This is a genomic window from Mycetohabitans sp. B3 (assembly GCF_021498065.1).
Taxonomy (GTDB): domain Bacteria; phylum Pseudomonadota; class Gammaproteobacteria; order Burkholderiales; family Burkholderiaceae; genus Mycetohabitans.
Genome location: NZ_JAHLKN010000022.1, coordinates 1 through 52,479 on the forward strand (window position 1 = coordinate 1; position 52,479 = coordinate 52,479).

The 52,479-nt window shown below is 59.5% G+C and carries 35 protein-coding genes and 16 pseudogenes; 26 read left to right on the forward strand and 25 right to left on the reverse strand.

All coding sequences use genetic code 11. The annotated features are described in order from the left end of the window. The 5 genes and pseudogenes from KQH55_RS06160 to KQH55_RS06185 all read left to right on the forward strand — a co-directional run. Positions 1 to 478: integrase core domain-containing protein (locus tag KQH55_RS06160; RefSeq protein WP_235090398.1), on the forward strand; the 478-nt coding region annotated here is incomplete at its 5' end. Between the two features lie 300 nt (positions 479 to 778). Further along, positions 779 to 1,063: pseudogene (locus KQH55_RS06170) on the forward strand (IS5/IS1182 family transposase); the annotation flags it as partial. After that, positions 1,059 to 1,274: pseudogene (locus tag KQH55_RS06175) on the forward strand (dihydroxy-acid dehydratase); the annotation flags it as partial. The pseudogenes KQH55_RS06170 and KQH55_RS06175, both read left to right, overlap by 5 nt. Before the next feature lie 97 nt (positions 1,275 to 1,371). Beyond that, on the forward strand, positions 1,372 to 1,851 hold the full coding sequence (gene mscL, locus KQH55_RS06180) for a large conductance mechanosensitive channel protein MscL (protein WP_235090399.1): 480 nt from the start codon (positions 1,372 to 1,374) through the stop codon (positions 1,849 to 1,851). An 84-nt stretch (positions 1,852 to 1,935) separates the two neighbouring features. After that, positions 1,936 to 2,226 (forward strand): annotated as a pseudogene (locus tag KQH55_RS06185) (transposase); the annotation flags it as partial. On the opposite strand, the pseudogene KQH55_RS06190 reads toward KQH55_RS06185, so the two are convergent. Next, positions 2,206 to 2,635, reverse strand: a pseudogene (locus KQH55_RS06190) (transposase); the annotation flags it as partial. The pseudogenes KQH55_RS06185 and KQH55_RS06190 sit on opposite strands and share 21 nt — an antisense overlap. A gap of 249 nt (positions 2,636 to 2,884) precedes the next feature. Next, a complete protein-coding gene (locus KQH55_RS06195; RefSeq protein ID WP_235090400.1) occupies positions 2,885 to 3,091 on the reverse strand; it encodes a hypothetical protein in 207 nt (68 codons plus the stop codon). 788 nt (positions 3,092 to 3,879) lie between these two features. On the opposite strand from KQH55_RS06195, the gene KQH55_RS06200 reads away from it, so the two are divergent. Continuing rightward, entirely contained in the window at positions 3,880 to 20,607 is a 16,728-nt protein-coding gene (locus KQH55_RS06200; protein WP_235090401.1) for a non-ribosomal peptide synthetase, read from the forward strand. A gap of 233 nt (positions 20,608 to 20,840) precedes the next feature. Here KQH55_RS06200 and KQH55_RS06205 read toward each other — a convergent pair. From KQH55_RS06205 to KQH55_RS06230, 6 genes and pseudogenes are all read right to left on the reverse strand, one after another. Continuing rightward, a pseudogene (locus tag KQH55_RS06205) lies at positions 20,841 to 21,176 on the reverse strand (IS5/IS1182 family transposase); the annotation flags it as partial. Beyond that, a pseudogene (locus KQH55_RS06210) lies at positions 21,167 to 21,623 on the reverse strand (DDE-type integrase/transposase/recombinase); the annotation flags it as partial. The pseudogenes KQH55_RS06205 and KQH55_RS06210, both read right to left, overlap by 10 nt. 35 nt (positions 21,624 to 21,658) lie before the next feature. Continuing rightward, positions 21,659 to 22,653, reverse strand: a pseudogene (locus KQH55_RS06215) (IS3 family transposase); the annotation flags it as partial. Between the two features lie 48 nt (positions 22,654 to 22,701). Further along, entirely contained in the window at positions 22,702 to 24,063 is a 1,362-nt protein-coding gene (locus tag KQH55_RS06220) for an IS110 family transposase (protein WP_235090402.1), read from the reverse strand. A 366-nt stretch (positions 24,064 to 24,429) separates the two neighbouring features. Beyond that, positions 24,430 to 25,488, reverse strand: coding sequence for a transposase family protein (locus tag KQH55_RS06225; protein ID WP_235090403.1), 1,059 nt, complete (start codon positions 25,486 to 25,488; stop codon positions 24,430 to 24,432). Between the two features lie 63 nt (positions 25,489 to 25,551). Then, on the reverse strand, positions 25,552 to 25,773 hold the full coding sequence (locus KQH55_RS06230; protein ID WP_235090404.1) for a hypothetical protein: 222 nt from the start codon (positions 25,771 to 25,773) through the stop codon (positions 25,552 to 25,554). A gap of 504 nt (positions 25,774 to 26,277) precedes the next feature. Here KQH55_RS06230 and KQH55_RS06235 point away from each other — a divergent pair. Beyond that, positions 26,278 to 26,628 (forward strand): hypothetical protein, encoded by a 351-nt coding sequence (locus KQH55_RS06235; protein WP_235090405.1) that lies wholly within the window; start codon positions 26,278 to 26,280, stop codon positions 26,626 to 26,628. A gap of 107 nt (positions 26,629 to 26,735) precedes the next feature. On the opposite strand, the gene KQH55_RS06240 is transcribed toward KQH55_RS06235, so the two are convergent. Both KQH55_RS06240 and KQH55_RS06245 read right to left on the reverse strand, forming a co-directional pair. After that, positions 26,736 to 26,876, reverse strand: coding sequence for a hypothetical protein (locus KQH55_RS06240; protein ID WP_235090406.1), 141 nt, complete (start codon positions 26,874 to 26,876; stop codon positions 26,736 to 26,738). 58 nt (positions 26,877 to 26,934) lie between these two features. Further along, positions 26,935 to 27,057, reverse strand: coding sequence for a DUF1428 family protein (locus KQH55_RS06245; protein ID WP_235090407.1), 123 nt, complete (start codon positions 27,055 to 27,057; stop codon positions 26,935 to 26,937). Between the two features lie 95 nt (positions 27,058 to 27,152). Between KQH55_RS06245 and KQH55_RS06250 the strand changes: the two genes are divergently transcribed. After that, positions 27,153 to 27,773 (forward strand): uracil-DNA glycosylase family protein, encoded by a 621-nt coding sequence (locus tag KQH55_RS06250; RefSeq protein WP_235090408.1) that lies wholly within the window; start codon positions 27,153 to 27,155, stop codon positions 27,771 to 27,773. Between the two features lie 223 nt (positions 27,774 to 27,996). On the opposite strand, the pseudogene KQH55_RS06255 reads toward KQH55_RS06250, so the two are convergent. Beyond that, positions 27,997 to 28,382: pseudogene (locus KQH55_RS06255) on the reverse strand (chloride channel protein); the annotation flags it as partial. Positions 28,383 to 29,040: 658 nt separating this feature from the next. Here KQH55_RS06255 and KQH55_RS06260 point away from each other — a divergent pair. The 4 genes and pseudogenes from KQH55_RS06260 to KQH55_RS06275 all read left to right on the forward strand — a co-directional run bounded on the left by KQH55_RS06260 (position 29,041) and on the right by KQH55_RS06275 (position 30,511). Next, positions 29,041 to 29,664, forward strand: a complete 624-nt coding sequence (locus KQH55_RS06260; RefSeq protein ID WP_235090409.1) for a cupin domain-containing protein — start codon at positions 29,041 to 29,043, stop codon at positions 29,662 to 29,664. Positions 29,665 to 29,689: 25 nt separating this feature from the next. Beyond that, positions 29,690 to 30,079, forward strand: coding sequence for a DUF488 domain-containing protein (locus KQH55_RS06265; RefSeq protein ID WP_235090410.1), 390 nt, complete (start codon positions 29,690 to 29,692; stop codon positions 30,077 to 30,079). Between the two features lie 182 nt (positions 30,080 to 30,261). Next, positions 30,262 to 30,390: pseudogene (locus KQH55_RS06270) on the forward strand (ModE family transcriptional regulator); the annotation flags it as partial. Further along, positions 30,338 to 30,511, forward strand: coding sequence for a hypothetical protein (locus KQH55_RS06275; protein WP_170872338.1), 174 nt, complete (start codon positions 30,338 to 30,340; stop codon positions 30,509 to 30,511). The pseudogene KQH55_RS06270 and the gene KQH55_RS06275, both read left to right, overlap by 53 nt. 236 nt (positions 30,512 to 30,747) lie before the next feature. Here KQH55_RS06275 and KQH55_RS06280 read toward each other — a convergent pair whose 3' ends face one another. Then, positions 30,748 to 31,626: a helix-turn-helix domain-containing protein gene (locus KQH55_RS06280; RefSeq protein WP_235090411.1), complete on the reverse strand. Its 879-nt coding sequence runs from the start codon at positions 31,624 to 31,626 to the stop codon at positions 30,748 to 30,750. A gap of 300 nt (positions 31,627 to 31,926) precedes the next feature. On the opposite strand from KQH55_RS06280, the pseudogene rraA reads away from it, so the two are divergent. Both rraA and KQH55_RS06290 read left to right on the forward strand, forming a co-directional pair. Next, positions 31,927 to 32,421, forward strand: a pseudogene (gene rraA / locus KQH55_RS06285) (ribonuclease E activity regulator RraA). 15 nt (positions 32,422 to 32,436) lie between these two features. Continuing rightward, on the forward strand, positions 32,437 to 32,901 hold the full coding sequence (locus KQH55_RS06290) for a gamma-glutamylcyclotransferase (RefSeq protein ID WP_076794268.1): 465 nt from the start codon (positions 32,437 to 32,439) through the stop codon (positions 32,899 to 32,901). A 602-nt stretch (positions 32,902 to 33,503) separates the two neighbouring features. Here KQH55_RS06290 and xerC read toward each other — a convergent pair. The 3 genes from xerC to KQH55_RS06305 form a co-directional block, all read right to left on the reverse strand. Then, a complete protein-coding gene (xerC, locus tag KQH55_RS06295; protein ID WP_235090412.1) occupies positions 33,504 to 34,484 on the reverse strand; it encodes a tyrosine recombinase XerC in 981 nt (326 codons plus the stop codon). Positions 34,485 to 34,639: 155 nt separating this feature from the next. Next, positions 34,640 to 35,445 (reverse strand): IS5 family transposase gene (locus tag KQH55_RS06300; RefSeq protein ID WP_139337242.1). Its coding sequence is split into 2 segments (ribosomal slippage): positions 34,640 to 35,115 and positions 35,115 to 35,445, totalling 807 coding nucleotides; the frame shifts between segments, so codons are not numbered across the junction. Between the two features lie 384 nt (positions 35,446 to 35,829). Further along, complete coding sequence (locus tag KQH55_RS06305; protein WP_235090413.1) at positions 35,830 to 36,447, reverse strand: TetR/AcrR family transcriptional regulator; 618 nt, start codon at positions 36,445 to 36,447, stop codon at positions 35,830 to 35,832. Between the two features lie 77 nt (positions 36,448 to 36,524). Between KQH55_RS06305 and KQH55_RS06310 the strand changes: the two genes are divergently transcribed. Next, positions 36,525 to 37,490: an alpha/beta fold hydrolase gene (locus KQH55_RS06310; protein ID WP_235090414.1), complete on the forward strand. Its 966-nt coding sequence runs from the start codon at positions 36,525 to 36,527 to the stop codon at positions 37,488 to 37,490. A 91-nt stretch (positions 37,491 to 37,581) separates the two neighbouring features. On the opposite strand, the pseudogene KQH55_RS06315 reads toward KQH55_RS06310, so the two are convergent. Next, positions 37,582 to 37,829 (reverse strand): annotated as a pseudogene (locus KQH55_RS06315) (integrase core domain-containing protein); the annotation flags it as partial. A 174-nt stretch (positions 37,830 to 38,003) separates the two neighbouring features. Between KQH55_RS06315 and KQH55_RS06320 the strand changes: the two are divergent. Beyond that, the gene (locus tag KQH55_RS06320) at positions 38,004 to 38,264 is read left to right on the forward strand and encodes a hypothetical protein (RefSeq protein WP_235090415.1); all 261 of its coding nucleotides are present in this window, start codon (positions 38,004 to 38,006) and stop codon (positions 38,262 to 38,264) included. Here the strand turns inward: KQH55_RS06320 and KQH55_RS06325 are convergent. The 3 genes and pseudogenes from KQH55_RS06325 to KQH55_RS06335 all read right to left on the reverse strand — a co-directional run. Further along, positions 38,242 to 38,652, reverse strand: coding sequence for a type II toxin-antitoxin system VapC family toxin (locus tag KQH55_RS06325; protein ID WP_235090416.1), 411 nt, complete (start codon positions 38,650 to 38,652; stop codon positions 38,242 to 38,244). The genes KQH55_RS06320 and KQH55_RS06325 overlap by 23 nt on opposite strands. Beyond that, complete coding sequence (locus KQH55_RS06330; RefSeq protein ID WP_235090417.1) at positions 38,649 to 38,900, reverse strand: plasmid stabilization protein; 252 nt, start codon at positions 38,898 to 38,900, stop codon at positions 38,649 to 38,651. The genes KQH55_RS06325 and KQH55_RS06330 overlap by 4 nt, the downstream gene beginning before the upstream one ends. Before the next feature lie 440 nt (positions 38,901 to 39,340). Then, a pseudogene (locus KQH55_RS06335) lies at positions 39,341 to 39,595 on the reverse strand (tyrosine-type recombinase/integrase); the annotation flags it as partial. A 49-nt stretch (positions 39,596 to 39,644) separates the two neighbouring features. Here KQH55_RS06335 and KQH55_RS06340 point away from each other — a divergent pair. From KQH55_RS06340 to KQH55_RS06365, 5 genes and pseudogenes are all read left to right on the forward strand, one after another. Beyond that, positions 39,645 to 40,055 carry a putative toxin-antitoxin system toxin component, PIN family gene (locus tag KQH55_RS06340; RefSeq protein ID WP_235090418.1) on the forward strand — a complete coding sequence of 137 codons (411 nt, stop codon included), beginning with the start codon at positions 39,645 to 39,647 and terminating at the stop codon, positions 40,053 to 40,055. Then, positions 40,052 to 40,303, forward strand: a complete 252-nt coding sequence (locus KQH55_RS06345; RefSeq protein WP_076788090.1) for a pilus assembly protein HicB — start codon at positions 40,052 to 40,054, stop codon at positions 40,301 to 40,303. Before KQH55_RS06340 ends, KQH55_RS06345 begins: the two co-directional genes overlap by 4 nt. Positions 40,304 to 40,699: 396 nt before the next feature. Continuing rightward, positions 40,700 to 40,974: pseudogene (locus KQH55_RS16825) on the forward strand (IS3 family transposase); the annotation flags it as partial. 331 nt (positions 40,975 to 41,305) lie between these two features. Then, positions 41,306 to 41,557 carry a type II toxin-antitoxin system Phd/YefM family antitoxin gene (locus KQH55_RS06360; RefSeq protein ID WP_235090419.1) on the forward strand — a complete coding sequence of 84 codons (252 nt, stop codon included), beginning with the start codon at positions 41,306 to 41,308 and terminating at the stop codon, positions 41,555 to 41,557. Then, positions 41,554 to 41,940: a type II toxin-antitoxin system VapC family toxin gene (locus KQH55_RS06365; protein WP_235090420.1), complete on the forward strand. Its 387-nt coding sequence runs from the start codon at positions 41,554 to 41,556 to the stop codon at positions 41,938 to 41,940. The genes KQH55_RS06360 and KQH55_RS06365 overlap by 4 nt, the downstream gene beginning before the upstream one ends. A gap of 189 nt (positions 41,941 to 42,129) precedes the next feature. Here the strand turns inward: KQH55_RS06365 and KQH55_RS06370 are convergent, their stop codons facing one another. Next, positions 42,130 to 43,365 carry a tyrosine-type recombinase/integrase gene (locus tag KQH55_RS06370; protein WP_235090421.1) on the reverse strand — a complete coding sequence of 412 codons (1,236 nt, stop codon included), beginning with the start codon at positions 43,363 to 43,365 and terminating at the stop codon, positions 42,130 to 42,132. Between the two features lie 151 nt (positions 43,366 to 43,516). On the opposite strand from KQH55_RS06370, the gene KQH55_RS06375 reads away from it, so the two are divergent. The 3 genes from KQH55_RS06375 (at position 43,517) to KQH55_RS06385 (ending at position 45,586) form a co-directional block, all read left to right on the forward strand. After that, complete coding sequence (locus KQH55_RS06375; RefSeq protein WP_235090422.1) at positions 43,517 to 44,506, forward strand: DNA-binding protein; 990 nt, start codon at positions 43,517 to 43,519, stop codon at positions 44,504 to 44,506. A 500-nt stretch (positions 44,507 to 45,006) separates the two neighbouring features. Then, a complete protein-coding gene (locus tag KQH55_RS06380; protein WP_013428592.1) occupies positions 45,007 to 45,285 on the forward strand; it encodes a type II toxin-antitoxin system RelB/DinJ family antitoxin in 279 nt (92 codons plus the stop codon). Next, positions 45,257 to 45,586 (forward strand): type II toxin-antitoxin system YafQ family toxin, encoded by a 330-nt coding sequence (locus tag KQH55_RS06385; RefSeq protein ID WP_235090423.1) that lies wholly within the window; start codon positions 45,257 to 45,259, stop codon positions 45,584 to 45,586. The genes KQH55_RS06380 and KQH55_RS06385 overlap by 29 nt, the downstream gene beginning before the upstream one ends. A gap of 114 nt (positions 45,587 to 45,700) precedes the next feature. Here KQH55_RS06385 and KQH55_RS06390 read toward each other — a convergent pair. The 5 genes and pseudogenes from KQH55_RS06390 to KQH55_RS06410 all read right to left on the reverse strand — a co-directional run. Further along, positions 45,701 to 46,172, reverse strand: a pseudogene (locus KQH55_RS06390) (dihydropyrimidinase); the annotation flags it as partial. A 24-nt stretch (positions 46,173 to 46,196) separates the two neighbouring features. Then, positions 46,197 to 47,474: an NAD-dependent dihydropyrimidine dehydrogenase subunit PreA gene (gene preA / locus KQH55_RS06395; protein ID WP_235090424.1), complete on the reverse strand. Its 1,278-nt coding sequence runs from the start codon at positions 47,472 to 47,474 to the stop codon at positions 46,197 to 46,199. Positions 47,475 to 47,544: 70 nt separating this feature from the next. Continuing rightward, on the reverse strand, positions 47,545 to 48,945 hold the full coding sequence (locus tag KQH55_RS06400) for an NAD(P)-dependent oxidoreductase (RefSeq protein WP_235090425.1): 1,401 nt from the start codon (positions 48,943 to 48,945) through the stop codon (positions 47,545 to 47,547). A gap of 89 nt (positions 48,946 to 49,034) precedes the next feature. Continuing rightward, positions 49,035 to 49,265: a hypothetical protein gene (locus KQH55_RS06405; protein WP_076788124.1), complete on the reverse strand. Its 231-nt coding sequence runs from the start codon at positions 49,263 to 49,265 to the stop codon at positions 49,035 to 49,037. Positions 49,266 to 49,415: 150 nt separating this feature from the next. Then, positions 49,416 to 49,709, reverse strand: a pseudogene (locus KQH55_RS06410) (helix-turn-helix domain-containing protein); the annotation flags it as partial. Positions 49,710 to 50,009: 300 nt separating this feature from the next. On the opposite strand from KQH55_RS06410, the gene KQH55_RS06415 reads away from it, so the two are divergent. Both KQH55_RS06415 and KQH55_RS06420 read left to right on the forward strand, forming a co-directional pair. Continuing rightward, positions 50,010 to 51,599, forward strand: coding sequence for an ISL3 family transposase (locus tag KQH55_RS06415; protein ID WP_235090426.1), 1,590 nt, complete (start codon positions 50,010 to 50,012; stop codon positions 51,597 to 51,599). Positions 51,600 to 51,637: 38 nt separating this feature from the next. After that, a pseudogene (locus KQH55_RS06420) lies at positions 51,638 to 52,249 on the forward strand (transposase); the annotation flags it as partial. Positions 52,250 to 52,479: the final 230 nt, after the last annotated feature.

Consider the following 52,479-nt stretch of genomic DNA (forward strand, 5'->3'; position numbering starts at 1 on the left):
CTTTGTCGACACCTATTCGAAGGTGGCATTGGCCAAGCTCTATGATCGCAAGACACCGCTGCCGGCGGCTGACTTACTCAATGATCGTGTTGTCCCATTCTTCGACAGTTTCGGTATCCCGCTGCTGCGCGTGCTCACGGATCGTGGCACCGAATACTGTGGCAACCCCGAGCATCACGAATATGAGCTGTATTTGGCCGTAGAAGACATCGACCATACCCGCACCAAGGCCAAGTCGCCGCAGACCAACGGCATCGTCGAACGGTTGCACAAAACCATGCTCAACGAGTTCTATCGGGTGGTGTTCCGCAAGAAGATCTACGAATCGATCGACGCCTTACAAACCGATCTTGATGCATGGCTCGATCAGTACAACAATGAACGTGAGCATCAGGGGCGATGGTGTTATGGCAAGACGCCCATGCGCACCTTCCTCGATTCACTAGCACTTGCCAAGGAGAAACTCATTCCACATTGACCGCTTCTTTTCTATCGGCTCGACTATCTGTCAGATCAAGTTCCGGCTAATACACATTCTGCTAGCTGCCAGCCATTCTTGCGCTCCACCCCACCCAACAGAGCCTTCAAATAGGCCAGTGAGCGCTGTCGCGATTCCGAACGACTGAACTGACCTGCAATCCTTTCGTGCAACGCCACTAGCTCGCGCTCCCACCCTTTCACCAGGGTCTTCATCAATCGTGCGCCACATAGAATCCTTTCGTAATTTTAATCCATTATAGCTAAGACTGTAGTACTAAGTGGTCAGTGTAATGCCTAATCATCGAGCCTGAGGCGGGTGATCGTCGATACGACGGTGATGAAAAGGCAATTGCGTATCCCACCGATTCGCGCCTGCTCGAACGTTGCGGGGAGCATCTGGTGAAAGCCGCGGCCCGGCACAGGCTGAAGTTGCGGTAGGACTGCAACCGCGAAGCGTCGCGTCTGGTGAGTCAGATCAGCCGCTATACGCATGCGAAGCAATACAAGCGGATGAAGAAAGCGCTATGGGCCTTGCATTCTGCATTCGCGTGTGGGGCGTGTAATGCGTGACGTGGAGCGGCAACCTGGCGCTCGATGGCGCCGTCATCAAAACCGGTGTCGCCGATCCAAGTCTGCTCGTGCATACGGGGCCGGCCGTCGTATTCCTTGACTACAACGACATGGCCGCCTGTATCAATAGCGACGCGCTGTCCGTGGATGAGCACAGTGTGATCGTGCTTCAGCATGCGGGGCCGGTTGAGGCGCCGGGAATGCCCGGGTGGGGACAGTCGCCGTCAAGTTGATCCGGATCCGAAGATTCACTGACGCAGGCCGACCGAGCCGGGCACGCGGATCGCTTGAGCGCCCGGGATATTTTTTCCGGAGCACAAAATGGCTCAACTCATCCAAGAGTTCAAGCAGTTCGCGATTAAAGGCAACGTGATGGATCTGGCCGTTGGTGTGATCATCGGCGGCGCGTTCTCGACGATTGTCAATTCGGTGGTCAAGGACTTGATCATGCCAGTCATCGGTGCCGTTACGGGCGGACTGGATTTTTCAAACAAGTTCATCCGTATCGGACACGTTCCTGCCACGTTCAGGGGCAATCCCGACTCGTACAAAGATCTTCAGGCGGCAGGCGTCGCGGTATTTGGCTACGGGGCATTTATTACTGTGGTATTGAATTTTTTGATCCTGGCGGTGATCGTCTTCTTGCTCGTCAAGGCGGTGAACGAGTTGCGCAGGTTGGATGTGCATAAGGTCGAGCAAACGCCTGCCGCTCCTGCGCCGCCGCCCGAGGATATCCTACTGCTGCGTGAAATTCGTGATGCTCTGAAGCGCAGCGACGGCGGCGGCGTCGATCGCACGTAGGGCGCTCGACGCTCTTGGTCTGGTAACCCCCCCGAAAATCCAGCGGGAACAGAAGTAAAATTTTCTCATTGAGGGAGTTCTACGGTCGCGTTCCTCACAGAGGTGGTATCGGCATAACCAGCCGGAAAGGAAATTCACGTGATCTGCGACAACGTAAGCAGCCGTAAAATCAACGCCGTTTAAACGCTTTTGGCTGACTATACGAACGTCTCGATACATTACACCCCTACGTATTCCTCATGGCTGAATCAGGTCGAAAACTGGTTTGCTCGCATCCAGCGCGACGTTATCACGCGTGGGATACTCACTAGCACACGAGATCTTGATAAAAAGCACGATCGGATACATCGCCTAGAGCGGGCGTTGCTGCCATTGCTCGATCTCGGCCAGTACTTCGTCGATGACGCTCGAAATCAGATCAGGCGACACCTGAAGGCCATACAGTTCCAACAAAATGGCCTTGGATCTCGCGCACGCTCATGCCGTGCGCGTACATGCTGATGACGTGATCGTCAAAACCGGGTTGCCGGCGCTGATATTTACCCACCAGCTGTGGCTCGAACCCGGCCTGCCGATCACGGGGGATAGCCAACTTCAGTTTGCCGCTGGGCTTAATCACCGTCTTGGGGCGGGTCCCATTGCGATGATTGCCATCCTTGCCTTGCTCGACTTCGCCTTCCAGGTGGTGCGTCAGTTCCGCGGCGAGCATGCGCTCAGTCAGTTGCTTCTTCAGTTGCGCGGCTAAGCCCGATTCGCCCAAAATCGACTCGGCATCCTTGCTTTGCGACGGTAATCCAACTGTCGCTCATTTTCGCCAACCTATACTACCAACTGTGCAGCCAGCATGCTCAGCTTGTCAGGGACCGGGGTGCCCAGGTCGGTGGGCAGATCCATGCGGTCGCCAGTCCGCCAAAACCCGTTCTGCGACGCAAGCAAGGCTGTTTACTGCTTTGCAATCTTGATTGGTGACGGTGCAGAAGACCGAAAGAAGAGTGGTCAGCCGGTCTGCGCGCAGCTGCGACTCTTCTGCCTTTCAGCCCGATTTCAGGATCTTGCGGAACACTTCAATTTTCCATCGCGATGCATACCAGTCGAGTTTTTCGATAAACTGCTTGCGAGAAGTGACTGGCAAATTGATGACCAGCTTCCGTTTTATGCGCTTCTTGCTTGTGGGTGCCGCTCGCTCAAGGGCGTGAATCATTTCCCGTTCCAGGGCGGGATGCCGACGTTGCTTGCCCATTGGCGGTAGTACGGTTATGCTGGGCGATATCGAAATCCCAATATTGCCCGCTCAGCTTCGCTGTTCCGGTTATGAACGGTGGCTTGAGACACGCCCTTGAGCTGTACTTCATCCATCTCGTGGGCGATCGTGTGGCTTCTAGTTGCAAGTTTTATTTTATCGTTTCATTCGTTCAAGGCCTGTCGTTTTAAGCAAAGACAATGGACTTGCGTGCACCATGGCGGACGCTTTATAGTGTTTCAATCAGGCGTTAAGCGTTGCGATTACTTGGAACTTGGTAGCGGTTCGTGACAGCTAGACGCGGTGCTTGCAAGAAAGACATTAAACAGGTAACGTCGAGCTGATTGGTCAACGAACGGGTACGTAGCCATGTTGCTAAATAAAAGTGATGTCTGGAGAGAAAAATGAAAAAGGACCCCAGTACCGAACCCAATGATGTCGCGCCTGTGCAACGCACTGGCTTGCCTGGTCCTTTTTAACCGTCTTGTTTGACCGACTGTAATGCCAATTCGTGCACAGCCTCATGCGCGTTATGTTCAGTGTTTCGCTAAAGCTTGACATAAATTGATCGTGGCGTGCTCACTGGCCAGCCAAGTGACACGAACGGCGCACTGACCCGTGCCGATGAGTGGTCCTGATCGCCGCAGTGAATGGTTAAGGTTGAACGCGACGTGTCGTAAAAGCCGTAGTGGTTCCTGAAAAAACGAGAGATTCTGATTGCGTCGTTATATCGATTAGTACATCTATTAAATATCGGGCTGCTCGGTCGCCTGAATTGGAGCTTTGTTATGGATGCTAGTGTCACGCCCGTTACGTATGCGTTATCTACTGCCCAAACGGAGATCTGGCTCGCGCAGCAACTGCATCCAGAGAGCCCTGTCTACAACATTGCGCAGTACACGGTGATCGAAGGCGTGATTGAGCCGGCCGTCTTTGAAGCGACATTGCGTCAAGTCATCGATGAGGCCGATACTCTGCGCTTGCAATTTGTCGACAGCGATGACGGGCTGCGGCAGAGGATTGGTGCACCCGCATGGTCAATGCCGGTGCTGGACCTCACGTCAGAAGACGATCCTCAGGCAGCGGCCCAGGCGTGGATGCAGGCCGATTATCAGCAACCGGTCAATCTGATGCAGGGACCGCTTTTTTGCTATGCGTTGCTGAAAGTGGCGCCCGCGCAATGGATGTGGTATCAGCGCTATCACCATATCATGATGGATGGATATGGTCGGTATCTGATCGCCCAGCGCGTTGCGCACGTATATAGCGCGCTATGCGCGGGAACGGCGCCGGCAGCATGTGATTTTGGTTCGATTCGGCAGCTATTGGAGAGTGATGCGCAATATCAGGCATCTGCCCAACGGGCGCAAGACGAAGCGTATTGGCTCAAGCACTGCGCCAATTGGCCTGAGCCTGTGACGCTAGCAAGCCGCAGCGCTCCGGCTTTCCAGCAGCGGCTGCGTCAGACGACTTACCTGGCCATCCAGGCGCTGGGCGACACTGCGTCGGATGCCCGTCGGCTAGCACAATTTATGACGGTGGCGATGGCCGCGTATCTTTATCGATTCACGGGTGAGCAAGACGTCGTATTGGGTTTTCTGGTCAAGGCCCGCTTCGGTGCCGACCGGCATATTCCTGGTATGAAGTCCAATACACTGCCACTGCGGTTCACAATGCGACCAGGGATGAACCTGTCGTCGTTCATGCAGCAGGCCGCGCAAGCGATGCAAAGCGGGCTGCGGCACCAATGCTGCCCGAGCGAAGCGCTGCGGCGTCAACTTGAGCTGCCGCCCGGGCAGCGGCTGTTTGGTACCACGGTCAACGTGATGCCGTTTGGCCACGAGCTGTCGTTTGGCGGGCATTCATCGACAAACCATAATTTGCTCAATGGTCCGGCCGAGGACCTGATGCTTTGCGTCTATTGGACTCCGGGCAACCATCAACTACGGATTGACTTTGACGCCAATCCTGCCTGCTACACCGCGCAGGCGCTCGATGCACATCAGCGTCGGTTTATCCGGTTTGTGCAGGCGCTCGCTGCCGATGCTGCGCAGCCGATTGACAGTATCGATCTGCTCGACGCTGATGAGCGGCATCGGCTGTTGGTCGAGTGGAATGCGACAAAACAAGACTATCCATCGCACTGGTGCGTGCACCAGCTATTCGAAGCGCAGGTCGAGCGTACCCCTGAGGCGCCAGCGCTGGTGTTTGAAGCGCAGACACTGAGCTATGCGCAGCTGAACGCACAAGCCAATCGCCTCGCGCACCAGCTCATCGAGTTAGGCGTCAAACCGGACACGCGCGTGGCGATCTGTGTGCAGCGCAGTCCCGCGCTGGTCGTGGGGGTGCTGGCGATTTTGAAAGCCGGGGGCGCATATGTGCCATTCGATCCGAGTTATCCGGGTGAGCGCTTGGTGCACATCCTCACCGATGCGGCACCGAGCATTGTGCTGGCGGATGCGGACGGACGTGCTGCATTGGGCGACGCGGCGCTAGCCGAGCGCACGGTGCTTGATCCGGCGACCCTGCCGGCGTTGCCGGACACGAATCCGTCGGTAGCCGAGCTGACGGCCCGGCATCTGGCATATGTGATCTATACGTCTGGCTCCACCGGTATGCCGAAGGGTGTGATGATTGAACATGCTCAAGCAGTCAATTTTTTGCATTGGGCGCTGCAGACGTTTACGCTATCAGAGACGTGGCACACACTGTTTGCGACATCAATTAATTTCGATCTTTCGGTCTTCGAGTGTTTTGTGCCGCTCGCGCAAGGCTCAACTGTGCACCTGGCTGACGATGCACTGGCTTTGATGCATCATGCTCAGCCAGTCAGCGTAATTAATACCGTGCCTTCTGTGCTACAGTCCTTGCTGGTGCATCGAGCGAGCTTAGCTTCGGTGACCACAATCAATTTGGCGGGAGAGCCGCTGACCGCACGCTTAATCAAGCAGATTTTTGAACAGACGCCGGTTAAGCGACTGTGTAATCTTTATGGACCTTCGGAGTGCACTACCTATTCGACTTGGCACTCGATGTATCGTGGCGAGCCATGCATTGAAAGCATCGGTCGCCCGATTGCCAATACACGTATTTATCTGCTCAATACTCACTGCCAGCCGGTGCCGCTGGGCGCGGTCGGCGAGTTGTATATTGGCGGCGCGGGTGTAGCACGTGGTTACTTGAACCGGCCGGAGCTGACCGCTGAGCGCTTTGTGCGCGATCCGTTCGTGGGTGAGACGGATGCGCGGATGTATAAGACCGGGGATCTGGCGCGTTACTTGCCTGACGGCAATTTGGAGTTCCTGGGCCGCACCGATGATCAAGTCAAGATTCGCGGCTTTCGCATTGAACCCGGTGAAATTGAAGCATGCCTCACGCAACATCCGCAGGTGCGTGAGGCGGTCGTGCTTGCACAAGGCGACGGCAATGGCAAGCGTCTGGTCGCGTATGTGGTCGCTGAAGCCGATGGGCACTTGGCCAGTACATTGCACACGCATGTGTCGGCGAGCTTGCCCGAGTACATGGTGCCCAGCGCGTTCGTGCAACTTGACGCGTGGCCACTGACACCAAACGGCAAGCTCGATCGGCGTGCACTGCCTGCGCCAGATGCTGACGCGTTCGTGCATCAGGCGTACGAGGCGCCGCAGGGCGAGTTCGAGACGACGCTGGCTAAAATTTGGACCGAGTTGCTGGGTATCGAGCAAGTGAGCCGGCATGATAGCTTCTTTGCGCTCGGTGGCCATTCGCTGCTCGCGGTGCAATTGATCGAGCGTCTGCGGCGTCGGGGAGTCGGCTTGTCGGTGCGTGCGCTGTTTGACACACCGGTGCTTATGGCACTGGCCCAGACGCTGGGCCAGCATCGTGAAGTGGTCGTGCCGCCCAACGTTATCACGCCGACCACCACCGCGCTGACGCCCGAAATGCTACCGCTTATTGAGCTGACGCAGGCCGAGATCGATCGGGTTGTTAAACAAGTGCCCGGTAGCGTCGCAAATATCCAAGATATCTATGCACTGTCGCCACTGCAAGACGGCATCCTATTTCACCATCTGCTCGTCAGCGATGGTGATCCGTATTTGCTGATCACACAATTGGCTTTTGACACTCGAGCGCGGCTCGATCAGTATCTGGATGCGCTCCAGCAGGTCGTGAATCGCCACGACATTTTGCGCACTGCGTTGGTATGGGAAGGCCTATCCACACCCGCACAGGTTGTCTGGCGGCATGCGTCGCTGTCAGTGACCAAGCTCGCTCCAGCCTCCGTCGATGGACCGATTGCTGAGCAGTGGGCACGGCGCTTCGATCTTCGCCACGCTCGGCTGGACCTGACGCAGGCGCCTTTACTACGTTTGGCGGTTGCCCAAGACACCGATGGTCGCTGGATGCTGATTCAGCTGATGCACCATTTAATTGGTGATCACTCGACGCTGGAAATGATGCACTCAGAGGTGCAGACGTTCATCGCAGGTGAGGGCAGGAGTTTACCACCGGCGCAGCCATTTCGTAATTTGGTCGCACAGGCGCGCTTGGGCGTCAGTCAAGCCGAACATGAGCGTTTTTTTACCGATATGCTCGCGGACATCGACGAACCGACACTGCCGTTTGGCTTGGTGCATGTGCATCGTGACGGCACACAGGTAAGCGAAGCGCATCGGCTGCTGCCGCAGGTATTGAACGATCGAATGCGCGCTCATGCCAGACGCCTGGGCGTGTGCTTAGCGAGCCTGTGCCATCTGGCATGGGCGCAGGTGCTCGCACGCGCGAGCGGCCAGCAGCGTGTGGTGTTTGGCACGGTGCTGTTTGGGCGGATGCACGCTGGGAGCGGGGCCGATAGCGCAATGGGGCTCTTTATCAATACGTTGCCGCTGCGCGTGGACCTGGATGACAGTGTGCAGGCGAGCGTGTGCGCCACGCACGCGCGGCTGGCGGCGCTGCTCGAGCATGAGCATGCGTCGCTGGCGCTCGCGCAGCGCTGCAGTGGCGTGCCGGCGGGCACGCCACTGTTTAGTGCGTTGCTCAATTACCGACACAATGCGACAGATGCAGGCAGGCGCAGCCTGCTAACGGGTGTCGAACTGTTGGGTGTGCAGGAGCGCACCAATTACCCACTCGCGCTGTCGGTCGAAGATGATGAGCAGACGTTGGGGCTGACCGCCCAGACCGTGCAGCCGCTAGAGCCCGAGCGGGTATGCGCATATATGCAGCAGGCGCTGCAAAGTTTGGCCGACGCGCTCGAGGCGACGCCCGACACCCCGGTGCAGCAGTTGCAGATGCTGCCCGAGGCCGAGCGCCAATTGCTGTTTGACACGTGGAACGCGACGCAGCGCGAGTATCCATCACATCGGTGCGTGCACCAGCTATTCGAAGTGCAGGTCGAGCGCACACCCGGGGCGCCGGCGTTGGAGTTTGAAGCGCAGACACTGAGCTATGCGCAACTGAACGCGCAAGCCAATCGCCTCGCGCATCGGCTCATTGAATTGGGCGTCAAGCCGGACGCACGCGTGGCGATTTGTGCCGAGCGCTCGCCGGCGATGGTCGTGGGGCTATTGGCGATTTTGAAAGCGGGTGGGGCGTATGTACCGATCGACCCAGCCTATCCGAGTGAGCGCTTGGCGCACATCCTCGCCGATGTGGCATCCAACATTGTGCTGGCCGATGCGGCCGGGCGCACTGCGTTGGGCGAGGCGGCGCTGGCCGAATGCACGGTGCTTGATCTGGCCACCCTGCCGGCGTTGCCAGATACTAATCCATCGGTAGCGGGCCTGACGGCCCGGCATCTGGCGTATGTGATCTATACGTCTGGCTCGACCGGCACACCTAAAGGCGTGATGGTGCCGCATCATGCGGTTGCGCGGCTGGTCATCAACAATGGCTTTATTGCCATTGACACTGATGATCGTGTGGCGTTCGCAGCCAACCCGGCTTTCGACGCAAGCACGTTTGAAGTGTGGGCACCGTTGCTCAATGGAGGTTGCGTTGTCATATTCGATTCGAACACGGTGCTCAACCCATGCCTTTTGGAGGAGGCGCTTTCGCGATATCAGGTAACCACGCTTTTTCTAACGACCGCGCTATTTAATCAGTTGGTCCCGGTAATGGCTCCGGCTTTGGCACGATTAAAATATTTGCTTTGTGGCGGAGAAAAGGAGAACCTAGGATCTTTCGCGCAACTGCTGGAACAGGCCGGGCCAAGCCATTTAATTCACTGTTATGGGCCGACCGAGGGCACGACTTTTTCAACAACGTTTGAGGTAACTGAACTTAGCGATCAGTCTGAACGCCTACCGATTGGCCGGCCAATTGCAAACACGCGCGTTTATTTGCTTGACGCGCACAACCAGCCGGTTCCGCTCGGTGCGGTCGGCGAGTTGTATATTGGTGGGGCCGGTGTAGCGTGTGGCTACCTAAATCGACCGGAGCTGACCGCTGAGCGCTTTGTGCGCGATCCGTTTTCTCGAGAGCCCGGCGCGCGAATGTACCGCACGGGTGACCTGGCCCGTTACCGGCTCGACGGCAATCTGGAGTTCTTGGGCCGTAACGATGATCAAGTCAAGGTTCGCGGCTTTCGCATTGAACCTGGTGAGATTAAAGCGTGCCTGACGCAACACCCGCAGGTGCGCGATGCGGTGATGCTGGTCACGGGCGAAGGCCAAGATAAGCGGCTGGTTGCCTATGTGGTGGCTGAGCCCAATGAAGCGTTAGCGGGGATTTTGCGCGCGCATGTAGCGACGAGTTTGCCCGAGTACATGGTGCCCAGCGCGTTCGTGCGGCTTGACGTGTTACCGTTGACGCCCAACGGCAAGCTCGACCGGCGTGCCCTGCCCGCACCGGATGACGACGCGCTGGCACATCAAGCGTATGAAGCGCCGCAAGGCGAGCTTGAATGCATGCTCGCGGCGATTTGGGTCGAATTGCTTGATGTGGAGCGGGTAGGCCGGCATGATAGCTTTTTTGCGCTTGGTGGCCATTCACTGCTCGCGGTACGTTTGATGAATCGGGTGGCCGCACTCGGTATGCCATTGCCGCTCGCGGCGCTGTTTGCCGCGCCTACGCTGGCTGGGCTGGCTGCCGTGCTCAGTTCGCAATGCACGTCAGACAGTAGCGTATCGTCGGCGATTACGCCCGTATCGCGTGACAGAGCATTGCCGCTGTCGTTTGCGCAGCAACGGCTATGGTTCCTCGCGCAGCTCGACGGGGCGAGCGACGCTTATCATATACCGCTTGCGCTGCGTGTGCGGGGGGCGATAAATCAGGGCGCATGGCAGCAGGCGCTGAATGCGCTCTTGGCGCGTCACGAAGCGCTGCGCTCGGTGTTCATCAGCGTTGACGGTCAGCCGCAGGTGCAGCTGCTGCCCGCCGAGACGGGCGTGCCGATGACTTGGCATAATCTGCGCGGCTTGCCCGACGCGGATACCCAGCTAGCCCGGCTTAGCGCGAGGAAAACACAGGCGCCGTTCGATTTGGCATGTGGCCCGCTGATGCGCGCCTGCGGCATTCAATTAACCGATGACGAGCACGTAATGCTGCTCGTGCAGCACCATATTGTGTCGGATGGCTGGTCGATCGGCGTGATGGTGCGCGAACTGAGCGCGCTGTACCGTGCAGCTTGTGAGGGCCAGGCTGATCCGTTGCCACCGCTGTCGATCCAGTATCCGGACTATGCAGCCTGGCAACGGCAGTGGCTTTTGGGTGAGCGGCTGCAAGCGCAAAGCGATTACTGGCGTACGAAGCTCGCTGATGCGCCGGTACTGCTGGAGTTGCCCACTGATCGGCCTCGTCCGGCGCAGCAATCGTTTGCCGGCGCGCAGGTGCCGATTCGTATCGATGCCCAAACCACGGGGGCGCTGAAGCGCGTGAGCCAAGCGCACGGCGCAACGCTGTTCATGACGGTGCTCGCGGCGTGGAGCGCAGTGCTCGCGCGGCTGTCGGGGCAGGATGATCTGGTCATTGGCATACCGAGCGCCAATCGCAATCACTATCAAATCGAGCCGTTAATTGGCTTCTTCGTCAATACGCTCGCATTGCACGTGGATTTGTCCGGCGAGCCCAGTGTGACGCAGTTGCTCGAGCGGGTGCGGTGTACAACGCTGGACGCGCAAGCGTATCAGGATTTGCCATTCGAGCAAGTCGTCGAAATCGTGCAGCCGCCGCGCCGGCTCGAGCATACGCCGCTGTTTCAGGTGATGTTCGCGTGGCAGGACAGCGAGATCGCGGCTTGGGACTTGCCCGGCCTGACTGTGCAACCGATGGAGCTGGACTATGACGTCGCCAAGTTTGATCTGGAGTTAGGTCTGTACGAGGCGGGCGAGGAAATCGTCGGCAGTCTGGGCTATGCGACGGCGTTATTTGATCGCGTGACGATCGAGCGGCATGTCGGGTATCTGCAGGCGATGGTGCAGGCGATAGCCGCTAGCGGACAACAGCCTGTCGCCCACGTCGAGCTGCTCGCGCCGACTGAGCGAACTTTACTGCTTAACACGTGGAACGCGACGCAGCGGGACTATCCGGCGCATCAATGCATCCATCCATTGTTCGAAGCGCAGGCGGTGCGCACACCGGAGGCGATGGCCCTGGTCTACAAAGACCAAACGCTCAGCTACACAGAGCTCAATGCGCAAGCTAACCGCTTGGCACACCAGCTGATCGAACTTGGCGTGAAGCCCGATGCGCGGGTGGCGCTATGCGCTCAGCGCAGCCCGGAAACGGTCGTGGGTATGCTCGCCACGCTCAAGGCCGGCGGCGCGTATGTGCCGCTGGATCCCACCTATCCGGCAGAACGCCTGGCTTATATGGTGGCAGATAGTGCCCCTGCAGTATTGCTCAGCGTGGGGACACCGCCTGCCGCGGTAACGCAAAGCTTAGGCGCGGGGGTGCCGGTACTGGATCTACACGCTGATGCAGCGCAGTGGGCACATCAAAGCGAGCACAATTGTGATACGTACGAGTTATCACTGAATGCACAGCATTTGGCCTATGTCATTTATACCTCAGGTTCTACAGGCCAGCCTAAAGGGGTCATGGTGACACACCACAGCTTGGTCAACCTGGTGACAGCGATGGTGCGCAGCCTTGGCTTAACTGCGCAAGACAGGATGTTGCAATGTTCGTCTTTGTCCTTTGATGCGTCAATTGGGGAAATGTTCGTCACGCTCACTCAGGGTGCGACATTAGTGCTACGCACTGATGCTTGGTTAGCCGGGGCTCAGTCATTTTGGGCGCTTTGCCAGGCTAACCGTGTCAGTGTAACGGATTTACCTACCCAATTCTGGACACAACTGATCCAGGAAAAAATTCCTCTCCCCAACAGTGTACGTGTGGTCATGATTAGTGGGGACGCGTTGAGCGCATCAGCACGTGAGGCTTGGTTTGCCGGCGATGGACACCGGCCGCGTTTGCTGAACGTTTATGGCCCGACCGAGACGACGATCACCGCGACTGTGCATGAGGTCACCGACGACGAAAGTAGCTGGCGTACGATTGGGCGGCCCATTGACAACATCCGGCTCTATATTCTGGATGCGTATCAGCAGCCCGTCCCGTTGGGTGCGGTCGGCGAGCTGTATATTGGCGGTGCGGGCGTCGCGCGCGGTTACCTGAACCGACCGGAGTTGAGCGCCGAGCGCTTCGTGCGTGATCCGTTCTCGACTGAACCCGATGCGCGGATGTACAAGACAGGCGATTTGGCCCGCTACCAGCCCAACGGTAACTTGGAGTTTCTGGGCCGCAACGATGATCAGGTCAAGATTCGCGGCTTTCGCATTGAGCCCGGTGAGATTGAGGCGTGCTTGGCACAGCACCCACAGGTACATGATGCGGTGGTGCTCGCACAAGGCGAAGGTAACGACAAGCGCCTGATCGCGTATGTGGTCGCTGAGGCGGGTGAATCGCTGGCTAGCGTATTGCGCGCGCATGTGGCCTCAGCGCTGCCCGAGTACATGGTACCCAGCGCGTTCGTGCGGCTCGATGCGTTCCCCTTGACGACCAACGGTAAGCTCGATCGTCGTGCGCTGCCGGCACCGGATGCGCAAGCATTCGCGCATCAGGCATATGAGGCGCCGCAAGGTGAGCTCGAGACCACGCTGGCTCAAATCTGGGCCGAGTTATTGGGTGTCGAGCAAGTGGGCCGTCACGACAGTTTTTTTGCGCTTGGCGGCCATTCGCTGCTTGCGGTGCAGTTGATTGAGCACCTGCGGCGTCGGGGCTTAAGTATGTCGGTGCGGGCGCTATTTGAGGCACCGACACTCAGTGCGTTGGCGCAGACGTTGGGCCAGCGCCGTGACGTGGTGGTGCCGCCCAACGTGATCACGCCCGACACGACTGAGATTACGCCGTCGATGCTGCCACTCATCGAGCTGACACAGGCTGAGATTGACCACATTGTCAAGCAGGTGCCCGGTGGCATCACGAATCTCCAAGACATCTATGCATTGTCGCCGCTGCAGGACGGTATCCTATTCCACCATCTGCTGGCCACCGAAGGCGATCCTTATTTGCTAATAATGCAGTTCGCCTTTGATAGTCGTACGCGGCTCGATCAGTATCTGGATGCTGTCCAGCAGGTCATCCACCGGCATGACATTCTGCGCACCGCGTTTGTGTGGGAAGGTGTGTCTACACCTGCGCAGGTGGTCTGTCGTCATGCGCCATTGTTGGTGACCGAGCTCGTGCTGGAGACCACTGACGGGCCGATTAGCGAACAATTGGCCCGCCGCTTCGATCCGCGTCACACTCGGATGGATTTGGCGCAGGCGCCGCTGCTGCACTGTGCGGTTGCGCAGGACACTGATGGCCGCTGGCTGCTCGTCCAGCTGCTGCACCATCTGATTGGCGATCACTCGACTGCTGAAGTCATGCATGCGGAGGTAAAAGCGTTTATTGAAGGCAGGGGCGAGGCGCTGTCGGCGGCCCAACAATTCCGTAGTCTGGTCGCACAGGTGCGCTTGGGCTTCAGCCAAGCCGAACATGAGCGTTTTTTCACCGGCATGCTTGCTGACATCGATGAGCCGACGTTGCCGTTCGGTCTGGCACAGGTGCATCATGACGGCAGACAGGTAACTGAAGCGCGCCACAAGTTACCTTCAGCATTGAACGATCGGCTGCGCGCGCATGCGAAGCGCCTGGGCGTGAGCTTGGCGAGCCTGTGCCATTTGGCGTGGGCGCAGGTGCTCGCACGCACGAGTGGCCAACAACGTGTAGTGTTTGGCACCGTGCTGTTTGGGCGGACGCACGTTGGTAGCGATGCGGATAGCGCGATGGGGCTCTTTATCAATACGCTGCCGATGCGCGTGGATTTGGACGGTAGTGTTCAGGCGTGTGTGCGGGACACGCATAGGCGGTTGGCGGCGCTGCTGGAACACGAGCATGCGTCATTAGCGCTCGCGCAGCGCTGCAGTGGGGTGCCGGGGGGCACGCCGCTGTTTAGTGCGCTGCTCAATTACCGGCACAATGCGATGGACTCAAACGAGCGCAACACCCTCCCGGGTGTGGAGCTGCTGTACGCCGAAGAGCGTGACAATTATCCGATCGGGCTATCGGTCGAAGATTTTGGGCAAGCGCTAGGGTTGACGGCGCAAATCGTTAAGCCACTAGACCCTAACCGAGTGTGCGCATATATGCAGCAGGCGCTGCAGAGCCTGGCTGAGGCGCTCGAAGCAGCGTCCGAGCAGCCGGTTAGAGAATTGGAAGTATTGCCCAGCGAGGAGCGTAACTTACTGATTCAGACGTGGAATGCGACACAGTGCGGTTACCTGCCGCACTTGTGCGTGCACCAGCTATTTGAAGCACAGGTTGAGTGTACTCCTCAGGCGACGGCGCTGATATTTGAAGAGCAGACACTGAGTTATGCAGAATTAAATACGAGAGCAAACCGCTTGGCGCATCGGCTCATTAAGCTGGGCGTCAAGCCGGACACACGGGTGGCAATCTGTGTCGAGCGCTCGCCGGCGATGGTCGTAGGGCTATTGGCGGTTCTGAAAGCCGGCGGCGCGTACGTGCCGCTCGATCCCAGCTATCCGAGCGAGCGCTTGACTTATATGGTGACAGATAGCACGCCCACAGTATTGCTCAGCAGTGGCACACCGTCTGCCGCAGTGACGCAGGGCTTGGGAAATGGGGTACCGATACTCGATTTACAGACTGACATAGCGCAATGGGCGCATCAAAGCGCGGAGAATCCAAACGCATACGAATTGTCGTTGGATGCACAAGACCTGGCGTATGTAATCTACACATCAGGTTCCACAGGACGTCCCAAAGGGGTGATGGTGCAACACCAAGGTGTCGTGAACCTAGTGACAGCAATAGCACGTGAGCTTGACATGACTGCGCAAGACAAGATGTTGCAATTTGCGCCGCTGTCGTTTGATACGTCGATTGAGGAAATCTTTACGCCTTTGACACGAGGGGCGGCACTCGTGCTGCGCACGGATGCTTGGTTGGCTGGAGCCGAACCATTTTGGTCGCTTTGTGCCGCTCACCATGTCAGCGTGGTGGACTTGCCGGTGCAGTTCTGGACACAGTTGGTTCAAGAAGCGGCTCCTGTGGCAAACAGCGTACGCGCAATTCTCATTGGGGGAGATGCGTTGAGCGCGTCAGCACGCGATGCCTGGTTTTCTGGCGAAGGCCATCGCCCCCGTTTGTTGAACGCTTATGGTCCGACCGAAACGACGGTCACCGCCACCATACATGAGGTCGCGGATAACAAAAGTAGCTGGTGCACGATTGGCCGGCCCATTGACAATACCCGGCTATATATCCTGGATTCGCACCAGCAATCGGTGCCGCTGGGTGCAGTCGGCGAGTTGTATATCGGTGGCGCGGGGGTGGCACGCGGCTATTTGAACCGGCCCAAATTGACCGCTGAGCGCTTCGTGCGCGATCCGTTTGCAAACGAGCCGAATGCGCGGATGTACAAGACGGGAGACTTGGCACGCTACCTGCCTGATGGCAATTTGGAATTCTTGGGTCGCAATGACTATCAAGTCAAGATCCGGGGCTTTCGCATTGAGTTAGGCGAGATTGAGGCGTGCTTGGCCAAGCACGCGCAGGTGCATGAGGCGGTGGTGCTGGCCATGGGCGAGAGCAGTGCCAAGCGCTTAGTGGCGTACGTTGTGGCGAAGGCGGATGAGCAACTGGCCAATACGTTGCGCACGCATGTGGCGTCAGCGTTGCCCGAGTATATGGTGCCCAGTGCGTTTGTGCGGCTGGACGCGTTTCCGTTGACTCCGAACGGCAAGCTCGATCGACGTGCACTGCCCGAACCGGATGATGTGGCGCTGGCGCATCAAGTGTATGAAGCGCCACAAGGTGAGCTTGAGACGACGCTCGCGGCGGTCTGGGCCGAGCTATTGGATGTCGAACGTGTGGGTCGGCACGACAGCTTCTTTGCGCTCGGCGGCCACTCGCTGCTCGCGGTGCGCTTGATTGAGCGTCTGCGACGTCGGGGCTTGAGCATGTCGGTAAGGGCGCTATTTGAGGCACCGACGCTCAGTGCGTTGGCGCAGACGTTGGGCCAGCATTGTGACGTGGCGGTGCCTGCGAACGCGATCACGCCCGACACCACTATGATTACGCCATCGATGTTGCCGCTCATTGAGCTGACGCAAGCGGACATCGATCGGATCGTCGAGCAGGTGCCCGGTAGCGTAGCCAATATCCAGGACATTTATGCCCTGTCGCCATTGCAGGACGGCATCCTGTTTCATCATCTGCTGGCCACCGAAGGCGATCCCTATTTGCTGATCACACAGTCCGCTTTTGATAGTCGTGAGCGGCTTGACCAGTATCTGCACGCGCTGCAGCAGGTGATCGATCGGCACGATATTTTGCGCACCGCGTTCGTGTGGGAAGGCGTGTCGATGCCCGCGCAAGTGGTGTGGCGCCACGCGCGGCTGCCGGTGACCGAACTGACGTTCGATCCGGTCGATGGACCGATCGCCGAGCAGTTGGCGCAGCGTTTCGATTCTTGTCACACGTGGCTGGATCTGACGCAGGCGCCGCTGCTGCACTGTGCGATCGCACAGGACAGCGATGGCCGCTGGCTGATGGTCCAGCTGTTGCACCACCTGATTGGCGATCACTCGACTGATGAGGTGATGCATACCGAGGTGCGAGCATTCATGGCAGGCCAGGGCACGATGCTGCCTGCCGCACAACCATTCCGCAACCTGGTTGCACACGCAAGACTGAGCATCAATCAAGCATCGCACACCCGTTTCTTTACTGACATGCTCGCGGACGTGTCGGAGCCAACATTGCCGTTTGGACTCACCGACGTGTATGGCGACAACGCTCGGGGCACTGAAGCACATCGAAGGCTGCCGCAAGCGTTGAACGATCGGCTGCGTGCACACGCTAAGCGATTAAGCGTGAGCTTAGCCAGCCTGTGTCACCTGGCATGGGCGCAGGTGCTTGCGCGCGCAAGCGGTCAACAACGGGTCGTGTTCGGTACGGTGCTGCTAGGGAGGATGCAAGCGGACGGCGCAGATTGGGCGCTGGGGTTATTCTTAAATGTCCTACCGCTGCGCGTGGACCTGGATGGTAGCGTGGAGTCGAGTATATACGCCACGCACACTCAACTGGCGGCATTGCTCGAACATGAACATACGCCACTGGTACGCGCGCTGCGCTGTAGTGGCGTGCCCGCCAGCTTGCCACTCTTTAGTGCGTTGTTGAATTACCGGCATAATATTCTTTCGACAGACGACAGCAAAACATTGGCTGGCGTTCAATTTTTTGGGGCACGAGAGCGAAGTAACTATCCCCTGGTATTGTCGGTGGAAGATTACGGTACCGCGCTCGGGCTGACCGTGCAGATCGTACAACCGGGCAATCCTGATCGAGTGTGTGGTTACATGCAGCAGGTGCTTGAGAGCTTGGCTGAGGCACTGGATTGCATGCCCGATCAGCCCGTCCAGCAGCTAAAGTGGCTGCCTGACATCGAGCGCGAACAATTGCTTTGGACATGGAACGCGACACAGCAAGCATATCCAGCCCACCTGTGCATTCACCAATTGTTTGAAGTACAGGTAGAGCGTACGCCAAATGCAACGGCGCTGGTCTATGAAGACCAGATGCTAAGCTACGCGCAGCTCAATGCACAGGCTAACCGACTCGCGCATCAGCTGATCGAGTTGGGCGTGAAGCCTGATGAGCGGGTAGCGATCTGTGTGGCACCAAGTCTCGCAATGGTGGTGGGACTGCTGGCGACCTTGAAAGCAGGCGGTGCATATGTGCCGCTGGACCCTGCGTATCCGGGCGCGCGGCTTGTGCATCTCCTGCACGATGCGGCGCCAGAAATCGTGTTGGCCGATGCGGTGGGCCGCGCCGCGCTGGGTGAGGCGGCGCTTGTGTCCCGCACGGTGCTTGACCCGAACACATTGCCGGAACAGGCGGACACGAATCCATCAGTGCCGGAGCTCACCGCCCGTCATCTCGCGTATGTGATTTATACATCCGGTTCGACTGGCACGCCCAAGGGTGTAATGGTTGAACATCGCGGCGTGATGAATCTCGTGCACGCGCAGATTGCCCGATTTGAGGTGCACGCGGCCAGCCGCGTATTGCAGTCTGCGTCATTCAGTTTCGATGCGAGCATCTCCGAGATTCTGATGGCGTTCGGCAGCGGTGCGACATTGTATCTGCCGCCCAATACAGCCCGTTGGGATCAACACGAACTTTGGACTTATTTAAAAAGCCACGCGATCACGCACGTGACGTTGCCCTCCGCGCTGCTTCAGCATAGCCAGGCGCTGCCTATCTTAAGTACACCCTTAACGCTGATTCTCGCGGGCGAAGCACCTAGTGTGGCATTGGTGCAACATTTAAGCCAATACTACACCATCTTCAATGCGTATGGCCCGACGGAAGCAACGGTTTGCGCTACTGTATGGCGAGGCGGGCGGGATATGAACGGCAATGTTGTCCCGATCGGTCAACCGATTACGAACACACGGATTTATTTGCTGGATGCCCATAGCCAGCTTGTACCGTTAGGCGCGGTTGGTGAGTTGTATATTGGCGGAGCGGGGGTCGCACGGGGCTACCTGAACCGCCCCGAGTTGACCGCCGAGCGCTTTGTGCCGGATCCGTTCTCCGATGACGCGGGTGCACGGCTGTATAAGACCGGGGATGTGGCGCGTTACCGCCCGGACGGCAATCTGGAGTATTTGGGGCGCAACGATGAGCAAGTGAAGATCCGTGGCTTTCGGATTGAACCCGGTGAGATCGAAGCGTGCTTAACGGCGCACCCGCGGGTGCGTGATGCGGTGGTGCTGGCAACCGGTGAGGGCTCGGCTAAGCGGCTGGTGGCGTATGTGCAGGCCGAAGCGGACGAGCAACTCGCAAGCACGCTGCGTGCGCACGTGGCCGCAATATTGCCCGAGTATATGGTGCCCAGCGCATTTGTGCGGCTCGACGCGTTTCCGCTGACGCCCAACGGCAAGCTCGATCGGCGCGCGCTGCCCGCACCGGATGACGAGGCGCTGGCGCACCAAGCGTATGAAGTGCCGCAGGGCGAGCTCGAGACGACACTCGCGTCGATCTGGTCCGAGCTGTTGGGTGTGGAGCAGGTGGGCCGACACGACAGCTTCTTCGCACTGGGCGGCCATTCGCTACTGGCGGTGCAGATGATCAGTCGTAGCCGAACAGCATTAGGCGTGTCCATTCCGATGCATCTGTTGTTTGATGCACCGAGCCTTGCTGCGCTGGCACAGCGCGTTTCCGCTCAAGGCAGCGTGCCAGATGATTCTTTTGCAGTACTGCTGCCGATTCAATCGCATGGCTCCCGTCCCCCGCTTTTCTGCGTTCACCCTGTCACCGGGCTGAGTTGGCATTATCGAGGACTGACAAGCCATTTGGAGGCGAATCAACCCGTCTATGGTTTGCAGGCCCGCGGACTGGATAGCGTCTCGCCACTGGCTCTCACGATCGAAGCAATGGCGGCAGACTATATCCAACAGATTCGCCTTGTTCAGCCCGAAGGACCTTACTATTTGTTAGGCTGGTCGTTGGGTGGAAACGTCATCCATAGCATGGCGACGCAACTCGAGCAGCAGGGCGAGCGAGTCGCGCTGCTGGCAGTGCTTGATGCTACGCCCAATCACACACAACAGGATGACAAGCCAGGGATAATCAAAGAAAAGTTTTATATTAATATGTTTGCGCGTCACGAAGCGGAAAGCTTATCGGAGATTGGTCAATCTCTTTGGAAAAAAACCCGTGCGATTATACGCAATAATGAGCGTATTATTCAAGGTTTTTCCCCGTGTATTTATGGTGGTGATATGTTGTTTTTTCGAGCGACGGTGCCACGAGATACGTCTATTGAGATCGTCTCCCCAGACGTCTGGCAGCCTTACGTGTTAGGCAATATTGAGGTTAATGACATTGTCTGCAAGCATGAGGATATGGATCTGCCAGAACCGACTGCGCATATTGGGCGCATTCTGCGTCAGAAGCTAAATGAGCTGCAGGAATGTCGGTTAAACGATGATGAAGGGGAAACATTTTTATCATAAAAGATCAGAATTTTCAATAAGCGATTGTTTTAAAAATTTTTGGCTGAACAATATCAATATGAAGATTCTCGGTATCAACTCTGCTTATTACAAGCTCTCCACATCGATTGTCATCGATGGAGAAAATGTGGCGGCGGTGGGTTAACAACGATTCACGCGGATTAAACATGCGAAAGAAGCCAGCGTATAATAGCTAGCCCGTCCTGAACAATTTGCTTTGCTCTGCGGCGAGTTCATGCTGCTGACACTATGTGAGCCTTGTGATTGAGCAAAGCAACCCAGATCAGAGCGTAAAAAAGCCGCAGCCTCCTGAGAATCATGCGCAGGTTGTGGCCGGCGCCGCACAGCACCGCATGGATGGCATTGCCTAGCACCCCTTTGAGCCAGCTGCGATCGAGTTTGCCGTCTGCTTTCATATGGCCAATGATCGACTCGATTGCACTGCGCGGCCGGATCATGGCTTGCAAGCCGCGTGTGATACCACGACGCAAACCCGGGTGATAGATTTTCACGCCATCGATGGCTACACTCTTGTAGCCACGGTTCACGACAGCGATCTGCGGTTGAATCGCTCAACATACGCATTGTACTGAGGCTTACCCGGCTGGATGTAGTCGAGCCTAATGTCGTATTGCCGGGCCCATTCGGTGATCGTCGCGCTCAGGTACTCGGGCCCGTTGTCACACCGAATCGCCTTGGGCCGGCCACGCCAGGTGATGATCTGCCGCAGCGCACGGATCACCCGCTGCGAGGGCAGCGAGAAGTCGATCTCGATGCCGAGCGCTTCGCGGTTGAAGTCGTCGATCACGTTAAACAGCCGGATGCCGCGTCCGTCGGCCAGTGGGTCGTGCATGAAGTCCATCGACCAAACCCTTCACGTTGCGCAGGTACAGGAAGCACAGCCCGAAGCCCCAGTTCCGGTGGTTGTCGGTCAGACGCAGCAGCCAGTTCGCAATCTCCTCGTTCTCGGCATTGCGCAGGCCAGCGTACCGATAGCAGGTCTGGCTGATCCGGTAATCCTCCCGTTTTTAACGGAGTCCGAAAGTAGAAGCTATGCGGCCATGGCCGGCCGCTGTTTTGGCGTCAATCCGCCCAAGGCCATGTTCGGGCGGTCGTGATTGTCAGTCCACATCCAGTCTGTCGCGAACTGCTGCACGTGGTCGAGGTTTTCCCAGTGATACAGCGATAGCCATTCGTAGCGCACGGTCCGGTTGAACCGCTCGACGTACTCATTCTGTTGCGGCTTGCCCGGCTGGATGTATTCGAGCTTGATCCCGGTTCTCGCCGCCCACGCCGTGATCGCCGCGCTCAGGTACTCCGGGCCGTTATCGCAACGAATCGCCATGGGCTTGCCGCGCCAGCCGATGATCTGGTTCAGCGAACGTATCACACGCTCGGACGGCAGCGAGAAGTCGATCTCGATGCCCAGTGCCTCGCGGTTGAAGTCGTCGATTACATTGAATAGCCGGATGCTGCGCCCGTCTGCCAGCTGGTCATGCATGAAATCCATCGACCAGACCTGGTTCAACGCCGTCGGCACCGCTAGCGGCACGGGCGCCTGACGTACCAGCCGTCGCCTCGGCTTGATCCGCAAGTTCAACTCCAGCTCGCGATAGATCCGGTACACCCGCTTGTGATTCCAGCCATAGCCCTTCACGTTGCGCAGATACAGAAAGCACAAACCGAATCCCCATGTTCGATGGTTGTCGGTCAGACGCAGCAGCCACTGGGCCACCTCGCCGTTCTCCTCGTCGCGCTTGCCGACATAGCGATAGCACGTTTCGCTCAGGCCAAATGCCTTGCAGGCCTGGCGAACCGACATGGCTCGCTCCTGTACCGCCCACTGCGCCATCTCGCGGCGGCGAGATGGCTTCACCACTTTTTTGCGAGTGCCTCCGCAACCACCTCGGCCTTGAGTTTCTCCTCGACGACCATCTTGCGCAGCCGGGCATTCTCCGCTTCCAGTTCCTTCATCCGTGCCATCAGCGATGCATCCATACCGCCAAACTTCGAGCGCCACTTGTAAAACGTCGCCGTGCTGATACCTGATCTCGTACCGACTGTCAACGCTTATTCACGGCCAGAAACGATGCTCTACGCTGATTGTGGCATGGGCTGGTTCCGACGTGATTGTCGGACTTCGAGCGGCACAGTGAATTGAGCGACCACGATACGCTTGCCTTCCTGAACGGTAATCGCGTTACCTTGCTGGTCCCGCAGCACATACGGCTGGCCAGTCTTCAGCACACGATAGATACGATTGATTAGACGCGTGGCGACAGCACATATGGCCTGCTTGTGGTGGTGGCCTTTGTTCACCATGAGCCTCCAGTAGACGGCGGCAAGGTCCGGGTCAATCTTGCGAGCGACGTCTGCGGCGATATACAGTGCCCGCTTGATGCGATCGCTACCGCTCTTTGTTAGCCGTTGCCCTGGTTTGTCTATGCCGTCAGATGAATTTTTGGTCGGGAACATGCCGCAGAATCCACGAATATGGTCTTCGTTACGGAAACGCTTTGCGTGGCCGAGTATCCCGATAAGCAACGGGGCCAAAGTTGATCCGACGCCGGGAATTGACCGAAGCGCATCGGATGGATGCACCCGCTGATAGATCCGTTCCACCTCGCGCTCTATCGCGCCGATGTGACGATCCCATAGTCGCAAATGTTCGACCTCCTGCGCCACCTCGAACTGCAGTGCGACGAAATCCACGCTATCTCCATGTAGCTCGATGGTCTCGGTAGCAGCTGATTTTAGCTTCTCGACCATCGAGTCAATAAAAGGACCACTCTTGGGATGATTGCCAGAGGCGTTGCGGGAAAGAAATCGGGCGAGCACATCGCGCCTCATGGCAGCAACCTCGCGCGGATTGAATAGCTCGCCGAGAATTGCCAGCGTGAGCTGCGTCACGGTATTGGGCAACACCGGCTCAAGGGCTGGGCAGGCCCAGCGGATGAGATCAAGAACACGACGCCGCGCAGAACATACCAGTTCCTGATAGCGGTGACGTTGCTTGGTCAGTCGTTGCAGTGCATGTTGTTCGGGCACGGGTACATGGACGGGATCGAGGCCCCGACCGCCAAAGCCGGGTATCGCACCCAGTACATGCGCATCGGCCGTATCGGTCTTGGCGTGCTCGCTGAGGTACTTGCGCAATGCCTTGACACGCTGCCCCTTGACTCGAATAACCCTGATGCCCGCACGCTGGAGCCAGTTCGCAACCGGGAACCATGCCATGCCTGTTGGCTCCATCACCGCCGTAATTGGCGTTTCAGCAGTGATCCCGTTCTTGATGGTGCATATAAAGCGCTTGAGCTCAGTTGACGTCAAACGAAAGCGGATAGGCTTGTCAACCGCACGGCCATCATCAAAGACCTGCGCGAGCTGAACTGCTCTGATCGCAAGGTCAATGCCGATGGTTCGGTGGCGTACCGACGCATTACTGGTTGAGGCCATGGGTTGTTGTCCTCCTTATCGACGGATTCGAGGGCTCGATGCTGGGCAGCATTGCCAGGTGTTTCATTCGTGGCCGCTTGAAACTTGCACATTCATGCGCCACCATCTCGTTACGCTTGCCTGCGCCAACCCGAACCCTGCAACCATGGGCTTCACATCGTCGGGACGAACATTGCAGGCTCTCCCACGTTCTTGAGGTCGCTGGGCTCGGTGCCCGCAGGCAAGAGTACCAGCGGCAGTGAAGGCGGGAGTTGAACGGCGAGTCGGAGCCGCAGAAGCTCCTCATGATCTTCCTCATCGGGTTCGCTCTGCGCCCGGATTCAGCCAAAAAGACTCTGAATCTGATGGTGCGGAGTCGACCCGCGATCACTTCATCGAGGCACTTTGCAGCTTCGTCATTGACTTGTCCCTCCGCGTCAACCCCGCACCTCTATAGATACCTGGATCTTCCCGGTTGCGCCAAGTGTGAGGCACACGCGCCTTTCGCTGATGCGTTGGTCTTACCTCGCCTTCCTGCCACGCTGTGCCAAGACTCGCCAGGAAATCCGCGAGGGGAACGCGAGTAGGTGTGGTTGCCTGCGTCGGCGCCAAGCCGGATTCACTACATTGTGCGACGCGCTGTTGCGCTTCGCGCATGCGGCTCAACAGCTCCAGTGGGTCGAGCGCTCGGAACTGCGCACGTAGCCTGCGCTTGGTTGCCTGCGGCACCGACGCCGAGCGCAGCACGCGCTCAAGCGGCGTCAACGGCGCTTCATACCGCTTCGTGACTCTCGCGCCATGACGTGTCTTCGATTTCAGCTTAAATGAAGGCTGGAAGAAGTTAATGTACAAACGTGACACCTCGTAAAGGCAGGCAAGGGTTTGCGTGGCTTCAAGTCCGCGTAACCGGCCATACCCGACGAGGCGGCGCACGACTGACCCATTCTTTTGTTCGACCCACGCCTGGTCATTCTTCTTATACGCACGAGAGCGTGTCAGCTCGATGCCCGTTGCCTTACAGAAGTCGAATACGGCTTCATTCATGAAGGCGGTATCGTTATCGCAATCCAGACCACGCAGCACAAACGGCAATGCTCGGCTGATCCGTTCGATGTGCTCGAGAACGAACGCACCGCTTCGATAGGGCATGGCCAGGCATTCGGTCCAGCCGGTCGCGATATCGGTCATCACGAAACTATGCACGAACTCGCCGTCGATCTTGGTGCCACCGCAATGCTCGACGAAATCAACCTCGAGATAGCCGGATGGCGGATTATTCCAGTGAGCGAAGGTGCGGATCGGCACGGCACGGCCAATGGCGTTACCCACTCCACCAGCGCGTCGGCGTTGACCCGCGAAAAACAGCCGATCAATGGTAGCGGCGCTGATCTGGCGCAGCCGTTGGCGAACCTGCTTCGATAGCGTCAGGTGAGCATGCCGCGTCATCGAGTCGATCAGCGTTGGAATGAGCGCTTTCAGCCGTTTGCCGCAGATCCGATCGGCCGCTTCCTATAGCGTGATCAGCGCGGCCCGCACCTGATCGTCGTAGCGTCGCTGGGGGCCGGGCTTCGTCCTCGGCGGCACAGGCTCGCGGCACAGCACACGGATGGCGTGCTTGCGGTGATAGCCCGTTACCTGGACAAACTCGTCCAATATCGCGCGCTTCTCGCTCCGCTCAGAACGGCGGTACCGCTCGCCGACCGCCTCTATCCATTCCCATCGTGTTCTCATGCTGAGCCGCCTCGTCATCAGTCGTTCCCGCCAGCATTCTGACAGGTAACACATTACATGAGGCAACAGGCTCCGCTCGGTAGCCAAAAACCTGAGTCAATGCGCCGGTGGCGACAACTAGATTTGCCGGTGTTCGGCCAGGCATGTCCACGATGCGAAGATGATCGTGTTTACGTAGCTGAGCGCTTCCTAACCTATAGGGGCGCGCTGCGTGCCACAAATCGCAGGGTGGCAGCTGCAGTCGCAAGACGGGACGGGGCCCGCACTGGGGCGGTCGCAAGGTGTCCGTCGTGGGACGCGCGCTGCGAGCGGCAAGCCGGTACGAATATTGCCTCTGCCTCCGTGCTTGACGCGTCGCGTCGAACCGTGACGTCCGGATTGGCGTCTTGAAATAGCATGGTGGCGGGCAAAGTATCGATTGTGGGGGACCACGCCACCACCCGTGCCATTTTACTTCCCGGGCGATGTATTTTTTCCGCAGTCTGGGACCACGAAGGTAGGGAGATGAACAACGGCTTGAATTCACGAGATACTGGCGTCGAGCACGCCCGCACGCCGGTTGCTGCCACGCTGCGCGATACGGTCTGGCAGGGTAGCCACGCGCGTGCGCCGCAGCCCGTCACGGTACGGCTCACAGTACGCGCATCGACAGGCGAGTTGCGGATCATTGCCGTGTGGGCAGCGTTAGGCGCCTATGCCAGCCATGTTACGCAGAGCCGGATCCGCTGCAACCGCAAACTCGCTATGGACGTACTGGAACTGGACTTTCACGATATACCAGATGCTGCGCTCACAGACATCGCAGCCTATCTGTCCGGGGCGCCGTGGGTACGGGACGCGCGCGTGCAATGGTGATGCCGACGTACATTGGTTGTATAGCCGTGGCGGCGCTCGCCGACCCGATGATGGCGGGTCGGCCGCGGTGGCCCGAAGTGCGCGTTGTTGACCGCGGCAACCGTGGGTCAATAGCTGGCCCCGGACGCCGGCCTGTCCGCGCTGCCGGGCGCGACCCCGGAATTGTCGGCGCGCTTACATCCTTCAATGCCAGTGGTCAGCGCGGCCATGAACATGGCAAATAGCAGGTAGACAACGTGTCGTTTCATCGCGGGTTCTCCTTTGACGAGTGTCGCAACGAAAGCTGCAATATACGTACCTGGGTACTTATTCCACGAGCTCCAGGGTGCCGTGTTTCTTGAACACCGTTGCTGCGGCGCGCGCGTGCCGGATATAGGCTTCACAGTTTGCACGCGGCACGAGGACGATGAATCCATCAATGTAGCCCATCGCACGATGACGTATCGCCGGCGCGCGGCGATGGTGCCGGGCTCGCCGCGGGTGTATGCTGCCCGCTGGTTTGGTGTAATGTGTGTTGAAGTGGTATGAAGCTTATGCGGCCCCATTCTCGATATGCGTCTTTGGACATGTTGCTGCGCGAGGTGCGCGCATGCCGTGTCTGTGATGCACAGTTGCCGGCCGGTGCACGGCCGGTGGTTAGGGCCAGCCGCGATGCGCGTTTGTTGATCGTCGGCCAGGCGCCGGGGGCAAAAGTCCATACGTCCGGGGTGCCATGGAGCGACGCCAGCGGCAAGCGGTTGCGGGACTGGCTCGACATGACCGAGGCCGAATTTTACGATGTATCTCGCGTTGCGATCATTCCGATGGGCTTTTGCTACCCGGGTCGGGGTACGAGCGGGGACAACCCACCGCGACCGGAATGCGCGCAATTGTGGCTTGAACAGCTGCTGTCCCATTTGCCACGGATTGAGTTGACCCTGTTAGTTGGACAATATGCGCAGCATCATTTCCTCGGCGCACGGCGCAAGTCGTCGTTGACCGAAACGGTCCGCGCGTGGGCCGAGTACGCCCCATCGTATGTGCCGCTGCCGCATCCGTCGCCGCGCAATCAATTATGGTTTAAGTGCCACCCGTGGTTCGCCGATCAGGTGCTGCCGATGCTCAAGCAGCGCATCGCGGCGTTGTTCGGCGCGTCACCACGCTAGCGGGCCGCGACGGGCGCCGCGTCGCTCGGTCATCGGCGTCTGGCGCCAACTTCCTGCCATCGTGGCACGCCTCGATGGCAATGCGGCGTATAGCATCTGTCTGAGATGAGCCGCGGTCGCCGCGCCATCGCGCCGATATTAACAAGGTCGTGCCTCACGGCGCCGGCGCGAATGCGGATCGTCGGCGACCGCTAGCCGCTCGAGCCCATGCACGGCGAGGCGGGAGCAGTACAGTGGCCAAGGGCGTACCGAACACCGCGGTCATGCCCGCCGGCTGCACCGGAAACCAGCAGCGTCTTGCGTTCTGCCGCCGATAAGCGGAAATACTGCGTGATTAGCGAGCCCAGCGCACCGCCAGTCATGATAATCGGGCGCCTCCGCGCCGAATGGTCCGCCACTGCCGATCACGATGTCAGATGACAACGGCTTAAGCAGCGCGACCTTGGGCGACATGCGGCTTTTGTCGAACAGGATCGCCTCGATGGCTTCGGGGATGCCGTGCCCGCGGATCTTCTCTGAGCCATACCGTGCAGTCAGACCGATAATGAGACCGCCGAGCACTGGCACGATGAAGATTGCGATGCCCAGCGTGTGCATGGCCCGTTCCCGTCTTGGCCGCTGTTCGAAGCGGTGACGTCTTACCGTGGTAGCCGGCAGCGAGCGGCCAGTCAGTACATCATTGAAGCGCAGCAGCAAAGCGGCACGAGTTAAGCGCAACTGGCCGATCTCAGTACTGGCTCACTCACGGTTACTCACGGTCGTTGAATTGCCGTTCTGACCTCGATAAAAAGGGCGCCTCAATGAAGCGACCATCCAAACTACAACGTTCGACCTTGTTTACTGCACGGCGTGCGGGCTAAAACTCAAGCCGTTCGCCATGCCGTTTTGTTGACATGGCTCGACCGAGCAGCGCCGATGCGAGCCGCCGGCCGTGGCGACGAACCGAGGATGTTCCAGGATGCTGCGCTGTGGCGTGCCGCGGTGATAATCCGCAAGCGATGGAATGCAGAAAAGCGCATCATAGACGTTGCATGGTAGGCGGCGTCGTGTTCGCTGCGGCGCGATGGGCATCGTGCGAGGCTGGTGCAGATCGGCCCAGCAGACGATTGCGCCAGTGAACGCAAGATTTTGCACTCCAACGTGCAAGGTCGCTCATGCAGGCCGCGCCGGCTAGGGCGCCGCGACCTGGTACGAACCGTGCATCTGCGCTGGCAATGCGCGATCAATAGAAAAACCGGATCGGACGAAGACTCGAAGGAGCACCGTTATGCCACGTTTTTTCTACTTACGCCGCGCGCCGCGCGGCTTCGGCGCCGAGGGCGACAGCCATGTCCGCCGCAGCCGCGCAACTTCGGCGCGTCCGCCCGGCGTGTCGTACGCTCCCGTGCCCACGCCCGAAGCGTTCATGTTGCCATCGAACGACTGGATACCGAACAACGACCGCCTGCCGGTGTTGCTATACCGCGCAGGACTCAGTCCATACGAGTACGACCTGGCGACGCGTTTTGAGGCCACCTTTTCCCGCTATGGCTGGCCACCGCAATGGCGTGACGGCATCTACGATTTCCCACACTTTCACTCGACCGCACACGAGGCGCTGGGCATCGCGCAGGGCGTGGCCAGCGTCGAGTTGGGCGGCCCCGGCGCACGCGAGGTGCAGCTGGAGCGCGGCGACGTGCTCGTGCTGCCAGCGGGCACAGCCCACTGCTGCCTGTCGGCCAGCGAGGACCTGGTGGTGGTCGGTGCTTATCCGGCCGGGCAGCAGTGGGACATCTGCCGAGGGCCATTGTCCGATGCTGCGGTGCAGAGCATGCGCTCGCTGGCGGTGCCGAATAGTGATCCGTTGGGAGGGACCAACGGCCCATTGATGCGTTTGTGGGGCGCGAGATGACGCACTAACGTAACAGGAGTGAGCGATGAGCATACGGATCGTGCAGTTGGGATCGCCACGCGCCGATGACGAGGGCCTGCGCATCGGCACGGTGCGCAGGCCGCCACGCGGCGTGCCCAAGGCCGAATTTGCCCGATGTAACTACTACGATGTGTGGTTGCCGATCCTGTCGCCGGACGCAGATGGCGTGGCGCAGGCGAAATCGGCGCGCAGTCAAACCGAATGGAACGCGTTTGCCCGTAGCTTTCGTGCCGCCATGAACAGTGGTGACGCTAGCAAGGTACTGGACGTGCTCGCCGCGCTTTCCAAGTCGACAAATTTCTCGATCGGCTGCTATTGCGAGGACGAAAGCCGTTGCCACCGCAGCATCCTGCGCGAGCTGTTGAAGGCACGCGGCGCGCAGATCCTAACGTAAAGCGATGGCCGACAGCGAATCCGCTCGCGGCCAAGCCCTTGGCACGTCGGATAAGGACCACTTCATAAGCGGGACACCTCACGCGCAGGATACATCGCAACGTCTATGGCCCAGCCTTCGCCAACAGCCGCGCCTCGCCCCGCGGCAAGTGCCTCGTGTAGGCTGGCGCGCATGATCCAGCCATGGCCTATCGGCGCGCATGGCTGCTGCCCGACGAGCTGAATCAGTCGCTGAAGTCCCCAGCGACCGCCTCAGAGCATGGCGGACAATGGGATGGAGGCTGCGTGCTCACGGCGGTTGGCGAGCAAATTCGAACGGGACCGCCAACGCATCGGCGTGCTGCACATCAGCAGCGAAGGGGACGCACTGCATATCCGCGACCTGCAACTGGCACCCGAAGCCCGCGGCGCGGGCGGCGCACGTTTTTTCTAGAAACCGTGCACGCGTGGGCTTGCCGGCGTCGCCTGCGGATACTGCGCTTGCGCGTGTTCACCGAAAACCCCGCCACAAGACTGTATGCGCGGCTCCGCTATCAGAACGCCGGGAGACCGCTTGCCGACTTCGGAATGGTCAAGATGGAACGCATTGCCTGACTGCGCTAGTCCGGCGTCACCGCCGGATTGATTCTGCACACCGTCGATAGGTTAGGCATCCTTTCAAATTGTCGGCTACGGTGCCGGCGGCCAGGTCGAGCTGATCGGCCCGGCCACCTCGTCAGGCTCGAAGACCTGCGCTTCGCGCGCACCGGGCACACCGTTCTGTCGCGTGAAGAACGCACGGGGGCTCTCGCCGAATGCGCGACGAAACATCGCCGAGAAGGCACTCTGGCTCTGGTAGCCGAACTCATGGGCCACGCGCGCGAGTGGATACCCTTGACTGAGCAACGGGATTGCGCGCGCTAGCACCGCCTGCTGCCGCCATTGCGAAAAACTCATACCCAGTTCCTGCCGGAACAGCCGCGCAATGGTACGCACGCTGGCGCCCGCCCGTGCGGCCGACATCTCGAGCGTTTGAGCGTGCGCGGGATCGGCCAGCACGGCCTCGCACAGCCTCCGCAGGCGCTTCTCGGTCGGCAGCGGCACGCCAAGCGGCAATGGCCGGGAGCGCATCATCTCGTCCTGCAACAACTCGCACAGCAGCGCTTCACGCCGCCCGGGCAACTCGCGTGCATCGAGCGCCGCAATCACCTCGCGCATCAAAGGCGAAACTTCGACGACCTGGCATCCGCTGAGCCCTGCCGGACACGCAGACTCGTCAATATAGATCGTGCGCAGGAACGCGTCTTCGATGACGGCGACCTGATGCGGTACGTTCGGTGGCACATATACGGCGCGCGACGGCGGCACGATCCAGGTGGTGCTCATACTAGTCATGCGCAACACGCCGCGCGACGAGTAAGCCAATTGCGCCCACGGATGCGTATGGCCCGCAAAACCATGGCCAGCCGGCATGGGCCGAGACCTGATCCGGATCGGATGATCGCGGGTCGGCGCGTGATGTGGCGGGATATCGGCCATCATCAGGGCCGGGGTGTCGGCAGAGAGCATGGCACTGATAACGGCACAAACAAAGTGAAATAATGGCGCAGTTTCGCAGCAATTTGGCTCGTTGATAAGCGGTGTCATGATAGTGGCTGGGTGCCGCGTATAGCATACGCGGACACGCATCGGTACTGGTCGGCCGATTCATGCGTTGAGCGGCCGTTTTTTAGCTTCATCCGCCTGGATGCCTTCACTGTCACGGCACGCGCACTATGCTAGGGGGCGAGCGGCCCGGCCGTGCACCCGTGCTGGTGAAAGCCCATGGCGTGCAAGCGGCATCGGGCCGCTCTTGTTCCAGGAGATACGATGACAACGTTCGCCACCCCGGATCTGTGCGACGCCCATGAGGACAGCTTGGCTACCGGCATGCTGCATGTGCTGGCGTCGGTCTTCCGCGCCTTCGGGCGGGCGAGCACGTTCGCCGGGCCGGCATCAACGCTGAAGGTGTTCGAAGACAACACGCTGGTACGCGCGGCGCTGGAGGAAAAGGCGAGGGGCGGGGGCTGGTGGTCGGCGGCGGCAGCAGCGTGCGTTGCGCGCTCGTCGGCGGCAACCTCGGCATGCTCGCCGAGAAACATGGCTGGGGTGGCATCCTTGTCTACGGCACGGTGCGGGACACACGCGAGTTGGACGCATGCGAAGTCGGCATTCGCGCGTTTGCGGTGCACTCACAGCGCAGCCAAAAATCGGGGCATCAGCGAATGGGACGTTGCCGTCGCGTTCCCTAGTGTCACGATCCGGCGGGGAGAGATCTGCAGGGAGGCGGATGGCGTCCTCATCTCCACCACGAAGCTAACTTGAGCGAGAGAGACCATTATGCTGAACGTCTTTGTCTACGGAACACTGCGTGAAAACGAGGCCAACGATATTGGCCGTGCCGCCCAACGAAGCGGCACCGCGCAGCCGCGCTGGCTTGGCCGAGGCAGCGTGAAGGGCACGCTGTACGACCTTGGCGCGTATCCGGGCTTGGTACCCGATACAGCGGCCGGTGAGGTCTACGGCGACGTGTTCGAGATCGACGAGGCGCTATTACCGGTGTTGGATAAGATCGAGGAGGTATTTCCGCACCATCCGCGCGAGTTTCAGCGCAGCCTGATTCAGGTTCAGCTCAACGGTAGGCTGTTGCCGTGCCAGTTCTATCCTGTCGATGCCGCTTCGACGGTAGGGCGCACGCCCATCGAATGCGGCGACTGGGTTGTCCACCGCCGGATGCGCGATCACGGTGCTCAACCGGGCGAGGCTGACGTTGCGCTGTCCAAGGTGGCCGAAAACGCGGCGTAACCGCAAGTCGTGCATGCCGGGCGGTACCGGCCGCCCTGCCACCATCCATCCGTTTCGGGCGACAGCAGATGCGTCGGGTGGCGCACGAACGGACTGCACACTGGAGCACCAGGCTTCAAAATCAATCGCGTAGCTTACGACGAATTGGTGCGCGAGAGCGCCATGCACCGTAACCGGCGAACGCGGCGGCGTTCCGCATCAAGGGATGCGGCCTCGCTGATGTGAGGATTGACGTATCCGAGGTATTGTAGATTGGAGGACGAAGATATCCACGTCCTTACTCATACGGTGACCCTATCGCAGCATGAGGAGCATGCCCTGCTGAACGTCCAGAACGGATTTGCCGTGTCATGCTTTCGAATGTCTCTTATCTTATGTGGCTGCAATATGGGGGTGACTTTATACGCGTGCGCTAAGCCGCCGCCCCCTTGGTGCGCGCGGCGCCACGGGGGAGTTAGCGGCTTTTTCGCCCGTTGACGATCTGCTGTGTAACGTCCCCTTCGGTTTCGGCCCGCTCGGCTCGCCGCAGTGCTTACTGCAGTGCGAGGCTGCACTTCTCTTGATCGAAAACCTGCAAAAATGGGGTAACTATAGATTTAGTTTCAAACTGATTTTTTTCGCGCCCACTTCTGCCATGCCTTTTTGAGACGCTCGGCGGTGATTAGCTCCACGCCGAGCACTTCGCTGACCGCCAGCGTAGTCTGTCCAGCCTCAAATAGCGCCGCGATGTAACTATTGCGCAGCGTCTGGGGACTGGTGCGCGCCTGCCGCGTGGCCGACAGGCGGCAGGCGCGCACGATCGCCTCGGTGGCGCGCAGTGCGGTGACCGCGTGCATCGGGCGTCCATCCCGTGCGCCGGGAAAGACCCATGGACTGTTCACACCACTGGCGTGCCGTTCGACTAACCAGTGCGCCAGCGCCGACTGCGCAAACGGCTCGGGCCGAGGTTGATGCGAAAAGCGTGAGCCTGGCGTGGTGATATGCATGAGCCGGTCTGGCCCAATATTAATGCAGTTAACAGTCAGTTTAATTGCTTGTGAAACCTTCAACCCAGCGCCCAGAAACGTTGCGACTAACGCGCGGTCTCGTAAACTGTGCCAGCGCGCGTAATACGTGTCTGCCACCGGAGATAAGAGTGTGTCGATGATGTGCTGCCTTTCCTGCGGTGAAAGAAAATCGGTGTCCTGGTTACCTTTAACACGCTTCCATGTAGCTTGGCTGTCGCGCAACGCGCCGACAGCGGGATTGATACTGGCCTGTTGCCGTGTGCACGCGTTGATATCGATGAACACGCGTTCAATCAGTTTGCGGTAGCGCAAGCGTTGGTCGCGGTTTTCGTGATGCAAGCTGGCTAGAAAAGCGTTGATTGTGTCAGATGTCGCTGCGCTCAGAGGGAGGTGGCGCGTGTTAAGGTAGCGTACAAACGCGCGCCATTGAGCCAGATAGACCTTGGCCGTAGAAGGCTGCAAAGAGGAGCCGGTACGCCGTCCGGGTTGCCTGGCTAGCCATGCTTCAAACGATTGAATCGGCGCGCGGTCCCAGTCGGTGCGCTGTTGGGCGGCAAACAAATCAGTTTTGGTCATGGTAGGTAGGGGGGCATAAAGATGACTGTTAACTGCGCAATTAGAATGCCGCAACCACACCCACCTTGCAACAGATCAGCACGTCGCACACGAGGTAAAGCTCAATGCCGCACAGTTTGTGGAGCAGGCCAAGACGCAAACCACATTTAGAGTCGCTAACACAAGTCGTCCACGAAACGTGAACAGATAACGGCAGCGGCCAAGCGGAGCAAGGCGATATGAATGTCCAGACGCCGCTCAAAGCGGATGCGCAGCTTACCAAAACCGGCAAACCAGGCGTGCGTGCGCTCAACTACCCAGCGATGCCGTCCGAGCCGCTCGCGCTTTTCTACGCCTCGACGGGCGATGCGTGCAGTGATTGCGCGTTGCTTCAGATAGCGTCGGCAGCGGGCAAAGTCGTAGCCCTTGTCCGCATGCAGTTTGCTCGGACGTTTGCGCGGCGAACCGCTCAAGCCCGGCACGGCTGGGAGGGTATCGAGGGTGCGCTCGAACACCATCGAATCATGTCGGTTGGCACCCGTGACTGTGATCGCCAAGGGAACGCCCCGGGCATCTACGACCAGATGCCTTTTGCTCCCGAGTTTGCCCCGGTTCGTCGGGTTGGGGCCGGTTTCCTGGCCCCCCGGGGGCTGGCAACGCTGGCCGCATCCAGGCTCGCTCGCTCCCAATCAATCTGGTCATGTTCACGCAACCGGCAAAGCATCGCCAGATGCAGCCTGCTCCACACGCCTGCGGCCTGCCAGTCGCGCAATCGGCGCCAGCATGTCATGCCGCTGCCAAAGCCGAGCTCCTGCGGCAAGTCTTCCCATGGAACGCCTGTATGCAGGACATACAGAATACCGTTCAATGCCGCCCGGTCGTCAACAGTGCGCCGACGCCCGCCTTTCGGTGAGGGCGTGAATGCTGGAATCAACGGCTCCAGCACCGCCCACAATTCATTGCTGATTTTGCGTCTTGCCATGACCTTAGAATACGCGCCTTACGGCCTGACGTCCAGGTTGCGTTAGCGACTCTTAAAACGGCCAATCTGTCTTGTTCTGCAAGAAAAAAGATATGATGACGGTTCATCACTGTCAAACTCAAAGCCCAGGAATCAGGACGAGTACCCGCGATCGTGCCAGTCATGCCAGTCGGCTACGGCTTGCTGTGGGTTGCAGTTGCCGCGGACGGGGACAAGTTGAGCCAGCGGCGTGACGATTACAGTTCCTTTATCTACTTATCTACTTGAGCGCGCCGCTCAACTCCAACGCCGGCACGAAAAGCGCTGAGTATGTGCTTTCGTTGCGGCGCGTCAAAACCCAGCTTGGTTCTGCCGATTCCGGGCTTGGCTGCACCTCGAGCACCGTCAATATAGTTGCCCATCTTCAGAAAGCCGTGCTGCGACACCCGCTACCACTTCTTCAATAATCTCTTGCAGCTGCGTCGGGTTGCTACCGTCGCGTGCTTGGATCGAAATGCCCTGCATGACGGCCGCCAGATAGCGCGCCAAACGCTGAACCTCGTGCGCCCCCGCAAAGGGCTGGAGCGCTTGCGCAATCCGTTCGCGCATGGCATCACGCCGCGCGGCCGCGTCGCGGGCGAGGGAGACATGCGCCGGGTGACACGCGATCATGCCGCTTGAGATCAAGCAGCCTCGTTCAAGGTGAGGGTTGGTGACGGCTCTCACGGCTCCCTCAAGCAATACTCGCACCGCCTCCGCCAGCGACGTTGCCGAGTTGATGGACGCCACATCGAGGCCCCCGAGCGTTGCCTCATAGTGGCTAACAGCTTCCCGATAAAGCTCAGCCTTGCTGCCGAAGGCAGCATACAGGCTGGGAGGCGCTATCCCAATCTCCTTCGTAAGATCGCCGATCGATACCCCCTCATAGCCGTGCCGCCAGAACAGCCGCATCGCGGTGTCGATCGCCTTTTCCCGGTCGAAGCTCCAAGGCCGCCCGCCGCGCGATTTTAAGTCTCGTTCCATAGCGACACTAAACAACCCTTGACAAAAAAAGTCAAGCAAGTAAATTATCGATCACTAAACAACATGGAGTGACCCTCATGAACCATTCAAGACGTACCTTTCTCGCCGGCATGGCCGGCCTCACCGCCCTGGCCGCCAAAGTCGCCTATGCGACACCTCAAGGGACCAGCGCATTCGCCAACAAACCGGGTGCCTTTCCGGATAGGGCTGTGCCTGCGCGCGAGCCGTTCGTCGTCCGCTCCGCCGACGGCGTGATGCTGAGGGGCGAGGCGCAGGGCGACAGCCAAGCGCCTGAGATCCTGTTCATTCACGGCCTGCGTCAGAGTCGCCTGAGTTGGGAGAAGCAGTTCGCCGATCCTGCGCTAACGCACTTGCGCATGGTCGGCTTCGATCTGCGCGGCCATGGTGATTCCGACAAGCCGGTTTCGCTCCAAGCCTATTCCGAAGCCGATCGATGGGCGGATGACGTCGCCGCCGTTATTGTCGGCGCCAAGCTTCGCCGACCGGTGCTGGTGGGCTGGTCGCTCGGCGGCTTCGTGGTCGGTGCGTACCTGCGCAAATATGGCGGCGGTGCAATTGCCGGCATCAACCTGGTTGACGCCGTCACCAACCTGTCACCGGAGCTTCTCACCGAAGAGGCGGCAGCATTCACCAACACCACCACCTCTCACGATCTCGCCACACGAACCGCGGCCACGGCCGACTTCCTCGCTGCCTGCTTCCACCGGCTGCCGACAAAAGTGGACATGCAGCGCATGCTGGTCGTCAACGGCATGACGGCACGGGCCGTGAACGAGGGCTTTATCAAGACGGAAACGCCTAATTTCGAGTCCGTCTTTAAAGCCTATTCTGGCCCGATTTTGCTGACGCACGGCGTCCATGACCGGCTCGTCCGCATGGCGATGTCGGAACGGATCAAGTCGATTCACGCGAACAGCCGCCTGTCGCTCTTCTACGAGAGCGGACATAGCCCCTTTTACGAGGAGCCGGTGCGCTACGGGCAAGAACTTGCGGGATTCGTAACGGCAGCCAACTATGGTTGAGAAGACCACCGTGAATCTGAATCGACAGCACAATCCTGCCAATCCTTGAGCAGCCGATAGTGCCAGGTCTAACGCGACGCCACCGTTCTTTTCAAGCTTCCGCCCTCTGGACATCGATGCCGGCGGCGTTCGCTTTGCCGGCGTCATCGGCGGCATGGAGGCACCTACGTCGAAACGCGTGCGACGAACGATATTTCAGCGCGTTGCGCGGGTGCTTCTCGTTGTAATGCTCAAACAACCGGCCAGATTGCGAATGGCGTTCACCGCGTCAGGCTTCGGCATGAACGCAACGTAGTCGCGCTTCATCGTCTTCACGAAACTTTCTGCCATGCCATTGTCCGCCGCTCGCGCCACGTGAGCGCCAAATCAAGACTCTCGCCAGAACGGAGCGGCCGGTGTGCATCGAAATCGCTCTTCGGTGGCTTCGCGAAGCGTGCATTGTAAGCCGCGATGAAGGAGGGCGCACACCTCAACTGTCACATGCTTGAGGGATCGCGCGGCGCGGCGTTGGTGATGCTGTACACAAATTTGCGTTTGCTCGGATGTCGGGGGGACGCACGATGGGTCGATCTGAGTATCGACAATGCGCAATATTTCGCGTCGCTGATCGAACGCCAGCGGGATTTTGAGCTTGTCATCGCACCGCAGCTATGCGTCCTGCCCTATCGTTACGAGCCGGGCATCATCAACCTGATGGTAAAGCCGGCCAACATCGAACCGCTACCCCGAATGTGCGGTATTACCAGTTCCCTCATGCCCTCCACGGGTCAATAATGGGGATACCGCAATCAACAAAATCCTTAGTATTGTGCGTCGCCAGCGTCGCCCCTTGTGACCGTGTGATGGCCGCGATCATCGCATCAAACTGGCTGATGGGTATGCCTGCGCTTTTGCGTGACGCGGCAATTTGTGCGTACATGTCTGCTGCACGATTGTCGAAGCTTAAAAGCCTGCCCGCAAAATCTTCGTCAAAGATTGCGTTAATGGCTGATGCCTTGCGAGCATCGTGTGCCAGCAGCCGCACACCGTAAAAAATTTCCGCTTTCGTGACCGTCGTGGTGAAAAGCGAGACGCGACGCTGCTCAGCTAGCCAGGTCATCACTTTTGCGTTGGGCACCGGTCGCAGCGTTTCGGATAAAACGTTGGTGTCTAGGATAATCATGCGTTCCAATCCACCGGTTTCCGAATCGCTTCACGCGCCGGTAACTCCAGTTCAACGCCGCCAATGGATTGTAGACGGCTCCGGATAGCTTGCGCCAAGTTTTGCTGGGAGCTGGCCGATTCAGTGAAAAGCGCCGCCCGTAGAATATCCCTGGCTTCTTCCTCCATGGAGTGACCGTGCTGTGCCGCCTGTACCCGCAAACGCATCTTAAGCCCTTCATCGAGGTTGCGAATGGTCATGCTTGCCATGTTAGCCTCCGTCATCATTGATGGCATTTTAATCATTGATTGCATATTTGGCAGTCAGCGTTATGCGTACTCATGCGCTACGTTAGCCGTTGATTCGGTGCTTGGCTTGGTCTTTCGATGACGCCAGCTGTCGTTGCTGTGCAGGTGGCAATCCGCGGCGGTTAGCGACGCGTGGTCCAGATGATCGCGCCCGCGGCGCAGGTCGAATTGTTCGTCCACCATGTGCGAGCTTGAACGCTAACGCGGCGCGGATTATGCTGGTGCGCGGGAAACTCAACATCATGGCTGTAACGTCAGAAAGCTGGACTGATACGCCGTGTGCAAGTGATGTGCGACCGAGGTGTTCGCTTGACCGAGCGAAGCACTTAGGCAGACCAGTCTGCGATGGGTCACCTGGGCGGTTTGCGCTCAGTTAGAGAGACAAACGCTGGCTGGGCCCATTAGCGCTGTGGCTCTCGAGCAGGGGGCTCGACCGGATCTTTGTCGCTCCAGTTCATCCGATGGCCGCGCACCGTCTGGCGGTGCCGCGTGTCCTCTTCCTCATGTAAGTACACGCTCGTAGTGGTCAGCGACACATGCCCGAGGTTATCGCGCACCGTGCGCAGATCAAGGCCGGCGTCGGCCTGATGCGAGCCGGCCGTATGCCGCAGCCAATGCGCCGACGCGCGGGCCTTGGAACGACCAGCGGCATGTCCTCGGCCGTCAAGATATGATATCTTATAAGATATGCAGCCAAGAATCGTTTTGGATACGTCAGTGATCGCTACCGCATTGCGCAGCGCTTGCGGGGCAGGCAATGCCCTATTGCGACTCGTCGCGCAGCAAAAGGTGTTGCCTCTCGTCACCCCCGCTCTGTTTCTCGAATATGAGGATGTGTTGAAACGGCCCGAGCAACGCCTGGTGACAGGATTGGACATGGAAGCCATAGACCGCTTCCTGGCTGCGTTGGCCAGTGCTTGTGAGCCTGTCGAGATTCAGTTCCAGTGGCGCCCGCAGCTTCGGGACGCAAGCGATGAAATGGTTTTAGAGACTGCGATCAATGGTCGAGCCCATACGCTTGTGACCTATAACGTCCGGGATTTTTTACCTGCGGCTGGCCGGTTTGGTCTGCGTGTTGCACGCCCTGGCGAATTACTGAAGGAGATACGTTCATGAGTAAAACCTCTTATCCACTTAAGCTTCCCGCTTCAGTGAAATCGGCTGCGCAGCAACTCGCGCGTGAAGATGGGGTGTCATTGAATCAGTGGATTGCCGTCGCGGTTGCGGAAAAGATTGGCGCAGTTGAAACAGCCGCTGCTTTCCTCAGGCGCCGGGCCGGCCATGCGCAACCAGCAGACTTATTGCCTTTTCTGGACAAGGCGGGTACCGAGACGCCACCCGCTGGCGACGAAATGTCCGTTTAAGCATGCTCTGGACAGTATGACAGAAGAAGCGCTCGTACAGGTTTGCGAAGCTCCTCAAGGTGATGACGGAATAGATTGAACCAGCCCCCTGAACCCTTTTTTAGTGCCGGCTGCCGCTCCTGGTGAGCCGCGATTTTGCTAAGGACAAGGGGGTGCTGGCAATCAGCGCTGTGGCTGCCGAGCAGGGGGCTTGACCGGCTCCGGGTCGCCCCAGTTTTCCGATGGCCGCGCACCGTCTCCCGGTGCCGCGTGTCTTCTTCGTGCAAGTACAGGCTCGTCGTGGTCAGCGACACGCGCTCAAGGTTATCGCACACCGTGCGCACATCAAGGCCGGCGTCGGTCTGATGCGAGCTGGCCGTATGCCGCGCCAATGTGCTAAGGCGCGCCCCCGCTCGTCGGTCCGATCGGCGAATGCTGGCCCGCGTGCGCAGCCATGATCATGACCCCCGGCACACTAAAAATCTGACAGGCTCGCCGATGGAGAGGTTGTTGCGCAGCTTTAAGACAGAATGGCTGCCACCAATGGGTTACCTGTCGGCACAGGAAGCACACCGGGATATCAGTCACTACCTGATGCACCGGTACAACTGGATACGGCCGCATCAGTTCAATGACGCACTGGCTCCAGCAGTTGCGGAAGAAAACTTAATGCAGTGTCCGGAATCAGTTGACCACTACAAAGACCCTTGCTACACATCACCGGCGCGTGTTGGAACTCGTGGCGCCGATAGAAGAGGCAAGTTCCAACACGCCACGAAAACGGCCCTCTAAAAAGTGAAACGATGTCCGTGAATCGCACACATTAACACTGCCTGCTGCAAGTGCTCGAAAGCGCTCGGGGGTGATGCGTGACCGGCGCCGACCGAAGCGCACAGGACAGGCCAATTAGCCCTGGACGATGTGAGGCGCCTTCGCACTGTGCACAGTGATCGCCTGTTTATTTGACACCACTCAATCGCCCGACTAAACTAAATTAATCGAACTTAGTCTAATCGGGCGATTATGCATACCTACAACATTCACGACGCCAAGACACATCTGTCTCGACTCATTGACCAAGCAGTGCACGGCGGCGAACCGTTTGTGATCGCCAAAGCCGGCAAGCCGCTGGTCAAAGTCGTGCCGCTTGAGTTCCCGGCACCTGTTCGATGCAGTCGAATCGGCTTCCTGAAGGGGCAGATTAGTGTGCCGGCTGACTTCGACACAATGGGTGCCGCAGACATTGAACAGTGGTTTGACGGTAACGCTGAATGAAGGTGCTGTTGGATACCCACCTAATCCTGTGGGCGGCCGCCGACGCACCCGAATTGCCGGCTGCGGCGCGCGCGCTGCTCGATGATCCGGCTTGCACGCCGCTTTTTAGCGTCGCGAGCCTGTGGGAGATCGTGATCAAACGCGGTTTGGCCCGCGCCGATTTTCAGGTCGAGCCGCGCGTGCTGCGTCGCAGTCTGCTTGACGTTGGCTACGAGGAACTGCCGATCGTGACTGCGCACGCGTTGGAACTCGAACATCTACCGCTCATCCACCACGATCCGTTCGATCGGATTTTGATCGCGCAGGCCGTTGCCGAAGGCGTACCGCTTGTAACGCACGATGCAACGATTGCAAAGTATCCTAGCCCGATTCGACTTGTCTGAGGGCAAACTGTTAAGGGTTGCTCCATGTCCAGCCAACCTATCGGCTCGCTTCGTGCCACCCGCGCTGGATACTTTGCGGTTTTTCTGCGAAGTTGGATCTGAATTTTTCTTGTCAGACGCCGTCGCACCCTGCACAGTGGTCGCCTATTACGCTTGGCGAGATGCCGACGACGGCACACGCGGTGCCCGCTACGTGGTAACGCCATCTTCGCTTTGTCCATTGGGCGATATCGGTGGTCCATCGCTCCAATTCATCCGATGACCGCGCACCGTCTGGCGGTGCCGCGTGTCTTCTTCCTCATGCAAGTACAGGCTTGTCGTGGTCAGCGACACGTGCCCGAGGTTATCGCGCACCGTGCGCAGATCGAGGCCGGCGTCAGCCTGATGCGAGCCGGCCGTATGCCGCAGCCAGTGTGCTGAGGCGCGCACCAGTTCGTCGGCCCGATCGGCGAAGGCGGGCCCGCGCGCGCGTAGCCACGACGCGGCGTCGCGAAAGATCCGCTTGATCGCGTCATGCAGGGCGGAGCGCGACAGACCACGGTGCGGGCCCCGGAAGGGCACGATCAGCGGCGTGTCCTCCGCCCGGCGGGGTAGCGAGGGCAGGCCACACGCCTGCCGGTAGCGGGCCAGCTCGACGATCAACTCTGGCGACGCCGGCACGCGCCGCGCGCGTTGCCCTTTCCCCACGATGTCAAGCCACCACTGGTCCTGTCCATCCGGGCCCAGACGCCGCGAGAAGTCGCCCATGGTGCCGTGGGCGACCTCGGAAAGGCGCAGGCCTTGCAGATAGAAGAGCGTGGTCAGCCAGCGGCAGCGCGCGGCGTACGCGCGCTGCGCGGCTGTTTCTTGGGGCAGCTGCTCAACGAAGCGCTTGACCTCGTCCCATAGCGAAACGGATAAGTAGCGCGTGATGCGCGGCGCCGAGCGCTTGGCGCGCTGGCGCAGTAGCGCCATCGGGTTGCCGCGCAGGTAGCCAGCGTCCACTAGCCACGTGAACAGGCCGTTGAGGATCACCCGCGCTTGCCGCTGGCTCGCTGCGGACAGCGGCCCATTAAAGGGCCTCCAGCGCGCATCGCCGCGGGCGTACTTGCCGCCGGTGGCCGACACCCAGCGGCTCGCGGGCTGCGGGTCGGCCAGGAACGCGTTGAATTGTTGTAGGTCCTCGTGCGTGAGCGACGACAGCGGCTTGCCGAGCTGCACGACGGCCCACAGCATGAGCCGCTCGGCCTCCTTACGGTAGGCCTCGAACGTCGTTTGGGTGTCGGCGTAATTGGACAGCCAGGCGCGCACGGCGTCCAGGTCGTGACGCGCGGCGAGCTGCGCCGTCTCCGGGGCGCCGCGATTAGTGCCGTCGCGCCCGTCCAGATGCTCGGGCAACACGAGCGCCTCGACCGGTGTTACGGCAGTGAACGGGGTGACGGACACGGGTGGGGCGCTCCCAGGGCGAGGGTTAAACGAAACACAACGTTTGTTTAGACGACACGACATTATAGAAGTAATGTCGTGTAGTGTGGCCAAGTTGTTAGAAATTTACCGTATTACGTAGTATTATTTAAGCAAACTTTTGGAAACTGCGATGAGTGATGCCCTGCCCCCTGACGCGGCGCTGGCCACCGAGATCGCGCGCTTGAAAGCCGCGCATCCGAATACACGCGAGTTGTATCGCGAAGTGTGCGCGCTGTTGTTCTTTCGCTTTGGCATCACTCCCACCGCAAACCGCCTGTACCAACTGGTGCGCAAGGGCAGCATGGGCACGCCCACCGAGGTCCTCGCCGAGTTCTGGCGGGAGCTGCGTGAAAAAAGTCGTGTCAAGCTTGACCACCCGGAATTGCCCACCGAGCTGCGCGACGCCGCCGGCACGCTCATCGCGACGCTGTGGGAGCGAGCGGCGGCCACCGCGCACGCGGCGCTAGAAGACATGCGTGCCGAAATGCGCGTCGAGCGCGACGCGGCCGCCGCCGAGGTGGCCGCCGCCCGCGAGGCTGCGGCGCATGCCGAGCGCACGCTCGAGACGCACCACGCGGCGCTGCTCGCTGCGCAGGCACGCCTGCAGGAACTGGAGCCCGCGCTGGCGGCGGCTGAGGCAGCACGCCAGACGCTGCACACGGAAGTCGAGCGTTTGCAACGCGACGCCCAGGAGCGAGACGCCGCGCTCGCCCAAGCGCGCGCCGATTTTGCCCGCGAACTCGATAAGCTGCGGGCCGACACGGCGCGCGCCGAAGCGCGGCTGCAAGCGACCGAAAAGCGCGCGCTCTTGGAGACCGAGCATGAGCGCCGCATCAGCGCGCGTCTAATCAAGGAACGGGATGCGGCGGTGCGACGCGCCGACGAAAGTGACGCGCAGCGCCGCGCTGAGCGGCAAGCGCTGCAGGCGCAATTGGGGGACGCACGCCAGCACATTGGCATGCTGAAAGGCAACTTAGCCGCGCTGCAGCGCGCGAACGCCGACGCTGAAAAAGCGCGGCGCGTACGGCAGCGCAGACCCACCCAGTCCGCATCAGGCCGGACCTCGGGCTCGATTAGGCGGCCACGCCCGCTCACGCGTGCGCTGAAAAAGACTTCGTGACACAGTCACCGACATTTGCTTTTTATACAAAGGCTCATGTGGCCGCAGGCCGGTTAGCAAGCATAGGTCAGCCCATAGCCGATCTCGGGCAAGCCTAGAATCATCATCGCTCCGGAGAGCATTGGGCAGCAGGGGACCCAGATAATGGGCCAGCCGCTTGTATTCATCCATTGTTATGGCGCGCACCACATCGTGGCTGCCACGGTTTTGACGCGGAATCAATGTAGATTGCTGTTGGCTAGCCTTACCGGAGCGAGTATGCGCCAGTGCATCCCAATCAATCCGACTAAACGACTCCGTGACCTCTCGCCTTGACGAATGCGTGTCGGTAAAAGGGTTGAAAAGCTGCTCACTGCTCGCAGCACCCGCGCGCACCAAGAAGTGAGGCCGCTTGGCATACGATTTTCCGCATTAAGAAGCCACCCCAATCAAAAACACAGTGTTTCTTGCTGGCCATCGCTTTGTGAGATACAATGTATCTCACATGATAGGAGGTCGCAATGGCTACAACGACAATGGTTCATATCCGTATTGACGAGACCGTCAAAGCGCAGGCTGCGCAAACGTTAGCCTCGATGGGGCTGACTGTCTCCGATGCCATTCGAGTCTTCCTGACGCGCATCGTGGCAGACAAAGCGCTGCCCTTTGCGATCCAAGCGCCCAATGCGGCCAGCCGTGCCGCCATGGCTGAAGCTCGCGAAATCATCGAGAGCCGCCACGTTCGCTTTGCAACTTCCGACGCTTTGATGAATGACCTTGAAAAGAACACCCGCAAATAAGCGGGCCACTCTACCGCGCGCATCAGATTACACCAAAGCATTTCTCAAGGACTGGCAACGTCTGTCTTACTCGGGCCGGTACGCTATGAACCGGTTGAAAGAGGCCATGACGTTGCTTGTTGCCAATGATGGCCCGCTTGCTGCTGAGTGGTTGGATCACTCGCTTGCGGGAGAGTGGGACAATCACCGGGAGTGTCACATTGGGGGCGATTTTCTGCTTATTTATAAGCTCGCTGATATCGGCAAGCATGGCTTAGTGATCTTCGTCCGAGCGGGCACGCATTCCGAACTTTTTTCTTAGCAGGACAAGAGGGCCTTCACCGCGCGCTCGACGTGTCGGTGGCCGGCGCTACTGCGCTCGCCCGAGCTGCACAGCGTCTTACGAAAACGAAGCGATTTGGGGGTAGCCTCACCCCAAGATCTCGTCGTCGGCCATGATCGCGCTCTTGTAGGCCATGAAGTGCTTGAAGCTGGATACGCCGTGCTCGTGCACGAGCGTGCCCATGGCGCGGTGCACGGACTCGTTCCACCAGGTGGCGACGACGTGAAAGCCATAGTCGGCGGCCGCTTTCTCGGCCCAGCCACGCCATTCGCGGAACGCTTCCATCAGCGCTTGCTGCCAACTGGGGATCACGAAGTCGATCAGTGCCGGTATAGAAGTCGTCGCTCGCCACTGTGCCCATGAACGGCAATTCCATGTGCGTGTGCGGATCGATGCCGCCGGGCATCACGTACTGCCCGCCGGCGTCGATCACCGTCGCACCGGCCGGCGCGCGTAAGTCGGGTCCGATCTGCATGATCGTGCCGCCTTCGGCGCTGGATGCGCACAGCACGTCGGCACGCCAACGCTGGTTCGCGTCAATCAGCGTGCCGCCTCGAATCCAAATCGATCGGCGTAGCGCGCGACGCGCTTACGCGAGCTGCGGCTCGGCCACGTGCGCGGGATTGTTCGGATGCGTGATCCAGTTCGCATACCCGCCGGCGTCCACGCGCTCCATCGTGATGCATTGATCGACCGGGCATACGTGCATACATAAATTGCACCCGACGCAGCGCTCGTCGACCACTTCGAAATGGCGCTGGCCGTCGCGGCTCGCCGTGATCGCCTGATGCGACGTGTCTTCGCACGCGATATGGCACAACCCGCATTGGATGCATTTGGACGGATCGATGCGCGCCTTGATGTCGTATTGCAGGTTTAGGTACTTCCAGTCGGTCACATTGGGCACGGCGCGCCCGCGCACCTCATCCAGTGTCGCGAAACCCTTGTCATCCATCCAGTTCGATAAACCATCAATCATGTCGGTGACGATACGGAATCCGTAGTGCATCGCTGCCGTGCAGACCTGCACGCTGCCGGCGCCCAGCACGATAAACTCGGCCGCATCGCGCCAGTTCGAGATGCCGCCGATGCCGGAGATCGGCAGCCCCGACGTACTGGAATCGCTCGCGATCTCGGCCACCATGTTCAATGCAATCGGCTTGACCGCCGGTCCGCAGTAGCCGCCGTGCGTGCCCTTGCCGTCGACAGTGGGCATCGGCGCCATCTGCTCCAGGTCAACCGCGATGATCGAATTGATCGTGTTGATCAGTGATACGCCATCGGCGCCGCCCGCGTGGGCGGCCCGGGAACCCAGCCGGATGTCGGTGATGTTCGGCGTGAGCTTGACCAGGCAGGGGAGCCGGCTCGCCTGCTTGACCCAGCGGGTAACCATCTCGACGTACTCAGGCACCTGGCCGACCGCGGCGCCCATGCCGCGCTCGCTCATACCGTGCGGACAGCCAAAGTTCAACTCGACGGCGTCGGCACCGGTATCTTCGACCTGCGGCAGGATCGATTTCCATGCCTGCTCATTGCACGGCACCATCAGCGATACGATCAGCGCCCGGTCCGGCCAGTCGCGCTTGATCTGCGCGATCTCGCGCAAGTTCACCTCCAGCGGGCGGTCTGTGATCAACTCAATATTGTTCAACCCGGCGATGCGCTGGCCGTTGTACGTCGTGGCCCCGTAGCGCGAGCCGACATTGACCACGTGCGGGTCCAGGCCCAGTGTTTTCCAGACCACGCCCCCCCAGCCGGCCTCGAACGCGCGGTTGACATTGTAGGCCTTGTCGGTGGGCGGCGCGGAGGCCAGCCAGAACGGGTTCGGCGATACGATGCCGGCTATCGTGCAGCGAAGGTCAGCCATGATCGGCGCTCCGGTTTCTGATATCGATGTGAGTTGTCATGTCATACGGTCGGCAGGCCGTGCTGTAAGATCATGCCGCCTTGACCGCGCTGCGTGTGAACTGGCGATGGATCGCATGCGCAGCGCGCTTGCCATCCTGGACCGCTTGTACCGTCAGATCCAGTCCCGAGTGGTGTGTGCAGTCACCGCCGGCCCAGACACCGGGCATTGACGTCGCACCGTCGGCGTCAACGGCGATCCGGCCGCCCTCGATAGTCAGTAACTGAGCCTCTAATCCGTCCGGTATGAGCGTCTGGCCGATTGCCTTCAGCACGACGTCCGCATCGATGCTGAAAGTCTCGCCGGTACCGATGAGCTTGCCGTCCGCGTCCAGGGCCGTGGCCTCGAATCGCACTGCGGTGACCTGCGGGCGGCGCCCTGGTTGCGGATGCGGCGCGCCGACGATGCGCAGCGGCCGCGCCCATTCGCGCAGCACCACGCCTTGTTTGCGCGCGAATTCGCGCTCAGCCCACGTCGCGCTCATCTGCTCGACGCCGCGCCGGTAGACAATCGTGACCTGCTGCGCGCCCAGCTTAAGGCTCTGCACGGCGGCGTCGATCGCCGTGTTACCGCCGCCGATCACTACCACGCGCCGGCCGACGGGTACCGCGTCGAGCGTGACGCTCTGGCGCAGCCGAGCAATAAAGTCCACCGCGTCGAGCACGCCGTCAATTGTCTCACCGTCAACATGCAGCGCATTGACGCCCCCCAGCCCGATGCCAATGAAAACGGCATCGAATTGCGCGCGCAACCGCGCGACGGTCATGTCGCGGCCGAGCCGCTGCCCGGCGCGCAGTTCGATACCACCGATCGACAGCAGCCATCGCACTTCACGCTGCGCAAAGTCGTCGATCGTCTTGTATGCGGCAATGCCGTATTCGTTCAAGCCGCCCGGCTTGTCATGCATGTCGAAGATCGTCACCCGGTGCCCAGCCTGGGCCAACGTATGCGCGCAGGCTAACCCCGCCGGACCCGAGCCGACCACCGCGACATGCGTTCCAGTGTCGGCGGCCCGCGTGAACAGCGGTTTGCCTGACGCCGCCTCGCGCGCCATCTGGTGGTCGGTCGCATGCCGTTGCAGTGCGCCGATCGCCACCGGCTTGCCATCCTGCTTGTTACGCACACAAGCGCCTTCGCAGAGGATTTCGGTCGGGCAGACGCGCGCGCACATGCCGCCGAGCGGGTTGGCCGACAGGATGTCACGCGCGGCGCCCGTCAGGTTGCCGTTGCCGATCTTGCGGATGAACCCCGGGATGTCAATGCTCGTCGGGCATGCGTTCACGCACGGCGCGTCGTAGCAATAATGACAGCGGTTCGCCTCGACGACAGCCGCGGAGGCGCCCAGCGGTGGCGCGACATCGGCGAAGTTTGCCGCGAGCTGGTCCGCAGGCAGGCGGCCTGCTGCAATGTCGCCGGTTTGTTGCAAGGACATTAAAGGTTCCTTTGAGCAAAAAACACAATCCTACCGGCCGCGATGTACGGCTCGCATAAACCGAACCGATCACCCTATGATGGGAACGGCTATCGCGGCTCGCACGCGCGCTCGAGCATCGCATGCAGCAGCACGTTGGCGCCGGCCTCGATCCATTCGGGCTTCGCGTCCTCGACCTCGATCGTCTTGTTCTCGCTCTCCAGGACGGCCCCTGCTCGATATGCAGATCGAACGCCGCGTGAATCGGCCGCCCGCCGCACAGCTGCGCGTCCGCATAGCCGATGCGCGCGTCTCGATCGGCCGTTCAGTGACGATCCCATGGTCGTTGTGCAGATACTCGCCCTGATACCGCATTCCCGACGTCGTGCCGGTGTAGTGGTAACAGCATACCCATTTTATTTCCAGCAGGAAAGGCTGTCCGTTTTCCCGATAGATTTCCGGCGTCGTGATTTTCGTGCTCCTGCGTTGATCTCGCTGGCCAGCGTCGGCCCAAAATCGGCATAGCGCTCGCGGAGGATCGAGAGCGTGCGCTCGGCTGTTCCAGCATCCAGCCGGTTGTTGCTCGGTTTCGACCGCCGCCGCGACACGAGACCTTGCGGTCCGTGTTCGCGTAGTCGTTCGATCAGACGACGAATCTGTCGGGTCGTCAACTCGAGTCGTTGGGCCGCGCGCCACGGCTTGAGTTTGCCCTCCACCACATCCTGAATGACCCTGAATCGGTCTAGCTCGCGCATCGTCATGGTTATCCGCTTTGTCGTTGCCATCAAACCCTCCGGCACTGGATTCCCAGCCGCCGGTTAGCTTACGATGAACCGAAAAGCGGACATCTGAACTTAGCTAAAAGCGGACATTACAACGTAGCCGCTACATCCCTAATATGCGATAACTTAACTTATGTCAACTTTGCCATATGGATGAAGAAATCGGCTCTTCCACACTTTGTGTGAACCTGCGGGTGGCAATGACGATCAAGCCGGTATCGCATCACTCGGATAATCGGCATGGATTTTTCCTTTCTTCAACGCCTGTTGCCCGCTTCCGACATGCGCATTCTCGGATGGGAGATGATCGGCAATCGGCTCATCATTGCACTGAAACATCAAGGGCACGTTGCGCACTGCACGGCGTGTGGAGCGACAAGTTCCCGGATACACGCAGAGTACCGACGACGCGTTGAGGACCTACCGTGTAGTGGCTATCGCGTCACACTGGAAATCCATGTGCGGCGCTTTCGTTGCGATAACACAACGTGCCGCCGGCGAACATTCGCCCAATGCCCGGCGCAATTCGGCGCACGTCAGCAGCGCCGCACAGCCCGAGCACAGACGGTGCTGTGGCATGTGGGCTTGGCGCTCAGTGGCGCCGCGGGTGCGCGCCTGGCGCAGCGGCTGGGCATCTTGATCAGCGGCGAAACGATACTCCGTTTGCTTAAACGCAACGGCCAGAAGCACGTCGCGACGACATCGCCCCCTACCATTATTGGCGTCGATGACTGGGCATTCAAGCGCGGTCATCGCTATGGCACCCTACTGGTCGATCTCGAGCAACGGCGCCCATTGGATCTGTTGCCCAATCGTGATGCGACCTCGGTGGCGAACTGGCTAACAGGAAACCGCGCAATCCGAATCGTGTCACGCGATCGCGCTGGGGTTTACGCCGAAGGCATCACCCGTGGTGCGCCGCAAGCCATACAAGTGGCCGACCGATGGCATCTATTGAAGAATCTTGGCGATGCCATTGAGCGCGCGCTGAGCCGCTGCCAGCGGCCTATCCGCGAAGTTGCACGCTCGCTCGATCACGAGCACGCTGCTGCCACATTGCCAGCGATCGAATCGAATGCGCCCGGCGTGGCAACAACATCGCGCGCCAAGGAGGAACAAGCACAGCGGCGCGAAGCACGGCTCGCACGCTATGAATCGGTCATGCGCCACCATCAAAGTGGGATGGCAATACGCGCGATTGCGCGCATCACGGCATTGGAGCGGCGTACGGTACGGCATTGGATCAACTCCGGTGAGTTCCCTGAGCGGGCGCAACGGTTGCCAGCCGCCAGCAAGTTGGATCCCTATCGAGCGTATCTTGCCCAGCGCTGGCGTGAAGGTTGTCAAAACGCGGCGAGGTTGTATCGGGAAATCGTGGGCCAAGGGTTCAACGGCGGTTGTGGCATCGTACGCCAAGCCCTTCAGCCTTGGCGACAAGGCTGTGCAATCACGCAGCAGCTGCGTACTGCTGTATTGCGAGCGGTACCTTCCACTCGTCGCGTAGGCTGCTGGTTAATGGGTCGGGGCACGGCGTCGCTCCCCGACAACAACAAGCGGCACATCGAGCACTTTGTTCAACGACTCGGCGAGCGAAATCCACAGATTGTGGCGATCCGGCGGCTGTCGCTCGAGTTCACCGACATAGTCAAGCGCCGCGCACATCAAGCGTTGGCAAGCTGGCTGCGTCAAGCGCAGGCCAGCGGTGTACCAGAAATGCAGCGGTTTGCAGCGGGCATCGGCCACGACTACGATGCCATACACGCTGCACTGCTCACACCCTACAGCAACGGCATCGTCGAAGGCCATGTCAATCGGCTCAAGTTCCTCAAGCGCCAAATGTATGGCCGCGCCGGCTTCCAACTGCTTCGTACTCGCGTGTTGAATCGGTGCTGACTTGTGACGTGAAACTTCACACAAAGTGTGGAAGAGCCGACAAACTATATGCACTACATGCGCCGGAAGTTGCATGCATCGGCAAAGGCAAGGCCCGCCAACCGTACGAGTTTGGCGTCAAGGTAAGTCTAGCTATCACGCACAAACAAGGGCTCATTGTCGGTACGCGAGCGTTTGCTGGCAACCCCTACGACGGCCACATTTTGGCCGAACAGCTCGAACAAACCTCGATCCTAATACAGGATTTGGCCGGTGCCCCACGTGTCAAGACTGTGCTGACCGATCTGGGCTTTCGTGGTGTGGACGCTCAGGTTGCGCCCGTACAGTTGATGCATCGCGGAAAACTCAACAGGCTGACCCCGGCACAACAGCGTCGTTTGAAGCGGCGTCAAGCCATCGAGCCGATCATCGGGCATGTCAAACAGGATCGTGGAATGCGGCGCTGCTGGCTCAAAGGCGTCACCGGTGATGCGGTACATGCCGTGCTGTGCTCGACAGGCTATAACCTGCGCTGGCTGCTGCGCGCCATTACCCGATTGGGCATCCAGCCCGCCTTTTTTGTGCTTGGGTGGCTGCGCTCGCTTTGGCGCTGCGCCGCTACCTGTCCTGTTTCATTTCCCGCGCACGGGACTTCTCATCCAAATTTTTAATTTTGAAGGGCGAGCTTCTATGAGCAGAAAGTTGTCAAGAGTTTTGTGCAAGGAAAAAGTCCATAAGCAGATACCTCGACTTTTAGCCAAGCGATATCAACGCTCGTTAGGGTGGGGTCGAGCCGATTGTGCGCACGTGAGAGATTCACCTCTCACCCACTTCTATCCGCCGGATTTGGCCGGCCTCATCCTGTATGCGCGCTACGCCGGACATTCTGGTCCGGTGGATA

Excerpts from the sequence above, each read along its gene's own strand:
- KQH55_RS06415 (WP_235090426.1), top strand. The coding sequence starts at position 50,010 with ATGATCGGCAATCGGCTCATCATTGCACTGAAACATCAAGGGCACGTT.
- KQH55_RS06245 (WP_235090407.1), bottom strand. The coding sequence starts at position 27,057 with ATGGGCTACATTGATGGATTCATCGTCCTCGTGCCGCGTGCAAACTGT.
- KQH55_RS06200 (WP_235090401.1), top strand. The coding sequence starts at position 3,880 with ATGGATGCTAGTGTCACGCCCGTTACGTATGCGTTATCTACTGCCCAA.
- KQH55_RS06325 (WP_235090416.1), bottom strand. The coding sequence starts at position 38,652 with ATGATTATCCTAGACACCAACGTTTTATCCGAAACGCTGCGACCGGTG.
- KQH55_RS06235 (WP_235090405.1), top strand. The coding sequence starts at position 26,278 with ATGAACAACGGCTTGAATTCACGAGATACTGGCGTCGAGCACGCCCGC.
- KQH55_RS06360 (WP_235090419.1), top strand. The coding sequence starts at position 41,306 with ATGCATACCTACAACATTCACGACGCCAAGACACATCTGTCTCGACTC.
- KQH55_RS06330 (WP_235090417.1), bottom strand. The coding sequence starts at position 38,900 with ATGGCAAGCATGACCATTCGCAACCTCGATGAAGGGCTTAAGATGCGT.
- KQH55_RS06400 (WP_235090425.1), bottom strand. The coding sequence starts at position 48,945 with ATGTCCTTGCAACAAACCGGCGACATTGCAGCAGGCCGCCTGCCTGCG.
- KQH55_RS06310 (WP_235090414.1), top strand. The coding sequence starts at position 36,525 with ATGAACCATTCAAGACGTACCTTTCTCGCCGGCATGGCCGGCCTCACC.
- KQH55_RS06380 (WP_013428592.1), top strand. The coding sequence starts at position 45,007 with ATGGCTACAACGACAATGGTTCATATCCGTATTGACGAGACCGTCAAA.
- xerC (WP_235090412.1), bottom strand. The coding sequence starts at position 34,484 with ATGACCAAAACTGATTTGTTTGCCGCCCAACAGCGCACCGACTGGGAC.
- KQH55_RS06250 (WP_235090408.1), top strand. The coding sequence starts at position 27,153 with ATGAAGCTTATGCGGCCCCATTCTCGATATGCGTCTTTGGACATGTTG.
- KQH55_RS06375 (WP_235090422.1), top strand. The coding sequence starts at position 43,517 with ATGAGTGATGCCCTGCCCCCTGACGCGGCGCTGGCCACCGAGATCGCG.
- KQH55_RS06365 (WP_235090420.1), top strand. The coding sequence starts at position 41,554 with ATGAAGGTGCTGTTGGATACCCACCTAATCCTGTGGGCGGCCGCCGAC.
- KQH55_RS06320 (WP_235090415.1), top strand. The coding sequence starts at position 38,004 with ATGCTGTACACAAATTTGCGTTTGCTCGGATGTCGGGGGGACGCACGA.
- KQH55_RS06280 (WP_235090411.1), bottom strand. The coding sequence starts at position 31,626 with ATGCTCTCTGCCGACACCCCGGCCCTGATGATGGCCGATATCCCGCCA.
- preA (WP_235090424.1), bottom strand. The coding sequence starts at position 47,474 with ATGGCTGACCTTCGCTGCACGATAGCCGGCATCGTATCGCCGAACCCG.
- KQH55_RS06385 (WP_235090423.1), top strand. The coding sequence starts at position 45,257 with ATGACCTTGAAAAGAACACCCGCAAATAAGCGGGCCACTCTACCGCGC.
- KQH55_RS06305 (WP_235090413.1), bottom strand. The coding sequence starts at position 36,447 with ATGGAACGAGACTTAAAATCGCGCGGCGGGCGGCCTTGGAGCTTCGAC.
- KQH55_RS06260 (WP_235090409.1), top strand. The coding sequence starts at position 29,041 with ATGCCACGTTTTTTCTACTTACGCCGCGCGCCGCGCGGCTTCGGCGCC.
- KQH55_RS06230 (WP_235090404.1), bottom strand. The coding sequence starts at position 25,773 with ATGAGAACACGATGGGAATGGATAGAGGCGGTCGGCGAGCGGTACCGC.
- KQH55_RS06225 (WP_235090403.1), bottom strand. The coding sequence starts at position 25,488 with ATGACGCGGCATGCTCACCTGACGCTATCGAAGCAGGTTCGCCAACGG.
- KQH55_RS06345 (WP_076788090.1), top strand. The coding sequence starts at position 40,052 with ATGAGTAAAACCTCTTATCCACTTAAGCTTCCCGCTTCAGTGAAATCG.
- KQH55_RS06265 (WP_235090410.1), top strand. The coding sequence starts at position 29,690 with ATGAGCATACGGATCGTGCAGTTGGGATCGCCACGCGCCGATGACGAG.
- KQH55_RS06240 (WP_235090406.1), bottom strand. The coding sequence starts at position 26,876 with ATGAAACGACACGTTGTCTACCTGCTATTTGCCATGTTCATGGCCGCG.
- mscL (WP_235090399.1), top strand. The coding sequence starts at position 1,372 with ATGGCTCAACTCATCCAAGAGTTCAAGCAGTTCGCGATTAAAGGCAAC.
- KQH55_RS06405 (WP_076788124.1), bottom strand. The coding sequence starts at position 49,265 with ATGGGATCGTCACTGAACGGCCGATCGAGACGCGCGCATCGGCTATGC.
- KQH55_RS06290 (WP_076794268.1), top strand. The coding sequence starts at position 32,437 with ATGCTGAACGTCTTTGTCTACGGAACACTGCGTGAAAACGAGGCCAAC.
- KQH55_RS06195 (WP_235090400.1), bottom strand. The coding sequence starts at position 3,091 with ATGGGCAAGCAACGTCGGCATCCCGCCCTGGAACGGGAAATGATTCAC.
- KQH55_RS06220 (WP_235090402.1), bottom strand. The coding sequence starts at position 24,063 with ATGGCCTCAACCAGTAATGCGTCGGTACGCCACCGAACCATCGGCATT.
- KQH55_RS06275 (WP_170872338.1), top strand. The coding sequence starts at position 30,338 with ATGGCGGACAATGGGATGGAGGCTGCGTGCTCACGGCGGTTGGCGAGC.